Source organism: Methanobrevibacter sp. V74, from assembly GCF_963082495.1.
GTDB lineage: Archaea > Methanobacteriota > Methanobacteria > Methanobacteriales > Methanobacteriaceae > Methanocatella.
The window spans coordinates 80,001-136,028 of sequence record NZ_CAUJAN010000004.1 but is presented as its reverse complement, the minus strand read 5'-3'; the positions used below and the strand labels follow the sequence as shown (position 1 = coordinate 136,028).

General features: G+C 32.5%; 64 protein-coding genes, 2 tRNA genes, 2 rRNA genes and 1 pseudogene (2 of these 69 running past the window's edge). 35 read left to right on the top strand and 34 right to left on the bottom strand.

Annotated elements, in window-relative coordinates; genetic code table 11:
• Nucleotides 1-267, bottom strand: the 5' end (the start) of a protein-coding gene (gene pgsA, locus Q9969_RS07770; RefSeq protein ID WP_305556029.1) for an archaetidylinositol phosphate synthase. Its footprint begins 303 nt before the window's first position; only the first 267 of its 570 coding nucleotides appear in the window; it begins with the start codon at nt 265-267; its stop codon lies off the left edge, out of view.
• Nucleotides 268-304: 37 nt separating this feature from the next.
• Between pgsA and Q9969_RS07765 the strand changes: the two genes are divergently transcribed.
• The 6 genes and pseudogenes from Q9969_RS07765 (at nt 305) to Q9969_RS07740 (ending at nt 3,994) form a co-directional block, all read left to right on the top strand.
• On the top strand, nt 305-886 hold the full coding sequence (locus Q9969_RS07765) for an L-threonylcarbamoyladenylate synthase (protein ID WP_305556026.1): 582 nt from the start codon (nt 305-307) through the stop codon (nt 884-886).
• Nucleotides 887-959: 73 nt separating this feature from the next.
• Nucleotides 960-1,664 (top strand): DNA repair and recombination protein RadB, encoded by a 705-nt coding sequence (gene radB / locus Q9969_RS07760; protein WP_305556023.1) that lies wholly within the window; start codon nt 960-962, stop codon nt 1,662-1,664.
• Nucleotides 1,665-1,722: 58 nt separating this feature from the next.
• Nucleotides 1,723-2,898 (top strand): pyridoxal phosphate-dependent aminotransferase, encoded by a 1,176-nt coding sequence (locus Q9969_RS07755; RefSeq protein ID WP_305556020.1) that lies wholly within the window; start codon nt 1,723-1,725, stop codon nt 2,896-2,898.
• Nucleotides 2,899-2,905: 7 nt separating this feature from the next.
• A complete protein-coding gene (locus Q9969_RS07750) occupies nt 2,906-3,430 on the top strand; it encodes a hypothetical protein (RefSeq protein ID WP_305556016.1) in 525 nt (174 codons plus the stop codon).
• A 16-nt stretch (nt 3,431-3,446) separates the two neighbouring features.
• Nucleotides 3,447-3,620: pseudogene (locus Q9969_RS07745) on the top strand (ferredoxin); the annotation flags it as partial.
• Entirely contained in the window at nt 3,617-3,994 is a 378-nt protein-coding gene (locus Q9969_RS07740) for a putative zinc-binding protein (protein ID WP_305556013.1), read from the top strand. The pseudogene Q9969_RS07745 and the gene Q9969_RS07740, both read left to right, overlap by 4 nt.
• 33 nt (nt 3,995-4,027) lie before the next feature.
• On the opposite strand, the gene Q9969_RS07735 is transcribed toward Q9969_RS07740, so the two are convergent.
• Nucleotides 4,028-5,806, bottom strand: coding sequence for a ribosome biogenesis/translation initiation ATPase RLI (locus Q9969_RS07735; RefSeq protein ID WP_305556010.1), 1,779 nt, complete (start codon nt 5,804-5,806; stop codon nt 4,028-4,030).
• A 192-nt stretch (nt 5,807-5,998) separates the two neighbouring features.
• Here Q9969_RS07735 and Q9969_RS07730 point away from each other — a divergent pair, with 192 nt between their 5' ends.
• The 8 genes from Q9969_RS07730 to Q9969_RS07695 all read left to right on the top strand — a co-directional run bounded on the left by Q9969_RS07730 (nt 5,999) and on the right by Q9969_RS07695 (nt 11,062).
• Nucleotides 5,999-6,499, top strand: a complete 501-nt coding sequence (locus Q9969_RS07730) for a hypothetical protein (RefSeq protein WP_305556007.1) — start codon at nt 5,999-6,001, stop codon at nt 6,497-6,499.
• A gap of 86 nt (nt 6,500-6,585) precedes the next feature.
• A complete protein-coding gene (gene pth2, locus Q9969_RS07725) occupies nt 6,586-6,924 on the top strand; it encodes an aminoacyl-tRNA hydrolase (RefSeq protein ID WP_305556004.1) in 339 nt (112 codons plus the stop codon).
• Nucleotides 6,925-6,969: 45 nt separating this feature from the next.
• Nucleotides 6,970-7,638 carry a delta 1-pyrroline-5-carboxylate synthetase gene (locus Q9969_RS07720; RefSeq protein ID WP_305515225.1) on the top strand — a complete coding sequence of 223 codons (669 nt, stop codon included), beginning with the start codon at nt 6,970-6,972 and terminating at the stop codon, nt 7,636-7,638.
• Nucleotide 7,639: 1 nt separating this feature from the next.
• Nucleotides 7,640-7,801, top strand: a complete 162-nt coding sequence (locus Q9969_RS07715) for a zinc finger domain-containing protein (RefSeq protein ID WP_305515223.1) — start codon at nt 7,640-7,642, stop codon at nt 7,799-7,801.
• Between the two features lie 19 nt (nt 7,802-7,820).
• A complete protein-coding gene (locus Q9969_RS07710) occupies nt 7,821-8,090 on the top strand; it encodes an elongation factor 1-beta (protein ID WP_305556001.1) in 270 nt (89 codons plus the stop codon).
• 415 nt (nt 8,091-8,505) lie between these two features.
• A complete protein-coding gene (locus Q9969_RS07705) occupies nt 8,506-9,129 on the top strand; it encodes an energy-coupling factor ABC transporter permease (RefSeq protein ID WP_305555998.1) in 624 nt (207 codons plus the stop codon).
• 2 nt (nt 9,130-9,131) lie between these two features.
• Nucleotides 9,132-9,626, top strand: coding sequence for a hypothetical protein (locus Q9969_RS07700; RefSeq protein WP_305515217.1), 495 nt, complete (start codon nt 9,132-9,134; stop codon nt 9,624-9,626).
• Nucleotides 9,627-10,342: 716 nt separating this feature from the next.
• Nucleotides 10,343-11,062, top strand: coding sequence for a DUF4012 domain-containing protein (locus Q9969_RS07695; protein WP_305515215.1), 720 nt, complete (start codon nt 10,343-10,345; stop codon nt 11,060-11,062).
• Between the two features lie 9 nt (nt 11,063-11,071).
• On the opposite strand, the gene Q9969_RS07690 is transcribed toward Q9969_RS07695, so the two are convergent.
• Both Q9969_RS07690 and Q9969_RS07685 read right to left on the bottom strand, forming a co-directional pair.
• Entirely contained in the window at nt 11,072-11,977 is a 906-nt protein-coding gene (locus Q9969_RS07690; RefSeq protein ID WP_305515213.1) for a type II secretion system F family protein, read from the bottom strand.
• A gap of 4 nt (nt 11,978-11,981) precedes the next feature.
• Nucleotides 11,982-13,406, bottom strand: a complete 1,425-nt coding sequence (locus Q9969_RS07685) for a CpaF family protein (protein WP_305515211.1) — start codon at nt 13,404-13,406, stop codon at nt 11,982-11,984.
• 114 nt (nt 13,407-13,520) lie between these two features.
• Between Q9969_RS07685 and Q9969_RS07680 the strand changes: the two genes are divergently transcribed.
• Complete coding sequence (locus tag Q9969_RS07680) at nt 13,521-14,426, top strand: methyltransferase domain-containing protein (protein ID WP_305515209.1); 906 nt, start codon at nt 13,521-13,523, stop codon at nt 14,424-14,426.
• A gap of 193 nt (nt 14,427-14,619) precedes the next feature.
• Here the strand turns inward: Q9969_RS07680 and Q9969_RS07675 are convergent, their stop codons facing one another.
• Both Q9969_RS07675 and Q9969_RS07670 read right to left on the bottom strand, forming a co-directional pair.
• Nucleotides 14,620-14,766: a hypothetical protein gene (locus tag Q9969_RS07675; protein WP_305515207.1), complete on the bottom strand. Its 147-nt coding sequence runs from the start codon at nt 14,764-14,766 to the stop codon at nt 14,620-14,622.
• Entirely contained in the window at nt 14,759-16,015 is a 1,257-nt protein-coding gene (locus tag Q9969_RS07670; RefSeq protein ID WP_305515205.1) for a tripartite tricarboxylate transporter permease, read from the bottom strand. Before Q9969_RS07670 ends, Q9969_RS07675 begins: the two co-directional genes overlap by 8 nt.
• Nucleotides 16,016-16,205: 190 nt before the next feature.
• Between Q9969_RS07670 and Q9969_RS07665 the strand changes: the two genes are divergently transcribed.
• Nucleotides 16,206-16,427, top strand: a complete 222-nt coding sequence (locus Q9969_RS07665) for a hypothetical protein (protein WP_305555995.1) — start codon at nt 16,206-16,208, stop codon at nt 16,425-16,427.
• A gap of 109 nt (nt 16,428-16,536) precedes the next feature.
• On the opposite strand, the gene Q9969_RS07660 is transcribed toward Q9969_RS07665, so the two are convergent.
• The gene (locus Q9969_RS07660; protein WP_305515200.1) at nt 16,537-16,998 is read right to left on the bottom strand and encodes a MarR family transcriptional regulator; all 462 of its coding nucleotides are present in this window, start codon (nt 16,996-16,998) and stop codon (nt 16,537-16,539) included.
• A gap of 67 nt (nt 16,999-17,065) precedes the next feature.
• Here Q9969_RS07660 and Q9969_RS07655 point away from each other — a divergent pair, with 67 nt between their 5' ends.
• Nucleotides 17,066-17,557, top strand: coding sequence for a hypothetical protein (locus Q9969_RS07655; RefSeq protein WP_305515199.1), 492 nt, complete (start codon nt 17,066-17,068; stop codon nt 17,555-17,557).
• Between the two features lie 275 nt (nt 17,558-17,832).
• Here the strand turns inward: Q9969_RS07655 and Q9969_RS07650 are convergent, their stop codons facing one another.
• Nucleotides 17,833-18,840 (bottom strand): tetratricopeptide repeat protein, encoded by a 1,008-nt coding sequence (locus Q9969_RS07650; protein ID WP_305515197.1) that lies wholly within the window; start codon nt 18,838-18,840, stop codon nt 17,833-17,835.
• Between the two features lie 600 nt (nt 18,841-19,440).
• On the opposite strand from Q9969_RS07650, the gene feoB reads away from it, so the two are divergent.
• The 3 genes from feoB (at nt 19,441) to Q9969_RS07635 (ending at nt 22,122) form a co-directional block, all read left to right on the top strand.
• A complete protein-coding gene (gene feoB, locus Q9969_RS07645; RefSeq protein WP_305515195.1) occupies nt 19,441-21,456 on the top strand; it encodes a ferrous iron transport protein B in 2,016 nt (671 codons plus the stop codon).
• 174 nt (nt 21,457-21,630) lie between these two features.
• Nucleotides 21,631-21,858, top strand: a complete 228-nt coding sequence (locus Q9969_RS07640) for a FeoA family protein (protein ID WP_305515193.1) — start codon at nt 21,631-21,633, stop codon at nt 21,856-21,858.
• 60 nt (nt 21,859-21,918) lie between these two features.
• A complete protein-coding gene (locus Q9969_RS07635; protein ID WP_305555992.1) occupies nt 21,919-22,122 on the top strand; it encodes a hypothetical protein in 204 nt (67 codons plus the stop codon).
• Here Q9969_RS07635 and Q9969_RS07630 read toward each other — a convergent pair.
• From Q9969_RS07630 to Q9969_RS07600, 7 genes are all read right to left on the bottom strand, one after another.
• Nucleotides 22,119-22,958, bottom strand: coding sequence for an ATP-binding cassette domain-containing protein (locus Q9969_RS07630; protein WP_305515191.1), 840 nt, complete (start codon nt 22,956-22,958; stop codon nt 22,119-22,121). The genes Q9969_RS07635 and Q9969_RS07630 overlap by 4 nt on opposite strands.
• An 8-nt stretch (nt 22,959-22,966) precedes the next feature.
• The gene (cbiQ, locus tag Q9969_RS07625) at nt 22,967-23,797 is read right to left on the bottom strand and encodes a cobalt ECF transporter T component CbiQ (RefSeq protein WP_305555989.1); all 831 of its coding nucleotides are present in this window, start codon (nt 23,795-23,797) and stop codon (nt 22,967-22,969) included.
• Nucleotides 23,798-23,907: 110 nt separating this feature from the next.
• Entirely contained in the window at nt 23,908-24,213 is a 306-nt protein-coding gene (locus Q9969_RS07620; protein WP_305515187.1) for a PDGLE domain-containing protein, read from the bottom strand.
• 1 nt (nt 24,214) lies between these two features.
• A complete protein-coding gene (cbiM, locus tag Q9969_RS07615; RefSeq protein ID WP_305515185.1) occupies nt 24,215-24,847 on the bottom strand; it encodes a cobalt transporter CbiM in 633 nt (210 codons plus the stop codon).
• Between the two features lie 259 nt (nt 24,848-25,106).
• A complete protein-coding gene (locus Q9969_RS07610; protein ID WP_342766063.1) occupies nt 25,107-26,387 on the bottom strand; it encodes an oligosaccharide repeat unit polymerase family protein in 1,281 nt (426 codons plus the stop codon).
• A 12-nt stretch (nt 26,388-26,399) separates the two neighbouring features.
• The gene (locus tag Q9969_RS07605) at nt 26,400-27,173 is read right to left on the bottom strand and encodes an adhesin (RefSeq protein WP_305515183.1); all 774 of its coding nucleotides are present in this window, start codon (nt 27,171-27,173) and stop codon (nt 26,400-26,402) included.
• A gap of 8 nt (nt 27,174-27,181) precedes the next feature.
• Nucleotides 27,182-27,349: a 4Fe-4S binding protein gene (locus tag Q9969_RS07600; RefSeq protein ID WP_342765952.1), complete on the bottom strand. Its 168-nt coding sequence runs from the start codon at nt 27,347-27,349 to the stop codon at nt 27,182-27,184.
• A gap of 143 nt (nt 27,350-27,492) precedes the next feature.
• On the opposite strand from Q9969_RS07600, the gene Q9969_RS07595 reads away from it, so the two are divergent.
• From Q9969_RS07595 to Q9969_RS07585, 3 genes are all read left to right on the top strand, one after another.
• Nucleotides 27,493-27,846: a hypothetical protein gene (locus tag Q9969_RS07595; RefSeq protein WP_305515181.1), complete on the top strand. Its 354-nt coding sequence runs from the start codon at nt 27,493-27,495 to the stop codon at nt 27,844-27,846.
• A 68-nt stretch (nt 27,847-27,914) separates the two neighbouring features.
• Nucleotides 27,915-27,997: transfer RNA gene (locus Q9969_RS07590), tRNA-Leu, on the top strand.
• A gap of 23 nt (nt 27,998-28,020) precedes the next feature.
• Nucleotides 28,021-28,093, top strand: a tRNA-Thr gene (locus Q9969_RS07585).
• 8 nt (nt 28,094-28,101) lie between these two features.
• On the opposite strand, the gene Q9969_RS07580 is transcribed toward Q9969_RS07585, so the two are convergent.
• From Q9969_RS07580 to hmd, 7 genes are all read right to left on the bottom strand, one after another.
• Nucleotides 28,102-28,662, bottom strand: a complete 561-nt coding sequence (locus Q9969_RS07580; protein WP_305555985.1) for a UPF0254 family protein — start codon at nt 28,660-28,662, stop codon at nt 28,102-28,104.
• The gene (locus tag Q9969_RS07575; RefSeq protein ID WP_305555983.1) at nt 28,655-29,305 is read right to left on the bottom strand and encodes a hypothetical protein; all 651 of its coding nucleotides are present in this window, start codon (nt 29,303-29,305) and stop codon (nt 28,655-28,657) included. Before Q9969_RS07575 ends, Q9969_RS07580 begins: the two co-directional genes overlap by 8 nt.
• 4 nt (nt 29,306-29,309) lie before the next feature.
• Entirely contained in the window at nt 29,310-30,008 is a 699-nt protein-coding gene (locus tag Q9969_RS07570) for a Nif3-like dinuclear metal center hexameric protein (protein WP_305555982.1), read from the bottom strand.
• Nucleotides 29,998-30,789, bottom strand: a complete 792-nt coding sequence (locus Q9969_RS07565) for an SAM-dependent methyltransferase HcgC family protein (protein ID WP_305555980.1) — start codon at nt 30,787-30,789, stop codon at nt 29,998-30,000. The genes Q9969_RS07570 and Q9969_RS07565 overlap by 11 nt, the downstream gene beginning before the upstream one ends.
• A 3-nt stretch (nt 30,790-30,792) precedes the next feature.
• The gene (locus Q9969_RS07560) at nt 30,793-31,272 is read right to left on the bottom strand and encodes a DUF3236 domain-containing protein (RefSeq protein WP_305555977.1); all 480 of its coding nucleotides are present in this window, start codon (nt 31,270-31,272) and stop codon (nt 30,793-30,795) included.
• Between the two features lie 24 nt (nt 31,273-31,296).
• The gene (gene hmdB / locus Q9969_RS07555; protein ID WP_305555974.1) at nt 31,297-32,295 is read right to left on the bottom strand and encodes a 5,10-methenyltetrahydromethanopterin hydrogenase cofactor biosynthesis protein HmdB; all 999 of its coding nucleotides are present in this window, start codon (nt 32,293-32,295) and stop codon (nt 31,297-31,299) included.
• Nucleotides 32,296-32,424: 129 nt separating this feature from the next.
• A complete protein-coding gene (gene hmd / locus Q9969_RS07550; RefSeq protein ID WP_305555971.1) occupies nt 32,425-33,438 on the bottom strand; it encodes a 5,10-methenyltetrahydromethanopterin hydrogenase in 1,014 nt (337 codons plus the stop codon).
• Nucleotides 33,439-33,885: 447 nt separating this feature from the next.
• On the opposite strand from hmd, the gene hmdC reads away from it, so the two are divergent.
• The 3 genes from hmdC to Q9969_RS07535 all read left to right on the top strand — a co-directional run bounded on the left by hmdC (nt 33,886) and on the right by Q9969_RS07535 (nt 37,415).
• Nucleotides 33,886-35,382, top strand: a complete 1,497-nt coding sequence (hmdC, locus tag Q9969_RS07545; RefSeq protein ID WP_305555967.1) for a 5,10-methenyltetrahydromethanopterin hydrogenase cofactor biosynthesis protein HmdC — start codon at nt 33,886-33,888, stop codon at nt 35,380-35,382.
• A 231-nt stretch (nt 35,383-35,613) separates the two neighbouring features.
• Entirely contained in the window at nt 35,614-36,525 is a 912-nt protein-coding gene (locus Q9969_RS07540; RefSeq protein ID WP_305555964.1) for a hypothetical protein, read from the top strand.
• 8 nt (nt 36,526-36,533) lie between these two features.
• On the top strand, nt 36,534-37,415 hold the full coding sequence (locus tag Q9969_RS07535) for a PhoU domain-containing protein (RefSeq protein WP_305555961.1): 882 nt from the start codon (nt 36,534-36,536) through the stop codon (nt 37,413-37,415).
• A gap of 61 nt (nt 37,416-37,476) precedes the next feature.
• Here the strand turns inward: Q9969_RS07535 and Q9969_RS07530 are convergent, their stop codons facing one another.
• From Q9969_RS07530 to Q9969_RS07500, 7 genes are read right to left on the bottom strand one after another with little or no spacing between them, the layout of a single operon-like run.
• Nucleotides 37,477-38,319 (bottom strand): fumarate hydratase, encoded by an 843-nt coding sequence (locus Q9969_RS07530; protein ID WP_305555958.1) that lies wholly within the window; start codon nt 38,317-38,319, stop codon nt 37,477-37,479.
• A gap of 51 nt (nt 38,320-38,370) precedes the next feature.
• The gene (locus tag Q9969_RS07525) at nt 38,371-38,610 is read right to left on the bottom strand and encodes a 4Fe-4S binding protein (protein ID WP_305555955.1); all 240 of its coding nucleotides are present in this window, start codon (nt 38,608-38,610) and stop codon (nt 38,371-38,373) included.
• Between the two features lie 6 nt (nt 38,611-38,616).
• On the bottom strand, nt 38,617-39,117 hold the full coding sequence (locus Q9969_RS07520) for a 4Fe-4S dicluster domain-containing protein (protein WP_305555952.1): 501 nt from the start codon (nt 39,115-39,117) through the stop codon (nt 38,617-38,619).
• 9 nt (nt 39,118-39,126) lie between these two features.
• Complete coding sequence (porB, locus tag Q9969_RS07515) at nt 39,127-39,996, bottom strand: pyruvate synthase subunit PorB (RefSeq protein ID WP_305555949.1); 870 nt, start codon at nt 39,994-39,996, stop codon at nt 39,127-39,129.
• A 2-nt stretch (nt 39,997-39,998) separates the two neighbouring features.
• Nucleotides 39,999-41,147 (bottom strand): pyruvate synthase subunit PorA, encoded by a 1,149-nt coding sequence (gene porA, locus Q9969_RS07510; protein WP_305515663.1) that lies wholly within the window; start codon nt 41,145-41,147, stop codon nt 39,999-40,001.
• Between the two features lie 13 nt (nt 41,148-41,160).
• Nucleotides 41,161-41,403, bottom strand: a complete 243-nt coding sequence (gene porD, locus Q9969_RS07505) for a pyruvate synthase subunit PorD (protein WP_305515665.1) — start codon at nt 41,401-41,403, stop codon at nt 41,161-41,163.
• A gap of 11 nt (nt 41,404-41,414) precedes the next feature.
• Nucleotides 41,415-41,936, bottom strand: coding sequence for a pyruvate ferredoxin oxidoreductase subunit gamma (locus tag Q9969_RS07500; RefSeq protein WP_305555946.1), 522 nt, complete (start codon nt 41,934-41,936; stop codon nt 41,415-41,417).
• Nucleotides 41,937-42,251: 315 nt separating this feature from the next.
• Between Q9969_RS07500 and Q9969_RS07495 the strand changes: the two genes are divergently transcribed.
• Entirely contained in the window at nt 42,252-43,844 is a 1,593-nt protein-coding gene (locus Q9969_RS07495) for a dihydropteroate synthase-like protein (RefSeq protein ID WP_305556799.1), read from the top strand.
• A gap of 2 nt (nt 43,845-43,846) precedes the next feature.
• Here the strand turns inward: Q9969_RS07495 and Q9969_RS07490 are convergent, their stop codons facing one another.
• Nucleotides 43,847-44,218, bottom strand: coding sequence for a hypothetical protein (locus tag Q9969_RS07490; protein WP_305515670.1), 372 nt, complete (start codon nt 44,216-44,218; stop codon nt 43,847-43,849).
• A 105-nt stretch (nt 44,219-44,323) separates the two neighbouring features.
• On the opposite strand from Q9969_RS07490, the gene Q9969_RS07485 reads away from it, so the two are divergent.
• From Q9969_RS07485 to Q9969_RS07460, 6 genes are read left to right on the top strand one after another with little or no spacing between them, the layout of a single operon-like run.
• Entirely contained in the window at nt 44,324-45,178 is an 855-nt protein-coding gene (locus Q9969_RS07485; RefSeq protein WP_305515672.1) for a MoxR family ATPase, read from the top strand.
• A gap of 1 nt (nt 45,179) precedes the next feature.
• Nucleotides 45,180-46,337 carry a VWA domain-containing protein gene (locus tag Q9969_RS07480; RefSeq protein ID WP_305515674.1) on the top strand — a complete coding sequence of 386 codons (1,158 nt, stop codon included), beginning with the start codon at nt 45,180-45,182 and terminating at the stop codon, nt 46,335-46,337.
• A gap of 8 nt (nt 46,338-46,345) precedes the next feature.
• Nucleotides 46,346-47,263 carry a TIGR00269 family protein gene (locus Q9969_RS07475; protein WP_305555942.1) on the top strand — a complete coding sequence of 306 codons (918 nt, stop codon included), beginning with the start codon at nt 46,346-46,348 and terminating at the stop codon, nt 47,261-47,263.
• Between the two features lie 4 nt (nt 47,264-47,267).
• Entirely contained in the window at nt 47,268-47,471 is a 204-nt protein-coding gene (locus tag Q9969_RS07470) for a MoaD/ThiS family protein (protein ID WP_305515678.1), read from the top strand.
• Between the two features lie 2 nt (nt 47,472-47,473).
• The gene (locus Q9969_RS07465) at nt 47,474-48,334 is read left to right on the top strand and encodes an ARMT1-like domain-containing protein (protein WP_305555939.1); all 861 of its coding nucleotides are present in this window, start codon (nt 47,474-47,476) and stop codon (nt 48,332-48,334) included.
• Nucleotides 48,335-48,345: 11 nt separating this feature from the next.
• Nucleotides 48,346-49,077, top strand: a complete 732-nt coding sequence (locus tag Q9969_RS07460) for an NAD(P)-binding domain-containing protein (protein ID WP_305555936.1) — start codon at nt 48,346-48,348, stop codon at nt 49,075-49,077.
• Here the strand turns inward: Q9969_RS07460 and Q9969_RS07455 are convergent.
• The 4 genes from Q9969_RS07455 to mer all read right to left on the bottom strand — a co-directional run bounded on the left by Q9969_RS07455 (nt 49,067) and on the right by mer (nt 53,042).
• Nucleotides 49,067-50,347 carry a cytidyltransferase gene (locus Q9969_RS07455; protein WP_305556795.1) on the bottom strand — a complete coding sequence of 427 codons (1,281 nt, stop codon included), beginning with the start codon at nt 50,345-50,347 and terminating at the stop codon, nt 49,067-49,069. The genes Q9969_RS07460 and Q9969_RS07455 overlap by 11 nt on opposite strands.
• Nucleotides 50,348-50,370: 23 nt before the next feature.
• Nucleotides 50,371-50,853, bottom strand: a complete 483-nt coding sequence (locus Q9969_RS07450; protein WP_305555933.1) for a DUF308 domain-containing protein — start codon at nt 50,851-50,853, stop codon at nt 50,371-50,373.
• 37 nt (nt 50,854-50,890) lie between these two features.
• A complete protein-coding gene (locus tag Q9969_RS07445; RefSeq protein WP_305555930.1) occupies nt 50,891-51,973 on the bottom strand; it encodes an archaeosine biosynthesis radical SAM protein RaSEA in 1,083 nt (360 codons plus the stop codon).
• A 109-nt stretch (nt 51,974-52,082) separates the two neighbouring features.
• Nucleotides 52,083-53,042, bottom strand: coding sequence for a 5,10-methylenetetrahydromethanopterin reductase (mer, locus tag Q9969_RS07440; protein WP_305515685.1), 960 nt, complete (start codon nt 53,040-53,042; stop codon nt 52,083-52,085).
• A 660-nt stretch (nt 53,043-53,702) separates the two neighbouring features.
• Between mer and Q9969_RS07435 the strand changes: the two genes are divergently transcribed.
• Both Q9969_RS07435 and Q9969_RS07430 read left to right on the top strand, forming a co-directional pair.
• Nucleotides 53,703-55,183 (top strand): 16S ribosomal RNA (locus tag Q9969_RS07435).
• A gap of 521 nt (nt 55,184-55,704) precedes the next feature.
• Nucleotides 55,705-56,028 (top strand): 23S ribosomal RNA (locus Q9969_RS07430) (it continues 2,702 nt past the right edge of the window).
• The 16S and 23S rRNA genes sit together here, the layout of an rRNA operon.

Sequence of the window (56,028 nt, the reverse complement as noted above, 5' to 3'; positions counted from 1 at the left end):
TGCAAACCTGTCCATAGTGGAATCGAGAAATGCACCAAATTTAGATGACTTATTGTGATATCTTGCAACAGCGCCGTCAACAACATCTAAAAATCCAGATATCAATATTGCAACACATCCTAAAATTAGGTAGTGATTTGCAAAACCATATGCTGCAATAACAGCGACAAATGGTGAGATGACCGTCACTACATTGGGATTTATATTTAAATTTCTAGCAATCGGGTTCAATATTCTTGTTAAAAGGGGTCTTAAATTTTGAAGCATAATTTATATATAAAGATTTCATCTAATATAAAGATGAATGAAGATAATAAAAGCAAATCCTGATAAAATCAATGAGGATATTATTTTTGAAGCAATCAATGTATTGGCAAATGGGGGAATTGTATTATACCCAACAGATACGGTTTACGGTTTAGGGGCTAATATTTTCAATAACAAGGCAGTTAGGAGAGTTTTTGAAATTAAAAAGAGAAGCTTTCTAAAACCTCTCTCAATACTTGTGCGTGATGTTAAAAGTGTTGATGCAGTGGCTAAATTGTCCTCATCTCAAAGGAAATGCATTAATGCCTGCCTGCCTGGAGCTTACACATTTATTTTAAATAAAAGAAAAATAGTTCCAAGATATGTTACAAGCGGTTCAAGCTATGTTGGTGTAAGGGTGCCTGATTGTGAGCTGGCTTGCAGACTTGCCAGTATTTTTCCAATAACAACTACCAGTGCTAATTTATCAGATGATAAAGTGTTGTCCAATCCATGTGAAATTTTAGAGCAATTGGACTGTGAAGTGGATTTGGTTATCGATGTTGGAAATCTAAATTCAAGTAAGGCTTCTTCAATAATTGATTTAACAGGCCTAAAACCAAAAATAATAAGGGATTAAAAGAATTAATATTGTTTCAACATTATTTTTTGATTAAAAATTTTTATATCCTATAAAAATCAATAACATTATCATGAAAGTATTAGCTAATTTTGAAGACAATACTAAACTTCAATCAAATTCCTCCCTTGATGATTTACTTGAAGGAGGTTTTGAAAAAGGTTGTGTAACTCAGATATATGGGTCTCCTAGTTCAGGTAAAAGTAATGTGGCCTTAACATTAGCAGTTAATATTGCTAAAAACAATAGAAAAGTAATTTATATAGATACTGAAGGAGGAATTTCAATTGATAGAATTAAACAAATTTCAGGATCTTATTTTTCAAGTATAGCTAATAACATAATGGTTTTAGAACCTACTGATTTTTTACAACAAACAGAAAACTTAAGATCAATTGACGTCTGGCTTAGAAAACACCATGAAGAAGTAGATTTGATAATACTTGATTCAGCTGTTGCACTTTATCGTGTAGATGATATGAAATCATATAAATTAAGCAAGGAGTTAAGAAAACAAATTCAACTCTTGTCGAATCTTGCACGTAAGTACGGCATTGCAGTAATTGTAACTAATCAAATTTATTCTGCTTTTGATGATGACGGAAATAATGAAATTAGAGCAGTTGGTGGAGATATACTCGAGTACATCAGTAAAGTAATAATTAAGCTGGAACGTGGCACAGAAACCAATCAAAGAATAGCCACATTAAAACGTCATAGGAGCCTTCCTGAGGGAAGACAAGTTATTTTTTCAATAACTTCAAATGGAATTATTTAAGATAATTTTATTAATAATTAAAAATAGATATTTATTTTGGTATTGTTTGAGTGATAATATGAGGGATAAGGATTTCGATATTAAAGAACCAAAATTGAAATTTAAAAAAACGGAGAGAGTTCCTCCAGACGGATATAACTCTTCCAACGAATTTTTTGAAGATATGTACATGGACAAAGACATGATCTGGATGGGTCAAAACACCAACCATTTACATGATGATACAATAGCTAATGCGATGATTGAAGCTATTAAAGAAAATACTTTTTGTAGATATCCTGCCCCTGAAGGTTTCAGCGAACTTAAACAATTAATTTTAGATGATTTGGGATTAAAAGATTTGGAAGTATTGTTAACATCCGGCGCAACAGAATCATTGTATCTCTGTATGCAAGCATTGCTTGAACCTGAAGATAATGTAATCTTGTCAGATCCAGGATACTTCATTATAGGTGATTTTGCAAATCGTTTCGCAGGTGAAGTAAGGTATGTGCCAATTTACTTTGAAGAAAACAATTATAAATTGACTTCTGATCTTTTAAGGGAAAATATGGATGAAAACACTCGTATGGTAATTCTAATCGATCCGTTAAATCCATTAGGTTCATCATACACTGAAGACGAACTTAAAGAATTTGCTGAAATCGCAAAAGAAAACGATTTATACTTATTGCATGATATAACTTATAAAGACTTTGCACGCAACCATTTCCTTGTTGAAAATTACGCTCCAGGTCAAACATTAACAATTTACAGTTTTTCAAAAATATTTGGAATGGCGGGTTTGAGAGTTGGAGGGGTTGTTTCTTCAAAACCTATTATCAAATCAATTAAAAACGCTGTTGTTAATGATTTGGGAGTAAACATCATTTCTCAATATGGAGCTATTGCAGGTCTTAAATCAAAGGATCAATGGTTTGACAAAATGAGAGAAACTTGCTTTGAAAACCAAAGATTAATCAGTAAAATGATTGAACCAATTGAAGGAGTATTCCTTCCGGTTTATCCATCAGATGCAAATATGATGGCAATTGATTTATCCGGTGCCGGAATCGATCCAAAAGACATGTCTAATTATTTAATCGAGAAAAAATTATTCACAAGAGAAGGGGAATATACTTCTGAAGAATTTGGGGACAGATACTTACGTGTAAGTTTTTCAATCCCAACAGAAGAAGTTAAAATCTTTTGTGATGTGTTCCCTAAAGCTGTTGAAGATTTAAGGACAAAATAGGTTGCCTATGAGATTTAAATATCATCAGCCTGTTCCAAATTCATACGGTTGCGAAAACCCTCACCATCCCAGTACCACCATTTCTGATGATTGTTTGGATGAATTTATAAATATTGCATTAGATTCGAATTTTGCCGGTTTGAGCTATTCTAAATTAAGCGACGAGTTTAAAGAAGAATGGGATATTTGCTGGGACAACATTATTATTCTAAAATATTTAATGTCTGGTGAAATTTTAAAAATGGAACCTTCAAAAGAAAAATGTCGCTTAGAAGATAACGAATTCCATGATTTTGCATATAAAACATTTGCACTTGCTGATATTTTAAGAAAAAATGGATTTAAGGCCGACTTATTAAATCCGATTGATGACAGAGTAAGCCTAAGAGCAATTGCAATGCAATCAAATGATGCAATAATAACAAGAAATAATATGTGCATGTTTAAAGAAGGCCTAAATTTAGGACTTTTCATGATTCAAACATCATTGAAAATCTTCCATTTAAAAGTGAAAATGATATGTATGGGTTGAGGATTACTGCTCAACATGTGGCGTTTGCATTGACAGATGTCCGGAAAATGCTTTTGGCAGTGATGGGAAAGTTCTAAGGAAAGTTTGCACTGCACATAAGGAAGGTTGCAGTCAGTGTATATTATTCTGTCCCTTTTATAAACGGGGTTATGAAAAAGTCAAAAAAAGATATTTGAGGATGAAAAGATGAATGATAAAATAGCTTTAGTTTCATGCAGTGGATTAAGCCCTTTAGGTTTAGTTGTAAGGGTAGCTAGTGTGGAATTGGCACTTGAAAATGATAATATTGTGGCAGCATGCATAACAGAGTATTCAGCACAACCTAATAACTGCTCACCAATTTTAGATGATGCAAAAATAGTTACAATAACAGGTTGTGGAGACGATTGTGCATCTGTGATATTAAAAGAAAAGGATGTTGATTCAATTAAAAATATCTCGGCGGATTCTGTTGTCAAAATTTATGATTTAAATCCTTTAGATCCTGTTCGCTTGGATGATGATGGTGAAAAGGCAGTATCAGTATTGAAAAAATATATTTTAAAAGAGCTTGAAAATATTTAAAAGAAAAAAATATTGAAAAAGTATTCTGCCTATTCAATCGGATAAGTAGTAATACTCCCCTTTTTCTTTTTGCTCACGGTCTTTGTAACTGTCAAGTTTGTTAACTCTAGGTCTTTTTGTTTCTTTATCCCTTCTAAATGTAATGTTCAAGTTTCCTAAAAACTCATTCATCGCATTTCTTAAGTCAGTTGGTTTTGAAGCATGACCATTCAAACCGGGTGTTCCGTTAAATACCATTGCCCTATCAGAGATATAATCAATAAATACAATATCGTGGTCAACAATAAGTGAAGCTGCATTTCTACTTTCAACCATTTTGCGTATTACTCTTGCAGCTATTAGTCTTTGTTCAACATCTAAAAATGCTGTCGGTTCGTCGAAAAGATAAATTTCAGCATCTTTGGAAAGTGTTGCAGCTATGGCTAATCTTTGAAGTTCCCCTCCACTCAAGCCTTTAACAGGTTTGTCCAGCATTTCATTTAATGTTAATGGTTTCATGATTTCACTTTCAAAGATATTGCTGCCAAAGCTAGGTGCATTCATGTATAAAAAGTCACTTACGCTTCCTTCAAAGTTAGAAACAATGTATTGGGGCTTGTAAGCTATTGAAACTTCTTCATCAACTTCACCAGAACTCGGATCTTCCACTCCTGCAAGCATTTTGGCAAATGTGGTTTTACCGATACCGTTAGATCCAAATGCGGTTACGATTTCATCATAAAATATTTCTCCTGCATCAGCAGTTAATTCAAATCCATCATAGTCTTTACTTAAGTCGGAATAACTTGCAAGCGGTTCTCCTTCGTCTTCAGGAGTTGGGGGTCTGATTGTAAATTCAATAGGATTCCTTCTAATCCTAACATTTTCTTCTGCTAAAAATCCATTAATATAAGCATTAATTCCTAAACGCACTCCTTTTCTTCCAGACACTACACCATATCCTCCAGGAGAACCGTATAATATGTGAATATTGTCTGAAAGCGCATCTAAAGTAGCAAGATCGTGTTCTATTACGAGAACGCTTTTTCCTTCATCTGCTAGTGAACGAATCACTTTAACTGCATTCAATCTTTGGGAAACATCTAACCATGATGTTGGTTCGTCGAAGTAGTAGAAGTCTCCTTCTCTTAAAACTGTTGCAGCTATTGCAACTCTTTGAAGTTCTCCGCCACTTAGGTTTTCCATTTTTCTATCAAGCACGTTTTCTAATTGCAGTTCTTTTGTAACATAATCTAATTTGTCTCTTTCATTAACATTATCAAGTAAGTCTCTAACTTTACCTTTAACAACTTTTGGAAGTTTATCAACCATTTGAGGTTTTAATATTGTTTTGATACTGCCTTCGGATAAGTCTTTAAAGTATTGTTGCAGGGATGAACCTTTATAATACTCAATTACGTCATCCCAGTTTTCAGGCTTGTTTTCATAGTTTCCGAAGTTTGGAATTAAACTTCCAGATAGGATATTCATGATTGTGGATTTACCAATACCGTTCGGGCCCAGAAGACCTAAAACTGTTCCTTCTTCCAGCTGTGGAAGGCCAAATAATTCAAATTGGTTTTGACCGAATCTATGGATTGGTTCGCCTGCTGCTTCAGGCAAGTTAATAATTGTAATGGCATCAAATGGGCATCGATTAGTACAGATACCGCACCCTTCACATAATTCTTCAGATATCAACGGTTTTTTAGTATCTTCATCAATTACTATGGTGTCTTCTTCCATTCTAACACCTGGGCAGTAATGAATACAAAGATAATCACATTTTTTTGGCTGACACCTATCTTTGTCTAAAATTGAAATACGAGTCATTATAATCTCCTTAAAAATATAATCATCTATAATTTTATTATTTCTATTTAATAAATTATGTCTAATTAAGTCTTAAAAAGCATTAACACCAAATTGATTTAGTAACCTTTTTAAGTATATAAATATAAAATTGTTAATTAGATGTAACTCACTTTTGAATTTAATTTAAATTCGAAATTGATAGGTGGTTTAATGAAAATTAATAAAATTCTATGTTTAATATTGATTTTATTTGTGGTAATTTCTGCTTGCGGAGTCGTCAGTGCAGATAATAGTACGGGTGACGGTTCAGAATCAGGCAGTTCTGAGCCTGAAGATACGGGTAGTTCAGAATCTGGCGAGTCTTCTAATTCCAATCAAGAAGGTTCATCTTCTGAAGGTTCTTCTTCAGGTAGTTCTGGTGCTAATAGTTATAGATATTCAGGCCGTTCTGGAAGTAGTGGTGGCTCTGGATCTAGTTCTTATTCTCAGTCTCAACCAACATACTCTGCTAATTCACCATCAACAGGTACCGCAGATTCAAATAATAATACTGTAAATATAACCAATCAAACAAATAATGTATCGAATAATACTAATAATCTTTCTGGAATCAATGATTTTTCCGCTGATAATTCATTACTAATGATTTTAATTATTGCTGCGGTTATTGTTTTCATAGCAATTATTGTTGTGTACTTTAAATTGGAATAATGCTTTTTAAGGAAGATATCCTTTCCTTATTTTATTAATTTTTATTTTTTTTACTTTTTTTTAATTAAGTGGGAAATCGTGATAATGTGAAACAGGTATTGATCGTGAGAACTGATTTAAAAATGGGTAAAGGGAAAATTGCAGCACAGTGTTGTCATGGAGCTATAGGTGCATATAAGAAATCCTCTAAAGACAAAATTCGAAAATGGGAAAATGATGCTTATGGAAAGGTTGTTTTAAAAGTTAAAACCTTGGATGAATTAACCGAGCTTAAAAAATTAGCTGATAAAAAAGGAATAGCTAATTATTTGGTAGTTGATGCTGGAAGAACTCAAATACCTACCTCAAGTGTCACAGTTTTATCACTTGGTCCAGATGAGGACGAAATTATTGATGAAGTGACTGGGGATTTAAAACTTTTATAACGTTTCTGTCATTTTAATTTATCTTATTTTCAATTAAACAAGGTTGTGATTATTATCATAAAACAGGTAGTCAAAATTGGAGGAAGCTTATTTCCAAATCATGCTATGGAATTGGCAAAACAACTCAGAAACACAAATTCGGTAATTATTTTAGGAGGTGGGGAATTTGCTAATTTAATTAGAGAATATGATGATGAACTTAGCTTTTCCAAGGAAACCGCTCACTGGACAGCTATTGATTGCATGGACATAATAGCCAAACTTGTCAGTGATAAAGTTGAATCTACAAAATTGGCATATTCCATTGAAGAGGTTAATAAAATATCTGATGAAGGTTTTACTCCGATTTTTGCAGTATCTGAATTTTTAAAGAGCGAAGATCCTTTTGATTGTAGTTGGGATGTAACTTCAGATTCAATAGCGGCATATATCTCACACTTGTTAAATGCAAAACTTTTAATAATAACAAATGTAAATGGTATATATACCCAAGAACCTAAAGAGTCAGGTTCAACATTCATAAGTAAAATCGATGCAAAAACCTTACTGAATTTTCAAGAGTCATCGGTTGATGTAATGTTGCCATCTCTTTTATTAAAGTTTGGGACTAATTGTTATGTTGTGAATGGGAAGTACCCAGATAGGGTGTTATCTTTAATAGATGATAGTATAAATGATTATAACTTCGATTACACAGAAATAACAGGTGATTAATATGAAAACAGTAGAATGTATTAGTTGTAAACAAGAAATTCCATTAACTGGCACTTTCGTTGAATTCGAATGCCCAATTTGTGGATCTAAAATTGCAAGATGTGAAAAATGCCGTACTTTTGGCCATGAATACAAATGCGAATGTGGTTTTGAAGGACCATAGGTTTAATGGAGGAATTAGAATGGGTGAAGTATTAACTACTATGAAAATCATGCCGGATAGTCCTGAAGTAGATTTGGAAGCTATCAAATCCACTATTGAAAGTTCAATGCCTGAAGGCGCAAAACTTCATGAAATCGCTGAAGAACCAATTGCTTTTGGTTTGGTTGCTATTATTTTAAATTTCATCACTGAAGATGGTGAAGGCGGATCTGAACCTGTTGAAAAAATGGTTTCAGCTATTGAAGGCGTTGCTAGTATTGAGATTACCGGCGTTGGAAGATTAATGTAGATATTATTACTTTTTATTGCTTAATTTGATTATTTGGAGTTGTTATTTTTAATAACTCCTATTTTATTCTATTTTTTTCACATGTCTCAGTTGAGATGTGATTTGCTGATTTTATTTATTTTATATGTCGCCGATTACAATTTTTTTTGTTTTAAAGGAATATTGGATGTTTTTAATTTTATTTCCGGCTAAAATCAAATGTTGTCTAAATATTATTAATACTATTATAGTAAATTTTATTAATATATATAATAAATATATCAATATTGTTATGATTTATTTTAACCAGGTTATCCGTTTAGAAATAAATTTTTTATAATTGTTTAAGTGATTTTATATGAATAAAAGTAAAATATCCAGTTTAATATTAGTTATTATATTTTTCCTTGTATTGGAACTTAAAATAGGTGAATAAATGCATATTCCAGATGGTTTACTTCCTTTTGAGCAAGGTGTGGTTTATTTAATTATTGGCCTTGTTATTTTGAGCATTTCATTTTATCATGTTTCAAAAAAGACAAATATGGAAAAACGTTTGGTGCTGGCAGGTGTTTTAACCGCCATTGTGGTTGTTGCAACTTCCCTAACAATTCCATCACCAATGGGAATTCCAATGCATTTCTTTATAATTCCATTGGTTGTGTTTATTCTAGGTCCATGCAATACTTCATTAGTTTCTTTTTTAGCACTTTTAGTTCAAGCACTTGTCTTGGGCGAAGGGGGCATCACTACTTTGGGAGCTAATGTTCTAGACATGGGTATTGTTTTAAGTTTTGTTGTGTGGGGAGTTTATAAACTATTTTTTAATATCAATATACGCTTTGCGATTTTTATCTCAACATTAATGGGCATTCTTGCAGCCACTTTTGCTCAAATATTTATTTTAGCTGCTGCTGGAGCATCTAGCTTAAATGTTTTGTTTGCTAGTTTATTGCCTTATTATTTGATGATTGGGGTTATGGAAGGATTAATTACAGTTGTTATTTTAGAATTTATTTCAAAAACTAATAGCGCTATTTTAGAAGTTGAGAAGGTTTAATTATGAAAATGAAAATTTATGGGTTATTAATATTAAGTTTAATATTATTCGTAGGCATTTCTTCAGTTAGTGCCCATGGTGCTGATTTAACTGAAGATACGATGATTATGGCAAATGAAAGCAATGGAATTTTAGCTAAATCAATTGTTGACGATTTGGGTTTGGATAATGTTAAAGTGTATAAATATGTTTCAGAAGGTGATGTTGAACACCAATTAGAACATGCATTATCTAATCCGAATAAAAGAATTTTAGCTATTTCTTATCAGGATACTGTAGAGGATTATTTGAATGATCATCCTGATTTAAAAAACAGGGTTATTGTTAGTGGCGATGATAATAAGTCTATCGAAGATAATGTTCAAAAATTAGTTGCTATTGATGTCAATGAAGATACATCATCCGATTTCACCACTCCATTAATCGTTGGTTTGATTATTGGTTTGTTGGTGGGTTTAATCGGGGCTGTTTTCATAATGAAATGGAAAAGTAACTGAATCTATTATTTTAAAGCTCAAAATGGAAAAAATATATGATCGAGGTTGTGAAATTCAATTGAAAAAATTTAGTCACACCTAAAAAATTCAAAACCTTTATATACTATGACGACCAACTTTTATACAAGTGACATGAATTTAGGTATACCTAAATTTTTCACTTATACAAAACATATTATTAGTCAATAATAATACAATCTCCAAGATATAGATATTTGTATTGAATTAGCTTTCCACAATTTTCTGATTCGGTACATGGAAAATTATTCTGCCAAAATTTTCCAGAAAACTTAATTGGTGTTTAACTCTCCTCAAACACTAAACACCAATTTTTATCTCTTTTTCGAAATTTTTATAATGGACTTCATTAATTTAGGTGTGCCTAAAAAATTAGAAACATTTATATACTCCTTGTGACAACACTATAATTAGTGATAAAAAATTAGGTCTACCTAAAATCTAATTTTTATTGCTGGTGTGGTTTTATATTAAAACCATATTACTACACTCCGATTATTTATTAAATTAGTTTAAGTTTCTTTTTCTAATTTAATAAAGCATATAACTACTCTCACGAAATTAAATATGTTCATCATATTTAATTTCACCTATCATTAAATCTGACTCTTTTTAATTAAACTTGTTACTAAAGTTATTTATAGTGAACTTATAAAAATATTAATATATTTGCAATAAACAACTTAGTAGGTAATAGTATGGATAGGACAAAAAGACTCATCATTACAATATTAATTGTTGTTTTCATTGGATTGGTGGCAATAATTGCTGGTTCGCTATTTATTGGACATGACAATGAGCTTACTCAAGGAAATAAAAATATTTTAGTATGTGCAATTGATGAAGGTGAAGATCGCCCAGGGCTTGGAGCTTGTGACATGGCATTTATTGTTCATTTGGAAAATGGGACACTTAAAAATTACACAGCCATTTATCCGGGAGGCATGACCCACCCTAACGCCAGTGAACCGTTAGAGGCACAAAAACAAGGTGCCGGTTCTGCATTACTGCTTCATGATGCATTTTGGGATGAGGATAATGATGTTGGCATGAATTATGCTAAAGAGATTGTTGAATATCAGACTAATACAACAATAGATTCTGTTGTAGCAATAAACAGTCAAGCATTAGATGCAATACTTTCTGCTGCAGGACCATTGGAGATTAATGGTGAGATAACTAATGCCAGCGGTATCGACATAATTCGTGAAGAAAATTGGGGCAATGGTGTTTCAAGAGCCGATGCTGTAATGGATATTGTAAAAGCGGCAGCCAATGCGGCTTCAAGCAATCCGGATATCAAATCTGCAATGGTAAATGCAGCAATTGATCAATATTCTAAAGGAAATATAGTAATGGATAAAAAAGGTGCATTTGTAGGATTACTTGCATCAAAAGGGTTTGAATCAGTAATTTAAACCCTTATTTTATACTTTAGGCTCTAATTTTTTAATAAATAATCCCATAAACATCACAACTAATGGAAAAAATATTGCATATATCACAAATAATAATTCTGAAGATATAATGTCTCCCATAACTGTTGAACCTGCCATTAACATTATTAAACTTATTACTGGTGCTAAAATAGCTATAAATGTATAAATCAAAATAAATGAATTAAGTTTTTGAGAATATTCCTTTAGTTTAATTTGCATATCAAATGAAATATCGCTTGCAATGATTTCTAAGCTTCTGGCTAAATTGCCTCCAACCCTTAAAGTTCCAACAATCTGATGAATTGCACGGGATAGGCCTTCAGATTTTACTCGATGGCTCATTTCGATTAATGCGTCCTCTGTTGATTTACCAAATTTCACTTCTTCTAGAACTATTGTAAATTCTTTTGAAAGAGATCCATAATTCGCATCCCTAATTTTTATTAATGCATCATGAAGGCCATTTCCGGCTTTTAGTTCTATCCCCATATGTCGTAAAGCATAAGGCATTTCCTGATTCAAATCACTGTATCCTCTCTGCTCTTTCATTTGAGGATAATACAACAAAAATATGTATAAAATTACAATGCTGATTAAATAGATTCCACTTATTTCAGCACTTGTTAAAATGCTGATTAAAATCAGACCGATAAATAAAATGAATAGGGTCTTGTTATTTAACATGTATTTAACTGATTTATCTCTAATTTCATCAAGTTTGCTTTCACTTTTTTTAATGGGCTGTGCTGTTAAGTCGAGCTTTTCAAAGATTGATGAATCGATATCATCTGATTTTAATTTGTCTGTTTTAATATTTTTAAAGGATATGTTCTTAAAAAAATTAACAACAGATAGTACGCTTCCTCCTATCATGATAAAAAAGTTATTAAACATTAAATCACCCGTTCAATATAATTTTATTTAAAACTTTTCGAGGATTCTTATAGTAGAGTTTTATAACATTATTCACTCCACTAACAGAGCGGATATTGTGATTAAGCATATGCTTTAAAACAATTTTCCGATTTTCAATTTCATTATGCATGTCGGTAATGGATCTGCCACTTAACTTTGCTATTTGAACCAATGCATTGCTGGTTATGCCTACATTATCAATTGTATCTCTTTCAGGATTCCATTGGAATATTTTATTTAGTTGTATGGTGTTCTCTTCAATTCCAACGACTTCGGCAACTTCATTAATTCTTCTAAAAGAAACTCCGGATGGTGTGTAAATCCTATTTTGCATTATAATAAAATCAATTGCTTGAATCATTATCTTTGGAACAGACATTGGAGGATTAGTTAACCGAGTTATGGTTTCTCTTGCATCATTTGAATGCAATGTCCCAAAACCGGAATGTCCAGTATTTAGAGCAGTAAAAAGAGTTATTGCTTCTTGAGCTCTTACTTCTCCAACAATTATTTTATCTGGGCGTTGTCTTAGGGAATTTTTAACTAAGTCATTCATAGTTAATTCACCTTTACCCTCAACATTGGCAGGGCGAGTTTCCATACGAATGACATGTTCATGGGGAATTTGCAATTCTAATGTGTCTTCAATGGTGATTATTCTCTCGTTAGGGTTAATAAAGGCTGAAAGAGCGTTTAATGTTGTTGTTTTACCTGAACTGGTTCCACCAGATATGATTGCATTTGCGGATTTAACTCCAAGGCCATCAATGCATAACCATAAAAATCCTGCAAGATCTAGTGAAATTGTTTTTGCATTAATTAAATCGATTATGGTTAATGGATCTTTTCTAAATTTACGTATTGTTAAAGACGGGCCATCTGGTGAAACTGGGGGGATTGTGGCGTTTATTCTGGAGCCATCTATTAATCTTCCATCAAGAATTGGGGATTCCTGATCTATTCTGCGGTTAATTTGCCTTGCTATCGAATCAATTAAATCTCTGATTTCTTGTTTGTTTTTAAATTTGAGATTTGTTTTCATCATTCCATATTCTCTATGATATACGAAAAGTGGCTTGCCAGTTCCAATTATCATGATTTCTTCAAGTTCATCATCTTGGATTAATGGATCAATTTCTCCGTATCCAATGATGTCCCTGAGGAACTTTTGAGATAAACTATCTAAATATTCATTCGAGATGTGATTATTTTGATTGTTTGCATCCAACCTTCTGAATAAAAAATTCTTAATGTCATTTAATAACTTCTCTTCACTTACCTGATAATTGTTGCCTGAAGATATAGCTAAATCAACCAAATTTTCACGAATTTCTCCTAAAAGAACTTTTTCATCGGAAGAATAATCTTGCCTCACTACTTCATATTGCGGTATTGTATCTTCATTCATAATTTCACCAATGGCGATTTTTAGGTATAATTACTAATTAGTAATACTAATTAATATAGTTTTTATTACTGCTCAAAGCATTATTATACTTCCAAAACAATAGTAATACAGGAGGTGGTTTTTATCCTGAACATTGATGATAAAATTAAATCACTGGCGGAATGTGAAAAATGCAGTGATATTCAAATTAAAAAGTTCTCGCCATTAAAAGATTTGATAGATTTTGAAATTCTCAACGGAGAATATATGAAATGCGATTGTGGAAAAAGGCCATTGGACATAGTCATGAGCCATATTTTAAAAATCATGATTGAAGAGGAAACAGTTTCCCAGAAAGCTACTTTAAGACGTAATTCTCCAGTTCCTTTATCTAATTTTTATTATAGCAGTTTAAATCCACAATTCATTGGTGAGGATACATTGATATTGCTTCATCCAGATTTCAACTCCAAAATTGCATCAAGACTGATTAATGAAGTTCCAGAAGTCACATGCGTTTTAAGGGGAAGTGCCCGAAATACAGTAGGGCAATTAGATAAAAACTCACAAATTAATCACTTTGAAATTCTTGAAGGTGATGATACTCAGGTAAATGTAATGAGGACATTGATTGGAGATAAGATAGTCATTGTCAAAAATCAATCAAAGCATCATATAGAAGTGGCCGTTACTACCGAACAAAAATTAGTATCTCTTCACAATTACTTGGAAAATAATAAAGTCAAAAAGGGAGTGGCTATTGATGGAATGTGCGGGCTTGGAGCATTAGGAATTTATTTACTGAAATACGGCTTTGAAAAAGTAATATTCAATGATATAAATCCTGAAATGATTGAAGCACTTAAAAGTAATCTTGAATACAATGGAATTCGTGAGGGCTATGAAATATTAAATGGTGCATTTGAAGATTTAGATTTTAATCATGTTGATTTATGTCTAATAGATGCATTTCCCGGAATAGATACTGAAGGATTTGTTAAAAAGGCTGAAAAAATAGCAGATAATGTATTTAAGGTCTAGCTAGTTCTTATTATTTATTTTTAAAATCATTTCAAACATTTTTCAATATCTTTCGGGATATTTGAAGGATTTTTCTATTTTATTTCCCGGCCTAATTAATTGCTTATTGTTTCTTTGAGGTTAATTTCAATTTCACCAATTATCATTCATATTTTGCCTGCATTTGAGGAAGTTCCTTTCATGAAATATTTTTTTAGGAAGGTATAATGAACCGCACTGAAACAATCAGGACAGAACCATTTGCACCATTAATGGCAATATTCAACACATTATTTAAACCAGTTCCTCTTTTAACATATTCAAATTCATTTAATAAGTCGTCTTCAATTTCATCACCCAATAAACATTTGCATATAAATCACAATCGCTGGAATAATCAAAACTCCCATTAAATGAGATTTGCCAACTCCAATATAGTGCGGAAGCATTCCCATTGCAGTTGAAGTAATCAAAGCTAATGTCATATAAATTACAGGGGCCTTGTAATAGAAAATAAACAAATAAAGTATTGCAATTTGAAGCACAATCACACTAATTGAGAGTTTTTTATAATCAACACCACTCATTAATCTTGAAAATGAATCTCCTAATTTCAATGACAATACAAGAGAAACAGAAACAGCTATCAGTGATGCAAATATAAAAATTGCCAAGTGATTCAAACCCATTTCAAATATTAAATAAGACATGTAAACGGCTATTCCGCTTCGGGGATTTCCAATAATGTATATTGCAATTAATGAAAAAAGACAATCTGAAACATTCAGTCCGGAAGTTGCTAGAAGAAAATTTGCTGTATCATCATCCTTATTATCGTTTGTTCCACTCACTGCTTGAGCGATCACTGTTCCTTGGGCAGGTCCAAAACCTGGTAAAAAACCAAGTATCGCACCGGTCATTCCTCCTGCAAAAATACTTTTAAATTTATCATAATCAATATTGAGCTCGTAAAATGGATTCTGATGAGGTATTGTCGATGAATCATTTAAACTGAATATTATGGTACTTATTCCAAATAATCCTGAAAATACACACATTAATGTAATTCCAGATGAAATAGGTGTTTGAAAAATGATCCAACCTAAAATTCCAGATAACGCAAACAGTAATAAAGACCATAAGAAATCTCTAAAATTTCCAGTTAAACTATGGGTTAGATAAATTGATGCAACTAAAAGAATAATCCATGTAAATGGTTTTGTTACATCATGCAATGTTGGCAGCACTATTGCAAAAAGTGGAAGCATTGAAATAGTCACTAAAATAGCTCCAAATCCTCCAACGGATACAATTCTAATAACCTCTTTTGATCTGCCTTGAAGTACCATTCTATGTCCTGGAAGTATTGATGTTGCTGTGCCTTCCTGTGGAACTCCTAAAAGCATTGAAGGGATAAATTCAATCAGTGCATGAGCTATTGACATTGAAACCATAAGTACGCATAGAAATTCGGGAGATACTATTGTTAATAAGAATGTCGAGGAAGCAAATATTATTGCTCCGGCTGTGTTAACATGTATTCCAGGTATCATCCCAGTTGTTGCTCCAATGGCTATTCCTATAAAACATGCTATAACTAATTCTATCATAGCTATTAATTGAATGTATTTTAATTTAAACTTTGTTGAAGCAATTAACTGTTATTGTTTTTATTTAATAAAATTTAAGTCTTTTAATATAATTGTCATACTCCAATAATTATAAATGTTATTAAATCGTTAATATATTATTATGACAAGGGCAAAGTTTTTAGCGCTGCTTATCCTGATGGGCATTGTAATGATTGTATTTGCATATTTCTTTTTAATGCCTTCTCATGCTGATTATGATGATCATATTGCTGAGGATATAGGTGGAGATAACTTTTTAGTCGTCAATTTAAATCAATCTTTAAAAATTAAAGAAGAAAACTTTCCTGAGGGTGTTTTTGATGCTTCTAAGGGTTCATATAATTATTATGATGCAAAAAATATATTTTTCATTGATTATATCACACAGTAGTGCCTGATAGGCATTCGTTATCTAGAAGTGATCCTGGTTCTTATTATGATCATTATGAATATGGGGACAATTATGAGATTGACGATTATTTAGAATCTCAAGGTTATGATTAAAATTTTTCACGATTAAACTCTAAAGATTTCATTGAAATTTTGGATAATGATTTAAGTGTTTCCTCACGGGTGATATTTAATTCTTCACAAATCATATCGTCCCATTCCTTTTCCTTTTCAATTAGAAATTCAGCTGTTTTAATTCCTTTTTTAGTTAAAGTGATTTTATATGCTCTTTTGTTTTTTTCATCAATTTCTCTTATGATTAATCCTTTGTCTTCAAAGTCTTTAAAAGCTCTTGAAACTCCACTTCTATCCATAAGGCATGCCTTAGCAATATCTGATTGGGTTGAGCCCATTTCATAATATAAAAATAGTAGCATGTAATATTGGCTGGGCAATATGTCTGTATTGGCTTTTATGTGTTTGGTGATGTAGAAATCATGGGTTTTACTTAATGTAATCAAATGATTTACAAGAAATGGGGAGTCTTTAATTATATCATCATATTCAATCATAAAAAAATCACTTGATTATTATATTGATATATTAATATTTAAATATTATTTGTAACAAGTCTATAATATGAATAAAAAAATCATCATCATTTTAGCAATCTTGTCTGTTTGTATTTTAGTTGCAAGTCCTGTTTTTGCAAAAGAGAAAGTTAAAGTTAAAATCACAACGGACGATTGTTTTATTGATAATACTGGATATATTGTAATTAAATTAGTTAATAAAGATGGACGTGAAATCAAATCCAATGGCATGGTTAATTATACTATCACTGATAAAGATGGTAATTATAAGTGGGTTTATAAATCCTATAATAAAGGAATCCTGGTAAAGTGTAATGAGGGGGAATACAAAGTTAAAGTGAAATTCTTCGGAGATTCCCATTATAAAAAAGCTAAGAAAACTAAAAATATTGATGTGAAAAGTAATTTCAATGCATATACTTATTATGATAATCATAATTGGGGTTTAAACCAAGAAATAGATGATTATATCGAGTATAACTATTGGGACGAAGAAATTTACGATGATCCTTATACTTATGATGGGGAAGGATATTAAAAAGAGATAATAATTGGTGTTTAATTGTTGGAGGAGAGTTAAACACCAATAATGTGTTTTTTGGAAAATTTAGGCAGTTAATTTTCCAAGCATTAAATTAGAAAATTGTGGAAACTAATTTAACACGATATTTATATTTGGAGATTGTATTATTATTGACTAATAATATGTTTGTTAAAGTGAAAAATTTAGGTTTACCTAAATTTAAGTCACTTGTATAAGAATTGGTTGTCATAGTATATAAAGGTTTCCAATTTTTTTAGGCATGATTAAATTTAATGGTATCCATGTAATCTTAAAATTACATATAATATTAATATGACGATTAATGCATAAATTGCAAATTTTGATGAGACGAAGTGTGTTTTCTTGAATTCCTTATCTTCAACTTTCCCTTCTTTCATAATTCTTTCTTTTTCAAAAGAACATTTTTGATAAATTTCTTCTAAATCTTTAGGAAGTCTTCCGTGTTCATTAAGCATGTTGATAGTTTTATTTAAGTGTTTCACTGCTTCCTGATCATCTCCTAACTTAACACAGCAAAATGCAGCTTTATAATTGAAGTTTGTGAGCAATTCTAAATCGACTTCAGCTCTTTTTTCATATTGGATACATTGATTATAGCAGTGAAGCGCTTCTTTGTATTCTTTAAGTTCATATAATGCATCAGCTTTTGCATTAAATCCAACTAATGTGTCTTCAGTTTCTAAAGATTTATTTAAATAGTCAAGAGCCTCTCTATTTTTCCCGGCCTTTTGAAGCATTTGACCTTTATATAATTGTAGTTTTTCATCAAGCCCATATAGAGATTCATAGTTATTTAAATTATCTAAAGCGCCTCCATATTCTTTTGCTTGAATTTGAAGCTCAATTTTGCCCATTAAAACCTCTTTTTTCTTGATCCTTGGTTTTTCAATTTGTGAATATGATTTATATTTGTCATAAGCCTTGTCCATAAGTTCTAAAGCTTCTTCAATTCTACCTTTATTAAATCTGGATAATGCTTTATCACAGATTACATTAACAGAGCGTGGTTGTTTTTCTAGATATTGATCAAAGTATTTTTCACCGTAATCTCCGCCATCATGGTTTTCATCATAATATTGGTAATATAATCCTTTCTCTTCAAGTGCAAGGAGGTAATTTTCATTAATTAATAAGTCTAAAATGCCGATATAACTTTCAATATCATCTTTTCCATGTCGTTTTCTAGCTAATTTCAGTGCCTCTTTACAATTTTTACTAGCTATATATTGTTTTGCTTGTTCAATGGACTCACTCATTATATCAACCTTTTGATAAAACTGAATTATTTTCTCTGTAATAATATTATTCTTTTAATATAAGTAATTATAGTATGCCTAAATTTTGGCACTTTCAAAAACTTGTTTGATTTAAATATTTGCAAGTTTTTTATTAAAAACTTTTTCTTAATATTTGGAGTTATTTTTATAATTTAAAGCTAATTAATCAGTTATTTTGAAAAATTTAAATGAATAGATTAATCGAAAAAATTAGTTATCACACAAGTTTTTGAAAGAGTCTAAATTTTATGAAACTTTTAAGCTTAAGTGATAAATTATTTTTTTGGTTTATTTATCAACTTAACTTATTCAACGATATACAATTTATTGGAATTTAAATTACAAAAATAAATTTTAATATCAGAAAAAAGTTTTTAACTAAAGTTTTGTTTAGCATGTAATATTCTAAATTTTTTAATGTGCCTAAATATTTATATAATATAAAAACCAAAACATAATATGTTTAGGTTAACCTAATTTTTGTTAGTTAGTGACTTAAACTAAAAAATTTTTTTAGTAATGATTAATATTTAAGAGAATATTATTCATAAAAAGTTAAAAAATACGGGAGAATGGTTAATGACAGAATTAATTGTAGGATTAGCAGGAAACCCAAACGTGGGTAAAACTACTGTATTCAATCGATTAACTGGTATGCGCCAACATGTAGGTAACTGGCCGGGTAAGACAGTTGAAAGAGCAGAAGGTCGCTTTTCCCATGGAAGTTACAACTATGAGGTTATAGATTTACCAGGTAACTATGCGTTAAGTGCTCATTCTATGGAAGAAATCGTATCTAGAGATTTCATTGTAGATGATGACTCTGATGTTATTGTTAATTTAGTTGATGCTGCTAATTTAGAACGTAATTTATATTTAACAGTTCAAATGATGGAACTTGGTGCTAATTTAGTAATGGCACTTAATATGAACGATTTTGCATTGAAAAAAGATCATGTAATTGATATTAACTTAATGAGTGAGCTTTTAGGATTCCCAGTTGTTGAAATCAATGCTAAAACTGGTGAAGGATTTGAAGATTTATTAAACACTGTTGAAAAACAAGCTGCAAATCCAATTGATTCCAGTGCCAAATTATCCTATGGTGACGAACTAAAAGAACACTTAGGGAATTTACAAGTTTTAATTGAAAAAGATAATAATTTATTAGATGTTCCTTCAGCATGGACTGCAATCAAATTGTTAGAAAGAGATTCAATTGTTATTGAAAAGGTTCAAGGATCTTCTCAAAGTTCAGCTATTATGTCTGAAACAGACAAAGTAGCAGGGCACCTTCAAAATATTTACAAGGAAGGTGCAGAAGAAGTTGTTGCAAATGCAAGATATGCATTTATTGGTGGATTAATGGCTGAAGCTGTAAAAAGACCAGCTATTGAAAAAGAATCCACTACAGATAAAATAGATAAAATTGTAACCAATAGGATTTTAGCTCCTATCATATTTATTGTTATAATGTACTTATTATTCCAGTTAACATTTACCATTGCAGCGCCGTTTTGTGATGCTATCGACGGATGGTTTGCATGGTTAGGAGAATACTTGGGAGGTATGGTAGGTAATGAAATGGCTACTTCATTTATCCAAAACGGACTTATTGGTGGTGTAGGTGGAGTACTTGTGTTCTTACCGCAAATTATTTTCATGTTCTTATTCTTAAGTATATTGGAAGACAGTGGTTATTTGGCAAGAGCTGCATTTACCTTGGATAAAGTTATGCACACCCTTGTAGGTCTTCACGGAAAAGCTTTCATCCCAATGATTTTAGGATTTGGTTGTGGAGTGCCTGCAGTCATGGCAACCAGAACCATGGAAAACGAATCTGATCGTTTACTTTCCATGATGCTTATTCCATTCATGTCTTGTACTGCAAGATTACCAATTTATTCTCTTTTTGTTGCAGCATTCTTTACTGCAAACGAAGGTATGATTTTATTATCCATCTACTTGTTGGGTATTGTTGTGGCGCTTATTGTTGCAGCCATCCTCAAAAGAACCATGTTCAAAGGAATGTCTGCTCCATTTGTAATGGAACTTCCAACTTATAAAGTGCCTTCTGTAAAAGGTGTATTATTACACACTTGGGAGAAAACTAAAGGATTCCTTAGAAAAGCAGGTACTATTATTCTTGGTGCAACCATCATTGTATGGATTTTAAGTTACTTGCCGTTCGGTGTAGAATACGGATCACAACAAAGTGTTCTAGGTATTATTGGTAGTGCAATTGCACCTATATTTGCCCCTCTTGGTTTCGGAACCTGGCAAGCAGGTATTGCTGTTATCACTGGTTTAGTTGCTAAAGAGATTGTAGTAGCTACATTAGGTACATTGGCTGGACTTGAAGAAGATGATGAGGATGGAATCGCTTCAATGATTCACGATACATTTAATCCATTGTCTGCATATTCTTTCATGGCTTTCTGTTTATTATATGTTCCTTGTTTTGCAGCTATCGGTGCAATCAAAGAAGAAACCAACAGTTGGAAATGGCCTTTAACTATGTCCGCCATTACTTTAGTAACTGCATATATTGTATCATTAATAATTTACAATGTCGGTTTATTGGCAGGATTTTAATTGTGTTCTATGAATAGTAGAAGTCGAATTAAAGGTGTAAAAATTCCAAAAGATGATGATTAGATTATTCTAATTGTCATTTTAAATTTTTAGTTTGTACTAAATATTTATATATTTGCATATACAAAATTTAGTATGCCTAAAATTTATTTTAATTATTTAGTTGGTGATAAAATGAAAACCTTAAAAGATGTAACTCCTGGTGAAACAGTAACACTGGTAAAATACCATGATACTGGTGATGTGGGGTTAAGAAGACACTTATTAGGTATGGGATTCGTTAAAGGAGCAGAAATTAAAATTAAAAAAGTAGCTACTTTAGGTGATCCTATCGAAATGAGTATTAAAGGATATGACATTTGTCTTCGTAAAGAAGAAGCTAAAAATATTGAAGTGAAATAACTTCAATTTTTTTATTTTTTATTTTTTTTTTTTTTAAATTAATTTTATTGGAGGGTTATTATGAAATGTAGAATGTGCGGTTTTGAATTCGATGAAAATGAAGTAGCGAATAGGGGATGTTCAAGCTGTGGAAAACATGATAACTGTAATCAAATCCATTGTCCCAATTGTGGATTTGGAAACCATCCAGAACTTGACGAGGAATTTGAATTTATAAAAAAAATTAAAGAAAGATTTAAAAATAGAAAGAAATCTTCTAGCTAATCTTTTTTTACTTTTAATATTTCTTCAACTGTCTCATTTATTCCACTTTTTTCAGTATCCACATTCAAGCCATTTTCTTTTAATTTGTATAATATTTCAGTAGTTATTGGTGATTTTAAATGGGCTTTTTTTAATAATTTTTTATCTGAAAATATTTGATGTTTATCGCCTGATGCTATTATTTCGCCATCATATAAAACATAAATTTTATTAGCAAATTGATTAACCATTTCTATATCATGTGATGAGATAACAATACTTATTCCTTTGCTGTTAAGTTTATTTAGGATATTTAATACTTTATCAACACCTTCAGGGTCAAGACCTGCAGTTGGTTCATCAAGAATCATTATTTCAGGTTTCATTGCAATGATGCCTGCAATAGCAACTCTTTTCTGCTGGCCTCCACTTAAATGATGAGGAGTTTTATCTTCAAATCCGCTCATGCCTACCATTTCTAGGGATTCGCTTATTCTTCGTTTAACTTCATCATAATCAAGGCCTAAATTCATCGGTCCGAATGCAACATCTTCCCTAACTGTTGGTGCAAATAATTGGTCATTTGGGTCTTGGAATACAATTCCTACTTTTTGCCTAACTTTAAGTAGCTCTTCACGTTTAAAAACAATTTTTTCTCCATCAATTTCAACATGTCCGGAGGTAGGCTCAGATAAACCATTAAAATGAGAAAATAATGTTGATTTGCCGGCGCCGTTTGGTCCCATAATAGCTATTTTTTCTCCTTTGTTGATTTGAATATTTATATTTTTTAAAGCTTCAGTTCCATCGGGATATGTGAAAGATAAATTCCTTGTCTTTAAATGTATATGTTCCATTTTGCCACCTAATTAATTGCTAAATTCATGCCTAAGTAACCTAATTGTCCGGAATAATTTAATATAATGTATTCTAAGATTATTGCAATAATGAATATTGAAATTAAGTATAAATAATCACTTTTTTCAGGAGATTTCTTTTCATCGAACATTTCAGAAGCATCTGAAAATCCACGGCTTATCATACTTTTGTGCACTCGTTCTCCTTGCTCATATGATTTTAAAAACATCATTCCAATTGTGTATCCGACCTGTTTTACTCTCCATTTATAGGAAGTATTTTCACTGTGAATGCTAAAATTTCTTGATTTTTGACTTTTCCTAATAGATGCGAGTTCATCAACAAATAAAAATAAAAATCTAACCATGATTGACAGTATCATAGCTAAATCTCTTGGCATTTTCAATTTTCTAAAAGAGCTTGCCATTTCTTGCAATGGTGTTGTTGAGGAATAAATTATGATTGCTGTTAGACATACAACCATACGTACTAAAAGCAATATTGCCCAATTAAGACCAACATCACTGACCGTTAACCATGAATATGTCCAAATTATATTTCCTGGCTGTATAAAAGGTTGAAATATTATGATTGCTCCGCCAAATGGAAGTAACATTAATAATCTTTTTGCCGAATCCCAATATGACAGATCTGCTATTTTAAGTATTATCAATAAAATTATTTCCAATATTATTGGTATAAAAAGCTCTTTGGATATAACACATACTAAAATAATAAAAATAGTTGATATTAATTTTATTCGCCCTTCTAAATTATGAACATGACTATTTTTTGATGCTAAATCATCAAATCTCATTATTTGTGTTATATCAACCATATTTATTCACTAGTATAATATTAAAATTAGTCGTATATTATTATTTGCTTATATCATATTTAGTATTTTTCAAATACTCTTTAAAAAAAAGAAAAGATAGAAATTAATATTTAATTTCTACTTTTAACAACGTATGCAACTCCGTATCCTATAACTAAGGTTACAATTGCACCTATTACCAGAGCAACGATTTGCAGTACTTGGTTGTCCGGATCATTTGCAAATGCATAATCTGGGAAGATTGCACCGGGGATTCCATTAATCTCTTCTACTGAATAATCTTCAGCAAGTCCTGAATCTTCTGCTGATTTTTCTAATCCATCTGGGTCACCAGATGCAATATATGGTGAGAGAACGCAGATTATAACACAGATTAGTAATGCTACTCCAATTAAAGTCATGTCTTTTTTATCCATATTATGCATCTCCTTTATTCCATGTGAGTAAATCTGGTCTGAATTTGTCTAATGCTACAAGAACGATTACAGTTAATACTGCTTCGATTATTCCAATAAAGAAGTGGTATAGTACCATAGATGGGATACCAACGTTCATTGGGAATGTTCCTGCAATGCCCATTTCAATAGCACATGCTAATGCTGCAATAACGGTTGCAAGCCATGCTGCAACTCCTGCTGCAGGGTATTTTCCAATTGTCCCGTTTAATCCTTTGAAGGTGTATAATCCTACTGCTCCTCCAATGATTGCCATATTTAATACATTTGCTCCTAAAGCGGTAATTCCTCCATCTCCAAATATCAATGCTTGAATAAGGAGCACAACAGTAAATACCAGTACTGCTGCTTCTGGAGCTAAAAATACAATAGCTACAAGAGCTCCTCCAACCATATGTCCACTGGTACCAAATGGAATTGGCATGTTCATGGACATGATTGCAAATATTCCTGCTGCAAGAACTGCAAGAAGCGGAATGCGTTTTTCGTCTAAATTTGATTTAGCCCATTTCACGGAGAAGTATAAAGCAACTATTAATATTACATAATATACTAAACATTGTGCAACAGGTATAAATCCGTCAGGGATATGCAATTTTTTTCCTCCATTTTTTTAAGTAATACTTTTTCGTGTTTCTGTTTACATTGGATGTATTACCTAAAAGTATTATTTTTGTTAATTTACATAATATCAAATTTTTCGGGAGTTCTGTTTAATATAATGGTTAATAAAACAGATATTCTTCAATTTGACATTATAATGTTATTCATATTTCATTATATAAATGTTATTAAAATAATACTTTTTAGTATTATTTCAAATTGTTAGTAATACTGAAATGTCAAAAATGAGCTTAATTTCTTGCAATTTTGATGTTTATTAAATAAATAAAAATAGCTATTATGAAATATAACAGAACTTGAATGTCTAAAATTCCGGTTTCAATGCCTAAAATGGAGTATGTTAAAATCAATGAGTAAATTCCAATATAAAAGTAATTTTTGGTAATCTGTATGATTTTAAATCCTATGCCTAACGTAAAACCTAAAAGTAACATTTCAGCAAAGACACCTAATTTGCCGAAATCAACTACCATTTGTCCAATCAATGTTGGGGTCACGGTTACTTCAGTTCTCCATGCAATAAGTTTTCCAACCATCATCCTTGGTCCTAAATCACTTCCTGGAATGGAACTTGTAAGCATATGTCCATGGGTAAGGCCAAAGTTACCACCAAGAAAATCAAGTAGGTTTAAAACATGTAGTGTAAAGTCAGCTCTTGACTGTAAAGTATAGAGCGGACTAGTTGATGAGGTTATTGTCATCTCACCTAATGAACGAAAATATCCAATTCCAATTATTGCACCTATTCCAATCATTGCACCAATTACAACTTCCCAAAGAGAAACAATATTTCCGTAGAAACCTATGATAATTATGATAAGAAATGTTGCAAGTAGTGGAGTTCTATATCCTAAAAGCAATAAAAATGCACAGTCAATAAATAATAAAATTAGGAATCTGAATCTTGCTTGTGGTCGGGTAATTTTTCCATCTTGAAAATCGTTCAAATATGCACTGGCTATTAAACATGTTGCCGGAATAATTAAAAATGCCGGCATGGTAAATGCGGGCTTCAATAAATATCTAATCGATGGTTTTAAAAGTGGAATTCCTCCAACTGAGGCAATGCAGATAAAGAAGAATGCTATACTAATTAACATTAAGCAAAAACCAATAGAATAAATATCTTTTCGCTTAAATTTAAGAATATTTTTTACATTACTGTTTATAAAATACCTTGGAAGAATGCAGGATCCAATAAAAAATCCAATAAAAGCAATGATTAATGTGATGACCAAACTATTTGATGGGGGGTTCATAGATAATAATAAAAACAATCCAAATAAGAAAAGCACAATCAATGGATTGAAAATATGATTTTTCAATATGGCATTTTTATTTAAAAAGCTTAAAAAATTTTCACTGGGATAAAATCTTTTAAAATAGCTGTTAACCCAATGTTTTTCAAGAAATCCTAAAATGGCAAAAATGAATGTAAATAAGAAAGATTCATGAAATTTATCACAAATCTTATTTATTTTTGAAGTTAAAGTTGAATAAATCATACTCATAGTCTACACAACTTAAAATTTCCGTATATTGACAACATCAAAGTTTTCACTAATCTCTTTTATTTGACTGTCGGTCGAATCATAAATTCTAATGGTAATGTAATCAGTTAATGCATCGACATTTCCTAAAATGGAATCCGCATCATTTAGGTTGTCTTTCGTTGCTTGTTTAATTACTAATTGATTATCATTGTCACTGGGTGCTGTTTTAATGGACACTTGCTTATCTGCTGAGAGTTTATTTGCAATTTCCTGTGTATCTTTTGTGTTAAGTGAATCGAGGGTTACAGTTGCAGTAAGCTCATAATTGGCGTCATTTGAAATTTTGCCTGTTAAATCTTTAAGAGAGGTAATTTCTTCAGGTTTAACTTTAATTTCGCATAAGTTTTTATATTTGTCACCATTGCTTTCTAAACTAATATGGTCTATGTAAACATCAGCATTAGGAACGTTTTTATACAATCCCACTAAATAAGTGTGGTTATTTGATCTGACGAGTAATTTGACCTCATTTCCATTATTGTCATCTTCCCAAATAACAGTGCCCTTTAAGGTTGTCGGATTGCCGTTGGTGGAATTGAAACCTTTAACAGTAGCGTTTACGATAAATCCATCTTTATAGTATTTAAGGTAAGTGTCTGGTATTTTGTTAATTGTTGATTCATCAAAAGCGGTTTTCTGTAAGCTGGATGAATCGTCTGTTGTAATGTGGATAAATGCAAATGCAATGCCACATATCACTAAAATTATAATTATATAGTCAATTATTGTAAATTTCATTTTCATAATTAATCCTAATCTTCGTATAATGCTCCAACAGGGCAAACATCAACGCATTCACCACAATTAGTGCATTTATCATCATCAATAATGATTTTATATGCTCGTCTACTTATAGCCTCTTCCACACACACATCAATACAGTCTTCACAAACTCCGCATTCTTCCATATCCACTTTCAATTAGTACACCATCTGAATTTTTAAAAAAATACATTTTAATTTAACTACCTTAATATTTATATATTTTATTAATACTTAATTTATTAGGTTTTCCTAAAGTTTTAATATAATAAATTCCATATTTAATTAATAGGTGTAATATAATGATTTTTAACAAGGGCATTTCAATAGTGTTATCCGGTGTGTTTTTATTGTTTTTAGCATTATTATTTTCGACAATATCTGTAATGTTTTTAAATGGAGGATTACTTCCTGTTATCGGTATTGTAATGTTTGTAATTTTTTATTTTATTACAAGGACGTTCTATAACTATTTAAGAAATGATGACCAATATAAAAATAACCGTAGGGTATCTTCAGATATGCCCGGTGAAAAATACATTACTAAAGGGGAATCCGATATTAAAAAAGTATTCATTGTTGCTTGGTTGATTGTGATTACAATATTGGTTTCAGTTGCATTATGGTTGTATTCATTTAATAATGGTTTGGTATAATTTTTTTACATTTTAAAAATATAACCATAAAGTTTATATACTGCCTCTATACATAATAATTACTATATGCATGGGTGCCCGAGCGGCCAAAGGGGAAGGACTTAAGATCCTTTGGCATAGGCCTTCGAGGGTTCAAATCCCTTCCCATGCACTACTATATTTTTTTTCTGATTTGCCTTAGTGGCTCAGCCGGTAGAGCGCCACCTTGGTAAGGTGGAAGTCGGGGGTTCGAATCCCCCCTAAGGCTTTCAGTAACTATTTTTTAATAATTTCAACATTTTTCAGATTGTTTATTTTGTCAAAATTATTATTTAAAAGAAGTAATAATATATTTAATGTTTTCTTAATTCCGGATTCAGACCTTTGAGATAACTCTTCGCTATTTAATTTGCTTAAATCAGCATAAACATCGCTTGTTGTTGTGATTTCATAGTTATTTGTTAAAATAGTAATTCCACCATGGCCAACTCCTGCAGTGGTTCCAATAGCAATATCACAATCACTCATTTTTTTAATAGCTCTTGCCATAATTTTAGAAACATTTTTATCTCCCTCTTCATCATAAACCTTAATTCCTTTAATTAAATTATTAGGCTTGGGGGGATTTGAAATGCTTAATATTTTTTCAACGGCTTCAAGAGTGGGGATAAATAAACTGCATGTAACACTCAGTTCGTTATAATCAAAATTGCCATGTTCTTTTGGATTTTTAATATAATCAAGACCAAAATTACCTTTGTAATCTTGTGCTAGGGCATGTATTTCTCTTCCAATTTTTCCCTGAGTAAAACATTCTGCAGTAGCTATTTTAATCATTTTTATCTCTTAATTCTTTTAATGCAGTCATTGTAATCATTTTTGCAACTTCATCTAATGTGTATGGAGTTACAGGTTCATTGTCTCTGATTAATTTATTTGTTGTTAAAACCAGATGATTTTCAGTAATTCCTTGAGCTCTCAGCTCTTCAACAGCAGGATTTGAATCATCATATTCGGAAATATCTTTTATATCAATTGTTTCATTACCAAAACCAAATATTCCTGCAGTTCCAATTGTTATTGCTCCTCTTTCATGGGCATGTTTTATTATTTTAGCTGCTGTAGGTATTGTATTTCCACCGGCAATAACAATAATTACAACATCTCCTTTAAGCAAATCTAAATTATCATCATCAATGTATTCGCAGTAACTTTCAACCTTCCTGTAATTTTCATCATGTGTGCATAATTGTTTTAAAAAATCAGGTTTCTGCTGTCCGTTTTCACCACCCAGCATTGCGAAAATTACATCTCCGCCATCAATTTCCTGACCATCAAAAGCACCAATAACTTTTGGCCCTCCTCTGTGAACCTGAATTAAGTTTATTCCAATTCTTAAACCTAATCTTCCACATCCAACAAGATCGATTCTTCCTACAGGGACCTGTTTATCTTCCATTTTTTGGATTTCATCTGCCATTTTTTCACTTTAATTTCTCAATTGGGTTTTTGTCAATTACTTCTATGTTAATGTTTAATTCAGTTAATAATTTGGCTAATTTATATAATCCTGGGACTTCACTTTCATGATGGCCGACATTTATTAAGGTAATTCCTAATTCTTTTGCGATAATTGCCGTTTCTTGAGTAATGTCTCCTGAAATCAGCATGTCTAATTTTTCATCCTTGGCTAATTTAATGTAATCCGGATTGTTAAGACCAAAACCTGAGATTATTCCGATTTTACTTAAACATTTTTCATCATCTAAGTTATTTACAATTCCGGCATATTTAAAATTATCTAAAATAACTTCTTTTAATTGCTTAAAGTTATAATCAGTTTTGCAAACACGTCCGATATGTGTTTTTTTATCAAAATAATCAACAACTTCTAAATTAAGACATTCAGCTAGTGCTTCATTAGAACCGCCATCAATTATGTCCCAATTTGAATGGATAGTGTAAGTTGGCGTTTTTGGTTTAAATAATGTCGGATGATGTGTGATGATTAATGTGGAGGTATTGAAATTATCATCTGCTCTCCACAAATCCATTAAAATCTTAATTGAATCAATATCAGAATTCAAATCATATTCTCCCATAAATCCAATATTATCGAAATCCAGAGCCAAATCTTCAGGTATTTTTTCATCTAAAAAATCAATAATTTCTTTAAGCTTCATTTAAATCAGAATTAATTTTATTAATCTCTTCACATATAAACTTATCACAACTAAATAAATCAATTGTAGATACTTTTAAAGCAGGTTTATCCACTAATTGGATAAATTTTTCAATATCATGTTCTTTAAAGATTACTTCTTCAAAAAAACCCATTTCACATGCACTATAAAGCACCCCATCTCTTTTAAGACAACTATTCAGTGCATTTATCAAAATGCCGATTGTTAGTGTCATTGTTCCGGAGGTTTTACTATTTATTCCTTTTGTTTTTAGAATCCTTTTATTTTTAGCATGCACTGCTTCTAGTCTTTCATGAATATTATTTTTATTTTTCAATAGCTTGTCGTTGTTTTCTGCAGTGGGATCTTCTATTATAAAGGTGTCAACATCAATTTTGGATGACCTCTCAACATTGATTCCGCCAAAACCGGTAGTATCGATTACAACATCTCCGGCATATATTAAATCCAAATCAGATGAAAAATCAACACTATTTTTAACATCCCCTCCAATTGCAGTATCCAATAATTCTTTTAAATGGGGATAGATGTCAATTAGCAATATATTTGTGTATTTTTCACTTAATTTCTTGACAATACCTACGCCGGTAAAATAAGTTCCAATAACAATTATTTTGGCATTGCTTTCAATCATTAAACTTTCAACGTAATTAAAAACAGCCTGGGATTTTTTATCAATAATCTCATTAAAAATATCGATTAATCTGGTTTCAGATTTAATTGTAAATATTTCAGAAGTTATTCCGGTATCAACATTCATAGTTTAGCCTTTCTTTTCAAATCCGATTTTTTCAAGTGCTTCACATGCCTCACTATAAACTGCCTCTTCAAGAGTTTTGCCATGAATTAAATGTGAAGGAGAAGTTGCACAAGTAAGTATCCTTCCTTTATTGTCAATAAAAATTAAAAGTGAACCGGATCCTGGAATCCCGAGTCTTCCTCTTGAAATAATTAAATCAGCATCACTTTGATCTAGTGCCATGTAAGCTTTTGCAAGAGCAGGTATTCTACTAGTGTCTGCAGTATTGGTATTAATATGGAGAATTTGAGCATTTTGCAATCCATATTCATTTAAGACTTGGTTTAAAACTTCTACTTTAATACCATTTTTATTGGGAATATAAATTTTTTCAGCATTTTTGATATAATCCTGAATTTCACCTATTTCTTCAAGAGTGTCTCCAAATCTGCAATTATTTCTTGATTCTTCAAACGCTTTTTTAATCATTTTTTCAAATGCCATACTATCATATCTTAAAAACAGTAATTAAATAGTTTGAGGTATTAATCCTAAGTTTTCAATAACTGTCACTACTTCAGAATAATTGCCATATTCCGGAGCACCTACACCTTTGACCTCATGAGGATAATTGTCTGCAATAACTGTAGCTAAATTGTTAGCTCCTGCTTTAAGTGAGAATTCTACGTTTTCAGGTCCAACAGTTGGAGTTGGCATGGTAATTCTAATTTCAGGATACATTATACGTATAATAGCTACCATTTTTAATTGTTCTTTTAATGGGAATGGAGGGTATTCAGACATTGGTGTGTCTTCGTATGGATTAAAACCCATTATTGGAATTTCTTCTAAAGTCTTAAAGTTAGATAGGTAGCGTAAATGTTTTATTCTATCTTCTTTACTTTCACCAAGTCCTAAAAGCAGTCCTGAAGACAGACCAATTCCCGCATCACTCACTCTTTGACAAGTTAAAATTCTCTGATCTAGTGAATCTCCAGGTTTTCTTTGATAAAAAATATCTTCATTTATGGTTTCTAGATTGCAGCAAACTGTATCTGCACCTAACTTCGCCAAATCATTTATGGATTTTTCAGTTAAATCCCCGCCCACGTTTACAAGGATTTCCAAATCACTATTTTCTTTTATAATTTTACAAGCATTCACTGCTTGTTTCCCGTTATAACCATATCCTCCAGAACAACTTACGCGAGGAATATGGGCTTCTTGGATTGATTTAACTGCAACTAGAATTTCCTCATTTGTTTTATAAAAAGCATTATAGTAACCTTTTGATGATGTTTCTTCTGCAAATCCGCAATATGTGCATCTTGGCTGAATTTGACATTTGTTAGTTATGTGTACTGTGGAAGTTAGTTTTATTACTTTTGATTGTTTATCCCGTATTTCACAGGCAACTTTAAATAATTTTTCTAAATCTTCATCATTATCTATATCCAATAATTCTAAAAATTCTTCATTACTTAATTTTTTCCCTTGTTTTGCTTTATTTAAAATTTTTTCAATCATATAACATCTAACTCTCACATTAATTGTCAAAAAAATAGATAACTCATTTTTTAATAGCTAATTGTCTCAACGATTAAAAAATAAGTTAAATAAATTGTTGATAAAAATCAACAATTTAACTTATTGTGTTTATTCTTCTTTACCTAAGTAATCGAGTACGGTAGGTACGATTTCTGCTAATGATCCGAAGTTCATTGAGTCAGCAGTTCCTAACATAGCTTTAGGATCTAATGCAGCATCCATTTTGTCGATGCCTTCTTCTTGCATTAATGCAGTTACTTGGGTTAAAGCTTCATTTGCCATCATCTGTGCGAATCCGGCAGGTGCACCTAAGATTTGGGTAACAGTATCTCTGTAAGCTAAAATACCTGCGTAGGTAATAGCAGTTACTGCGGAACACATGTCACATACAGGACCAATCATGTTTGCAGGTAAGGTAAATGCAGATCCTCTTGCTTTTTGACCTAAGTCTAATAAAGTGTCAATGGAAGCTTGGTCAGCATATCCTTCAGCAATGTAAACTTGTCCTTTCATTTCAGGTACTGCGCCTGGGTGGTAGGAAGCTACGTTTACATTTGTTCCTAAATCTTCGAAGATTTTGTTTAATCCTGTAGTTGGGATAGTACATGCGTGAGTTACGATTGCGCCTTCTTTAATGTTGTCAGCGAATTTTTCAATAATTGCAGGTTGCATTCCACCTTCAGGCAACCAAGTCATTACCCAGTCAGCGTCAGCTACTGCTTCACAATCATCTGTTGTCACTTTCATTCCTAAATCTTCAGGGTGGGTAAAGTGAATAGCTCCTTTTGATGGTTTAGGGACAGTTTCAGCTAATTCAGCTACTCTTGCTCTTATCGCTGGCATTATATCTTCAGGGGTTCCTGCTTTGTGAGCTGCCATTACTTCTGCATAGTCAAAATCATCACAGATAGTAAATTCGCCATCAAAAGTTGGATCAGAAACAACTACTTCATCCACTCCAGCTAATTCCAATAATTCAGCACCCATTTCAATAGTGGAGTGGGTCATTGATATTTTTTCGTTCCCTGTTGCTTCTGCAACTTCACAAGCTCTTGCAAAGTTGGTAATGCCTGCGGCAGCATGTGTTCTGTAACATCCTGCACCTAAAATTGCTACTTTCATTTTTTTTTCTCCTTAAAACATATATATTTAAATACTTTCCACAAATTTTATAGAATTTATAAAAAGTTTTTACTACACACCGATTATTTAAAATGTGTCATAATTTTAAAATTAATGGAGTAATAAGAACAATTCTTACCGTTTTTTAAATAATGTATATGCTAATTATAATAGCATGTAGTAATGATAGTATTTTATATTCTTACAATATATAAATTTTTACATATCATTTTTTACCGCTATTATTCGTATTAAAAATTTATATTTTTAACCAATATTCGTAATACTATGTAATACTATTTATATTGATTGAATAATATAGTAATAATTTTTATTTGCTTTATATTTTATTTACAAATCCATTTTAGTCATGCCTAAAAACGAAAATTATTTATTTAAGATTATACGAACTATTTATATTGATTATATTAATTGAGGTAGTTTTTCATGCATGATTTAATAAAAAAAGCGGTTCATGATGATGAGGCAGCAATTGCCATATCAAAAATGGATAAAGATGTAGGGTCTGTTGTAGATGCTATTTCAGAATTGTCCTTAGAAGAAACAATGAAATTGGGAATGCAATTTAAAAGATTTCCGTTAGGATGTGACTTAACTGAAGTGGTAGCTGGGACATGTGCATCTGATTTAGAATTAATGGATTTACTTGGAAATTGTAGGTTATCTGATTTCATTGGAGCACCGATTCACATTTGTGCATATGCATTTGCAGATATTGGTGAAAAATTTGGAATGACTGGTCTTGAAGTAATGGAAAAGGTTCATGAAATAGTGGATGTACCTTTAGACCTTGATCATTTTGGTGAAAATGGTGCAATGAGACTTCCAAGAAATATCTCAGGATGTGGTGGTGAATGTTACAATGAGGGACCTGCATTCACTGAATGTCCTCGCGAAAGAATCCATGAACGTTTAATTGACAAGGAGTTAGAGCAAAAAGATGATAAGGAAGGTTGGATTAAATTAGCATCATCTGTTGCGGTTAATGTAACCTCTGAACAAAGTGGAAGCGGTCATGCTGCACCTTTAAGGGAAGCAGAAGATATAGCAAAGCTAGGTAAAAAATATGGTAAAGGTGTAGAGTCTATCATGTTCGTTGGTGATGGATATGATGAAGTAATTATTGGTTTTGAAAAATCAATTGAAATCGGTGCGGACGTTGTTGTAGTGGAGGGCGGACCATTTAACAGATGTGAAAATGCAACTGAAGGATTTGCAAAAACTATTGCAGCTGCAAGAATATTGGCTCCGGGAAAAGTTGTAGCTACTAATGGGGCATATGAACATGAAGTAAGAGCAGGACTTAGATCTGGATTGAACATGGTAATTACCGGTTTTCCTAAAAACCACCATGGATATATGTGTGGATATGAACCTGGAACCGCAAGAAGAGGCAAGTTCGGTCTTCCAAGAATAATTCAAATTATTAATGAGGAATTTCCGAATAGAGGATTGCCTGCTCAAAAACACGATTTGCTTGCAATCGCCACTGCAGTGAAACTTGCCGGACCTGAAAACATTTATCCCCACAAAATCGGAGATTATGCAATTGGGGATGCTCACTGGGCAACACTTGTAAACTCAAGAATGTATGAAAATATTAATCTAAAACACTCTTTAGATGATTTGGTAAAACTTGCTGATGGTAAAACCATTGCTTTGCATGGCGGAAGATTCATCTCTTGGGTTATTGCAGAAAAAATTGATAAACAAGTTGATGAAATCATTATTTCAGATGTTGATAAATGGGTATTGGACAATACTGTAGCAAACTTGCAAGATTGTTTGGATGCAACCATCATTGGTGAAATGGATGATAAAACTGCTGCAGGCAAAGCCGATATTTCCATCGCCTCATCAACAATGATTCCTGTTAAAGAAAATGTTTTGAGAAAAGTACCAAATGCCATAACTTTGGTATGATTCCATTAATTTTCTTTAATGGATTCTCTTATATTTTTCCTTATTTTTTTTATATTGTCATTTATTTTAACAAATTTAAGAATAATCCAAGCTTATTTATAGGTATTTCAATTCTAAGAATTAATGAATAACATATTTTATAAAATTACCTTAAAGTTTAATTACTTAAAAATAATAAATATTCATGTTATTAATTTTAATTTTTCAAATAAATTTTAAAGGTGAAAATTTATGAATTATAAAAAGATTATGCTTGTAGGCTTTATTTCCCTATTTGTTGCTATTTTAACTTCTGTTATGGGAGTTGCAGGTACTGTTATCGGGTCTGTTATTTCATCAGTACTTTATAACATGTTTGTAGAAGCTTTTGAGGATCCTGTTTCATCTGCTTCATTCAGCACTAATTTCGAATGGGAAATTGCATATGTATTTCCTCTTGTGGTTATTGGATTAATTCAATTACTATTAATTTTCGCCATGTTATCTGAATGGGGAATTTTACCTTATACATTCCTTAAAGCATTTTTAGCACTTCAAAATTTTGCAGATAATAATTTATATAGGATTTTAGGTATTGCAATGTTAGTTATAAGTGTATATCCATTAATATTAAAACCAGATATTATTAAAAAATCTCATGGAGCCATTATAGCATTTGTTGGTTTAATATTTTTAGCTAGAGGTTTTGCAGACTTAGGCACTTCATTTACAAATCTTTACGATATTGTATTTCTCTACTTTGATTTCCCAATTGCTGTTATTGCATTAATATTGATTTTATTTGTGATATATAATATACTGTTGTCTGCTAGGGAATCTGAAAAAGAGTTTAAAGTATTTAGGCATAAAACAAATGAAGAAAAATTCTCACAAGATTATATTAAAAATGTTCACCACTCCAATAAACATGTTGATTTTGATTATGCCAAATCAAGAAGATCTATTCATGTAAATAATGAAGAGAGTAATTCAAGAAATAATGTTCGCACAAGAGTTAAAAAACCTGTTAATAAACCAAGACATGAAAGTTCTGTTAAATTTAAAGAACATACTGATGGCGAAAAATATCCTAGAGGAATAAACAAATCCTCTGAGAAAATCCATTTCGAATCTAATGATTTATTAGACGATTATAAGAAATAGCTGGTACAATGACTAAACGAAATAAAACATTAAAGAGAATTCTAGATGTCATATTATATGAAAATCCCTCAACACAAGATGAAATCGCTGAAAAATTAGGAATATCACGTAGATATGTTACTCAGTTATTACAACCATTAGTTAAAGACGGTACTGTCAAAAGAGCATATATGATTGATTTAAAAAGTTATGAACATCTCGCTGAATCTATCAGTAGATATTCCTATAGAACTAGCAATGGGAATGTTTTAATAAATGATATGTTAGCCAATATGACTCATCATGTTCACTCACAATTGGAAATGTCCTTTGATGCAGTTTTAGAATATGATGAGGACAAAGCCAATAAAGCTTTAGAAATGGATTTTGCTACAAACAATATGGTTGAAAAGGTCAGAACTTCAGTTGAGACTGTTGTCAGTATTAACCAACATTCTGAAATTTCAAAATCCATGCTTTACAATGAGATAGCTTATGATTTAGAGCGTATTGGGGATTATTGTGGCCATATTGCAAAATTTGTTATTAATGATATTTATGAAGTGGAGGAAAATGTTTTAAAGAAATTGAAAAAAATGTATAAAACAGCCCAATCAATGATCCGTTTAGCAATGACTAGTTTTATTGAAGGAAATACTGAACTTAAGGATGAAATAATGGAATTGGAAGAAACTATTCAAATTATTCAATCTAAAGCTATTAATTTAATTGCTACTCAAATGGCTGAAAGTTCATTTGATGAAAAAGAGCGTTCAAATTATTTCATTTATTTATTTAGGCTCATTAAAGCATTTAAAAGAATTGGGGATATTTCTGTTGAAATGATGGATGTTGCAGTTGAATTCCATGACAATATCCCAAGACCAACTACTCCGAGACCTTTTAGATGAGTTCTCAAAATTTATTTTTTTTTAAAGTGTTGTGAGGACTATTAAATTGAATAGTCCTTATTTATTTATCATAAAGTCTGGTTGTTGCATGCCTATCTGCCCAACATTGGATACAAACGCCAACAGGAAGACCTGCAGTATGAGTATGTGCTTTTAAGATTTTTACATCTAACGTGGTGGTTTTACCGCCTAATCCCATTGGGCCAATTCCTGATGCATTAATCTCTTCTAATATTTCTTTTTCTAATTGGGCAAGTTGTGGATCTGGGTTTCTTTCACCAATTTTTCCAAGCAATGCTTTTTTACCAAGTTTTAAACATAAATCAGATGTTCCTCCAATTCCAACACCGATAACAGTTGGAGGGCATGGTTTTCCTTTTGCTTTAAGGACTGATTCAACAACAAATTCTTTCACCCCTTCAATTCCTTCAGCAGGCAATGCCATTTTTAAAGCATTATTGTTTTCTGAACCAAATCCTTTTGGCAATATGGTTATTTCTAGGTAATCTTCATCAATTAATTCAATATCGATTGGAGGAATGCAATCTCCAACATTAACATTAGTATTTTCACGTGTAATTGGATCCACTATGTTTGGTCTGATTGGTATGTCTGTAGTTGCCTTTTTAATTCCTTCTTCAATTCCTTCACGTAAATTCTCAACTTCAACATTACCTAATTTAACGAAAACTACAGGCAAACCTGTGTCCTGACACATGGGAATGCCTTTCTCTTCTGCAAGTTCAATATTTTTTAAAATAGCTTCAATATTTAACCTTGCAAGATCATGTTCTTCTATTTTCAGTGCATCTTCAAGTGATTTTTTCACATCATCACCAAGAACAATCACAGCTTGTTTGTAAAGTTCATAAACCGTATCTTTAATAACATCTTTTGTAATCAAAATTAAAACCTTTATAAAATTAATTAATGTTATCTTTGATTTTTGAAATATTTAAATTTTAATTACATTAATGGGGCATACTTCAACACAATCTCTGCAGAGATTACATTTTTCACCATTAATTGTAATAGCTCCACCCAGTACTTCAATAGCATTTTGCTTGCAAGCTTTAAGGCATGGTGCTTCTGATGGTGGGCAATGCATACAAAATAAGGTTGGAGTGTCAACATGGGGTGCTTGTTGACAACTCCCGCAGGTTGTACAGTCTGTACAATGTCCTGAATTAAACATAATTTTCTATTCTTCTAAAACAAGCCTTGCCCTTGCTTGACTTGTAATTACATTGACAAAGCTGCTTTTCTTAGAGTCAGGTTCATATAATCCCGCCATTTTAGCCAAGAATTTTTCCTGATTTTTAGATTTGACTTTAGCAGGATCAACAACACTAATAGCTCTTTTAGTACAAGCTCTGATACATGCAGGTCCTTCTTCTCTCTCAGCACAGAGGTCACATTTCTCAGCAATATTTGCTTCAAATGTCATTGCACCAAATGGACAGGCCATTACACATAATCCGCAGCCAATACATTTTTCACTATCTACTCCTTCATCGGTAACTGCTTCTGTTGGGCAGATTTTGATACATGGTGCATTTTCGCAGTGTTGACATACAATGGAGTAAAATGAAGAATGATATTCTACAATATTTATTCTACTAACTCTGTGAACAGATGCGCACATGTTTACACAGTTCATACATCCATCACATAGATTAGTATTTACAGAAATTTTTTCCATCGTATCACCTTATAGTCCTAATTCTTCACACTCTGCATCAACATATTTCTGGACTTTTTCGATAAGTTCGTCATCTAAGTGTCTGAATCTTTTTTGCGGTCCTAAGTATTCTTTTACAGCTTTTCTCTCTTCAGGCCTGTAAGTAATATTGAATTCACCATTTTTGATTTCATATAAAATCCAAGATCCAGTTTCTACAGCTAATCTTCCCATTTCAATTGTTTTTTCAGGAGGATATCCCCAACCAGTAGTACATGGTTGTTGTAAGTGAATGTATGCTGGTCCTTTTATCTCAGCAGCTTTTTTAACCTTTTTAACATAATCTTCAGGATATGCGATTGATGCGGTAGCAACATAAGGTATTCCATGTGCCGCCATAATCATTGGCATGTTTTTCTTAGGTTTGTCTTCTCCAAAACTGGCACTTCCTCTTGGTGAAGTAGTTGTGGTTGCACCAAATGGGGTTGCTCCACTTCTTTGAATACCTGTGTTCATGTATGCTTCGTTATCATAACAAATGTAGGTCATGTTATGACCTCTTTCCATAGCTCCAGATAATGATTGTAAACCAATATCTACAGTTCCTCCGTCACCACCAAAAGCGATTACATTAACATCTTCTTTTCCCTGAATTCTAAGTGCACTTTCTACACCGGATGCAACTGCACCTGAGTTTTCAAACGCCACATGAATGAATGGAACTTCCCATGCGGTTTCAGGGTATGGTGTAGTCATTACTTCAAGACAACCAGTAGCGGAAATAGCTACAGTATTTTCACCTAGTGCATTTAAAGCTAATTTAACTGCTATAGATGCTCCACAACCAGCACAACCTCTGTGTCCGGATGCTAATAAATTTTTATCAGGAATGTCTACCATTTTTATTCCTCCTTAAGTCCAATCCATGTAACTTCTTTTTCAGGTACATTTTTAGTTTCTTCATAAATTTCCAAAATTGATTCAGGGGTAATGTCCCTTCCACCTAAGCCGGCGATAAATCCATAGGTATCTTTTTTGATTTTTGATTTAATATCAGTATATAATGCCCCACCGATTCCGAATGTGAAATTTTTATCGATAACCGCTAATTTGTCACAATTTTTAACAGCTTCTTCAATAGCTTCAAATGGGAAAGGTCTGTAAGCTCTGACTTTAAGCAAACCTACTTTTTCGCCTTTTTCTCTTAATTGATTAATAATAACTCTAAGGGTACTACAAAGTGATCCCATAGCAACAAATATGATTTCAGCATCTTCAGTTTTATATGTTTCAATAAGGCCATATTTTCTTCCGAAGATTTCAGCAAATTCATCACAGGTTTGTTGGATTACCTCAAGGGAATTTTCCATAGCTACTTGCATATCATGTCTTGCTTCAAGATAATAGTTGGGATCAGCTAAGTTACCAATAGACATTGGGGTTTTAGGATCGAGGAAAGCATGTTTAGGTTCATATGGAGGTAAAAATTCATCGACAGGTTCTTGATCTGGAATGTCTACTGGTTCAACAGTGTGAGTTAAAATGAAACCATCTAAACATACCATTGAAGGTAATAATACTTTAGGGTTTTCTGAAACTTTATATGCCATTAAAGTAGTGTCCAATGCTTCTTGTGCATTTTCAACATAAATTTGCAACCATCCTGAATCTCTTTGTGCAATTGAATCTTGTTGGTCATTCCAAATGTTTAATGGTGCAGAAATTGCTCTGTTTGCATCAGCTAAAACGAAAGGTGTTCTCATACCTGCCGCTGCAAATAAAATTTCGTGCATTAACATTAATCCTTGTGAAGATGTTGCTGTAAATACTCTTACTCCAGTACTACTTGCTCCGACAGCAGCACTTATTGCACTGTGTTCTGATTCTACTTTGATGTATTTAGCATTGATTTTTTCGTCAGCAACATATTGTGCTAAGTATTCAGAAATTGTAGTTTGTGGAGTAATTGGATAAACGGGAATAACTTTGGGTTTTGCTAATCTTGCAGCTTCTGCAACTGCTTTATTTGCGGTCATTACTTCTCTTATCATAAAATCACTCTCTTTATTCTTTTATCATTTCGATTGCATCGGAAGGGCATTCGTGTGCACAAATTCCGCATCCTTTACAGTAATCGTAATCAATATCGTGCTGTTTATTTACACAGGAGTCTGGACAAAATAAAATGCAGTTGTCACAGTCAATACATTTTTCTTTATCTAAAATTGGTTTGAAAGTTCTCCAGCTTCCGGTTTTATTATTTTTACTACTTCCGGGAGTAGTTATTGCACATCCTATATTTACCATATTCTCACCATTTATCCCATTTCGTAAGCTTTTTGGGTAGCTTCCGCATTTAACTCTCCAATTTTTCCAGGGAAGGTTTCTTTAATCACTTCAACAAGTGATTCAATACTTACTATATGGGTTTTTTTAGCAAAATAACCTAAAATAATTGTGTTTACAATGTTACGTCCTAATAAGTCAAGTGCAATTCCGGTAGCATCAATATCATGCACTACATGTTCTCCGCTACCTTCAAAGTTTTGTGTGTTAATAATTACCTCAGTATTATCTTTAATTCCTGAAAACACATCTACTACATTTAATAATCCATCGTCAAGAACTAATACATAATCCGGATTGTATATTTGGTATCTTAATTCAATTGGTTCATCATCAATTCTTGTAAAAGCCATTACTGGAGCTCCTCTACGTTCAACTCCAAAGAATGGGAAAGCTTGGACATATTTTCCATCTTTAAAAGCTGCTTTTGCCAAAATTTCAGCAGCAGTTACGGAACCTTGTCCACCTCTGCCATGAAAACGAATTTCAATCATTAATTCTCCTCCATATATTTATCATGTATAATCATTATAAATTACAAAATATATAAATTTTATGTTGAAATCTTATTTTTGGTTAATTTTGATTAACTCTTTTGATTTTTCTTAATTTTTTTAATATTATTTTCAATATATTTTATTATTTGATAGACAATTAGGGTATATTTTTTTTATAAATGGTGATCTTACCTTATCCTCAACCCCACGCCATCTCTTCACCTTTTTTTTTTTTTAAAGAAACCGGCACCCCCCAGAACTTCCCCTTAACCTTCGGCCGGCAGGGTAGGATTTTTTTAAAAAAAAGTTTTAATAATTACTGGGGAATTGGCATATCCTTTAATAAAGGAAGTTGTTGCAGGTTCAAAAAAGGACATAATTGTACATATTGCGGATAATACTCAAGTAGCTGCATTTTTAACTCCAAGGCAAATTATTAAAGAAGTAAAAAATTGTTTTAGTAATCAATTAGATGAAATTGACATGATTTTAGTTCCGGGTTTAATAAAAAAAGGAACAAAAGAAATCACAAAGGAACTTGGAATTCCAACTTTTAAAGGATCTACTGATGGGGCAGATCTTGCAATGGTTTTAAATTTAATTGGAAATATTGATTTGTCTGAAGATAAACCTGCAGATAAGTTAATTGAAGAGGAAAAACGTAAAGAAGCATTCAAATTCATCGATGAGTTTGAAAATGATGAAGAGAATATTAAGGAACTTCTTAAAAAACCGAATAATATTTTAATTGGTAATCTTCCAGTAGGTGAAGATTTCCCAATGAGAGTTTTATCCGAAATTGCTAATGCACCATTTTTATCAAAAGAAGCATTAATCAATAAATGCCAATATTTCGTTGATTCTGGTGCAGACATGATTGATATTGGAATGGCTGCTGGGGAAGATTTTTCAGATAAAATTCCAGAGTTAATTCAAACTTTAAGGTCGATTGTAGGAGATAGGCCATTAAGTATCGACACATTAAATCCAGATGAAATAAAAGTGGCTGCAGAAAATGGAATTGATTTTGTTTTAAGTCTTGATTTGGGAAATAACTCAGAAATTCAAAAGGTTCTAAAGGAAAAAGATATTCCTGCAGTATTGCTTCCCACCAACTTCTCACAAGGCAAATCACCGAAATCTCCAGCAGAACGCGTTGAAGCAATGCACCAGTTAATAAAAGACACTGAGGGGTTGCGTTATGTTGCTGATTTAATTCTGGATCCGGTTAACAGTGCAAGTATTGTAGAGTCAATAATCGCATGTCATGAATTCCACAAAGTCAACCCCGCACCGATGTTTTTCGGCGTTGGAAATGTAACTGAATTGATGGATGCGGATTCGGGGGGTGTCAATGTATTACTTGCAGGAATAGGTATGGAATTGGGAGTAAGTATTCTATTTACTCCTGAAGAAAGTGGAAAAACTAGGGGCAGTGTATATGAACTAGCTACCGCTTCTAAAATGATGTTTCTTGCAAAACACCGAAAATCTATTCCAAAAGACTTAGGAATAAATCTGGTTGCTTTTAAAGATAAACATAAAAGAAATGACATTATATTAAATGAGCTGGACGGTATTGAAGAAACCCACCAAGAAAAACCAATGAAATTTGTAAGGGATAAATTAGGCAGTTTCAAAATTAGTGTTGATTATGGAACTACAGTTGAATCAAGTAAGATTACTGCAACTCATTTTAAGAAAAACAAAGCAGATTTGGTGATTGCTGGCCATTCGGCAAGAGAGATTTATGAAGAAATTATAACAAAAAATCTTTTAAGCAGGATGGAACATGCTGCCTATTTAGGTTCAGAACTTAAAAAGGCAGAAATAGCAATGATCACTGGAAAAGAATATGTTCAGGATTTTGAATTATTCAAAAATCCTGACGAATTTAAAAAATAGATTTAATCAAAGTCTGTTGGGTCGTAAGTGTCTTCAGACTGTCCAGCTTGGGGTGTTGAACTAGGATCTGAGCTACTTCCAGAAGAACCGCCATTAGCACCTGAGCCACTTTCAGATGAACGGGCATCTGAACTAGCACTTGATGTGGATGATGCTGAATTTGAACTACTATCACTGCTTGAAGAATCTGCTGAAGATTGTGTATTTGATGCTTCACTGGCATTTATATTTGAATTAGTAATATTATTGTTTGGTTCTGCTGTCTGATTATCAGAATTAAGGGAAATTCCATTTCCGCTTATAAAGAAATATACACAGGCAACCATTACAATAATTACTATCAATGCAATAATTATCACATTATCAGATTTCATTTTTTCTACCTCCATTTAACAATAATATACTATTAATTACATAAACTATAAATAAATTTATTTTTATAATTTAGTCTATTAACAAAATTTTAGGAAGGTACGAAATTGAAAGTTGAAGATATTAATATTAAAGATATTGATAAATTGCTTTTAAAAGAGAATTATGTTTCAAACAATGAAATTTCAACAACTCTTTATTTATCATTTTTACTTGGAAAACCAATGCTTATTGAAGGCCCGCCAGGTGTTGGTAAAACAGAACTTGCAAAGGTAATTGCAAAATCATTTAACAGGGATTTCTTCAGGATTCAATGTTATGAAGGAATCACTTTCGAGCAAATCGTTGGTGAGTGGAATTATCAAAAACAATTGTTGCACTTGGAAGCTGCTAAAAATGATACAAGTAATGTTGAAGAGATTTTTGATGACGATTTCTTTATAAGAAGATCATTGCTTAATGCATTTTTGAATGAAAACGATTCTGTATTGCTAATCGATGAAATCGATAAGGCAGATGAAGAGGTAGAAAGTTTTTTACTTCAGGCATTAGGTGAGCAGGAAATCACTATCAATGATTTGGGAACATTCCATCTAAAAAATGATTTAATTGTTATTTTAACATCAAACTCACAAAGATCACTTCTTGATGAAACAAAGGATAGATGCTTGTTTTTATACATCCCCTACCCTACTGTTGAGAGGGAAATCGAAATTGTTAAATCAAAATTGCCAAATGTTGAAGATGAAACCGTATCTTATGTTGTTAATCTGGTTCATAGAATACGCAATCTTAATTTAATGAAGAAACCATCTGTAAGAGGTACCGTTGACTGGGTTAAATCAGTTAGCAATTTAGGAACTAATAATATTAACCGATCTCTAGAGGATAGTGTCGGAGTTGCTATTAAAACTGAAAGTGATAAAAAAAGGGTTATAAAAGATATTTTCAATAAACGATAAGATGATTAGTAAAATTGCAAATCTCTCAGCTGATTTGAGAAAAGAGGGATTGCCTGTAAGTATCAGGAGCACTCAATCGGCTATGGAGGTTTATCAGGATTTAGGTGATTTGGATAGGAATCTTTTAAAAACTGCTCTGCTGTCCATTTATGTTAAAGATAGATATGATATTCCTAAATTTTTAAAGATTTTTGATGAGGTATTTTCAGCTCCCGACCCTGAAAAAGAAATAGCTGATGATCTCAATAAAAGCAAAGCATACAAAGGAGCCGGGCCTAAATCCAACAAGTACATTATTCAAAAACAAAATACAATTGGCAAAAAAATCCAAAAGGAAAAAATTAACAATGAAAAATTAAAAATGCTTTCTGGCCAACCATTACTTGAAGAAGCTAAAAAGCTTGAACGTGATGGGGAATTGATGAATAAGGATTTGACTAAATTAAATAGATTCGACCCTAGAATGCTGGAAATTTGTCAAAGATTAGGTAAAAGAATTGCCAATAAACGTTCCAGAAGAAAAATCGAATCGAATTCTCATAAAATTGATATGAGAAGAACTATGAGGGCTAATTTAAAATACGGCGGAGTTCCAATTGAACTTATCAAATCTAAACCAAGACCTCATAAAAACGAACACCTCTTCTTAAATGATATCAGTGGATCTTGCGAGTGGATTAGTAGTTGGTTTTTCATGTTGATGTTTTCAGCACAAACTGCATTTAAAAGATCTCGAACTTTTGAATTTGACAATAAAGTAATTGAAACAACAAAAGCTCTAAAAGAGGAGTATCTTATAGATTCTTTTATAAAAGTAAAGGACATGCGTGTTAAAAACATGATGGTGCATGGAACATCTGATATGTATTCCGCTTTTACAAAATTTCAGAAGATGGCAAATATTAACAATAAATCTTATGTAATCATATTGTCAGATTGCAGGGACTGGGCCGGACCGAAAGTTAATGGAATTCCAGCAAGTGTTGAGATAGTTGGTGAAATGGTTAGGGATGCCAAGAAAGTAATTATTTTAAATCCTGAGGAGAGAAATAAATGGGATATTGTTGATAGTTGTGTTTCACTCTATGAGGATGCTGGAGCACAGGTATTTGAAGTAAATACTTTAAATCAACTCGCACAATTTGTAGAGCAAATGTAGGTAGTAATATGCAATGTAGTAAATGTGGAAATCCTAAAGTCATTATTAAAAAAGAACAATCAGGTCAGGTATTGTGTAAGGATTGTTTCATTGAATCAGTTGAAAAAAAAGTTATAAAAACCGTTCGAAAAGAAAAATTATTAGATAAAGGGGATAAATTGTTGGTGGCACTTTCCGGAGGTAAAGACAGTGTTACAACTTTAGAAATTCTAAATTCCTTTAGAAAAATGAATATCATTGAATTATGTGCCGTCACGGTTGATGAAGGAATAGCGAATTATCGCCAAGAAGGTGTCGATATAGCCATCAGGCATGCTGAACGTTTGGGAATTGAACATAAAGTAGTTTCTCTAAAGCAGGATTATGGAATTACTTTAGATGAAATAATGGAGAGGGAAAATCATAGAGGATCCTGCACTTATTGTGGAGTATTTAGAAGAACAATAATCAATAAAGCTGCACGTGAAATGGGCGCTACAAAAATAGCGACAGGACACAATCTGGATGATGAAGTTCAAGCTATTATGATGAATTACTTAGAAGGAAACACTGATAATTTAACAAAATTAGGTGCGAAAACAGAATCTAAGGCAAAAGAATTCACAGTTAAAATCAAACCCCTAAGAGAAATTCCCGAACGCGAAATAGGTTTATATGTAGTTGCAAAAGGTCTGGAAGTTCACTTTGACAGTTGCCCATATGCAATGCAATCATTTAGGGGAGAGGTTTCAGAGGTAATAAATCAGCTGTCTGAAAAACATCCAACAATAAAATATTCCACCCTCAGAGGTTATGATAAAATTAAGGGGATATTGAAAAAAGAAATGCAAAAGGAATACTCTCACGGAAGATGCAAAAGATGTGGAGAGCCATCTGCAAATGAGCTATGCAAGGCATGTTCATTTTTAGAAGAATTAGGAGTGTAAAACAATGCCATTCACATTAAAATATAAAGATTTAGATGAAAAAAGGGAAATCCCCAATGAAAGTTACACTATTAAAGATTTACTTAATGAATTGGAATTGTCCGCTCAGACAATAGTGTCAAAACAAAATGGAGAGCTTGTTATAGAAGACACAGTAATTGGAGAAAACGATGAAATTCAATTAATTCAAATAATATATGGAGGTTAATTTTGAAAATTAGTTATGAATGCGGGCCATGTTTTTTAAGACAGGCCAGAGAAGCTATGGATTTATCCACTGATGATGATGCACTTAAAATGGAAATAATGGAAGATGTTTTTAAATTTTTAAGCGATAATTTCAAATTAAACACCAACTCAAACGGTACAGGTTCCGCTATGCACAATTTGATTAAGCAAAAAACAGGATGCATGGATCCATATTATCGAGAAAAAATCAAAGGCAACGAAATAGCCTTAAGATTCTTGCCTGAAGTTAGAGAAATTCTAAAAAAAGATAATAGCTTAGAAAATCATGTTAAGATAGCTATCATTGGCAACATATTGGATTTTGGAGCATTTACATTAGATGATGATGTGGAAAGTGTAATCAAACAGTCACTTAAAAAGGATTTGGCTATAAAAGATATTGAAGGGCTTGAAACCTCACTTAAAACTAATGATAGATTATTGTACTTAGTAGATAATACTGGCGAGATTGTATTCGACAAACTGCTTTTATCAAAAATCAAAGAATATGATATGGATATTACAATAGCTGTTAAATCAGAACCTATTTTAAATGATGCATGTAGAAAAGATGCTCTTGAAGTCGGATTGGACGAATATGGTGAAATTGTTGATATGGGATGCGGAACAGTAGGTTATGTGGACAGTGAAATTTCAGATGAATTTAGAGAGATATTTAACGGTCATAAGTTCATAATCTCAAAAGGAATGGGAAATTATGAAGGATTATCGGAAATTGATTTGTCCTCTAAAGATATTTATTTCTTGTTATGTGCAAAATGCAATACTATTTCAAAAGAGTTAGGTGTTAACTTACATGACATGCTTTTATTTAGAAAATAATTGGTGAAAACATGATAATCGGATTTATAGGATTTGGAAAGGTTTCACAGAATCTAGTTAAACTGATAAACTCCGAGGATATTGAATTCATAACGTCAGCTGAAAACAGATCATATAAAACAATTGAAAATATTAAAAAGTCAAATGTTAAAGTTTTAGATAGCTTTAAGGATGTAGCTATTCGATCCGATATTTTAATTTCAGCAAATTCTCCAAAAGGCGCTCTTGGAGTTGCAAAAGATTTTGGCAAATACACAGATGGAATTTATCTTGATTTAAACAATATCTCTCCAGACACTATCTTTGAAATTAATAAGCATGTTGGCACCTTAGTTGATGGAGCCATTATTGGAAAAGTTGACTTTAACCCAATGCTATATGTTTCAGGCAACATGTCTGATGAATTGCTTTTTTTAGGAGAATTTATTAAAACAAGAAAGGTCAGCGATGAAGCAGGGGATGCAAGTAAATTAAAATTACTTAGAAGCGTTTATACAAAAACCCTGTCAGCGCTACTGATGGAATCTGCAGAAATTGCAAGAAACAATAATTTGGAAGAAGAATTTTTCGATATATTGGCTTTGACTGAAGGGGATGATTTTAAAGAAAAGTCTCTTTCAAGAATAAATAATACTTTAAACAATTCAAAAAGAAAATCAGAAGAACTAGAAGAGATTATTAATTATTTTACAAAAGAGGATTTGGTCATGGTTAGGGCAGCACTAGAAAAACTTAACCAATAACTACTTTAACCTTAAATCCTTTTTCAGTTTCCTTTATACTTCCACTGACTGGAATAAAATGGGAATCCATAATATATCTAAGATAAGTCACATCCCGTGCAGGCAATCTTAAATTAGTTTTAATCTTTTTACCTTCACTTTTAAACTGAACAGCAATCCTGCCATTTTTATTAACATATAAATCAGTATTCAGTCCTTCTTCAGTGATTTTTGTTTCAAATTTGGTTAGGTTCAGACCTGCTTCGATATTTAAAGGGGGTGCATCAACAGTGATATTTTCCCTTCTAAACTTATTGTTGGCTTCACGTGCACTAATTCCCTTTTCACCTTCACAGGCTACATACCAAGCTCTATCGATGGCTCTTTGAACTTTTTGATTATCCGGAATCACGCCGCTCTCTTCGTAGCTTTTCATCAATTCCATAACCTCTTTCTTATGGACATCCATTTCAATAGAACTAATTGCAAGCCTAGTCATTACCGGTCCATAATTGGATCTCCTAAATACTGCCCATATTGATTCAGGGTCTCTATAAACTCTTCTTTTAATAATTTCATTTATGGTGTTTCCATTAAGGTAGGCTATCCTTTCAAGGTTTGCCCTTGAATAGGTATTCATTCTTTTATAAATTGTCTGCCAATCACGCTTACCGGGGGTTCTGCATTCATCAATTTCGCGCTGTAAAATCTCAACAGTAGTTTTTGGAAGTAATTTTTTAACTTCATCAGTAATTACCATATCATTATCAATAATGGACTGCCTAATCAACCTGCCTGAAAATTTATCTTTATTGAATTCTTTTACAACATGATAATTAAGCTTAGATCCTAAAAATTCATTAATCGCATACCAACGAATTTCATTCCGATTAGTATAACTTTTTGGCATTCCAATGAAATTGCCTTCATCAATAAACTTTTGAGCTTTCGATTTTATCTCATCAAGACTGATGCTGGCTGAGGTTATATAATCACTTACTCCGTCATCAATCATTTGCTTAAGTCTAATGGGGACACTATAAGACAGGACTAATCTGTGATGAAGTCCTTCAAATGATTTAACTTCATCTGCACCTAAAGCTAATGCCATTTCACGACGGGCATTGAAATCAACAAAAAAAGGTCCATGATTCGCACTAAAACCTTTATTCAAATAAACAACTAGTTTTTTATTTTCTCTGTTAGCTATTTTACGAGCTTCTTTAATTAATTTTTCATGACCTTTATGAACAGGGTCAAAATCTGCACTGATTGCTATCAATAATAACACCAAAAAAAGAAATATGGATAAAATTAATTATCCAATAATTTTAAAATACCGCTAATTAACAACCATATTCCTATTAATGCACCGAGAACAACAGGGTTGGTTAGATAACTTCCAATAATAATGTATAATAAACCAAGAACAATTCCAACTATTCCAATATAAAAACCATATCTAGATTGACGGTTATTAATTAAGGAAACGAGCCCTACAACAATTAACATTATGCCTGCAAGATATAATGTAATTTCTGCTAAAAATCCAAGCATCGCTGGATTGAATATTAAACAAATACTTAGTAAAAGCAATATAATGCCTAAAATCAAATCAAGTATTGCTCCACTTTTATTATAATCAATTATGGCTATTCCAACAACGAGTAAGTAAATGGATATTAGTAGTATTGATAAACCAATTAATGCACTAACTCCAATAACTCCCATCACAGGGAATATGATAATTAATAATCCAAGAATTATAGCTAGTAAACTAATAAATTTAGTTTTCATGTTTGCCTCCTAATAATAATTAATCATTTAAAATATATTAATATAATGGGATATGTTTTATCTCTACAGTTGATGAGTTCATATCCGAATTTTCAACTTCAGCTAACCATTCACTTTTACAATCACAATCATATTCAATTTTTGTCTGTGTTAAATTGTTAGCTATTATCATATGTTTTAAATCTTTATTACATTTTTTACAGTTATACGGGCCACGCCTTGAACCAAAACCAGATGTATCTAAAAGAGCAGGTATGTCTATTTCATCTCGTACAGTGTTAATTATTTCAATGCAAGACCAAATCCATGGGGGCTGGTAGGCTCCTTTTCTCCAGAATCTTTCAATAACAGTTCCACTATGAATTGTTGCAGGACAAAATGAAAGCCGGTTAACTCCAATGGATTCACAGTAATGTGCAGTTTCAATAGCTTCAGATATTGATTGTGATTCGGATACTAAAATAGGTTTTACAAATATATATGCCTTTGATTTGATGTTGTATCCTTTAGTTTCGGATAATTTTTGAATTAATTTAACTGCATTTTCAAAATCATCACGAGTAAAACCTTTATTGATTTTATTCAACCTAGTATAATCATTGGAGGTTTCAAGACCAATACTTACTTCAAATAATGTATCTCCAATTATTTCAAATATTTCATCTAAGTATTCTTCTTTAACATATTCTGGTCTTGACTCAACAATAATTTCAGCTACGTTGCCTAATTCCATTAATGTTTTGAGGATTTCATCACGAGCATTTTTTGGAAGTTCATAAGGATTTAGGAAACTTCCAGAAGCAAATAATTTCACTGAAATCCTATCTTCTTCAGCTATTGGGTGTCTTGATAGGTGTTCGTGGAATATTTTTAAAATAGTTTCCGTATCAATTGGTTCAAGTGTACAATCAGATACATAACTACACATTGTGCATCCCCCACTATCTCCAAGAGCCCAAGCGCAACCCGGTGTTGGAAGAATTATAAATAATGTTTTTGCAACACCATTATATGTCAAATCATCATTATACCAACTTGCCCCAACTTGTTCCGGGGGTTTCGGTTCTTTTCGCTCAAAAGCCATTTGTCTTATTTCTTTTGCTAAGTTTTCAATTTCCATTATAATATTATTGGGCTGATGTTATAATTAAAAATTATGTTAAAAACACGTTGTTATTAATTTGTGTGTAATGGTCTAAAAAAAATAAAATAAGAAAAGAGAAGCAAGTTTAGAAACTTGCAATAACTTCTCCTAATAATTTAATGGATTCTTCCACGTTTTTACCAACAGGAGAACCTGCTACATATTGAGTTACACCCATTTCAGCTAAGCCTTCAATTTTAGGGATGAACTCATCAGGGGTTCCGCATACGGAAAATGCGTCGAGTGCTTCATCGGTTACAGCACCAATAGCTCCACCGAAGTCACCTTTAGCTAAGAAACCACCCATTTTTTCGTTGAATCCTTCAGGCAATCCATGTCTTTCGATAACCATAGGAGGGGATCCAGCTGCAATGAATGCAACAACAATTTTAGCAGCATTTTTAGCTGCTTCGGAGTCAGCACCAATGGAGGTTGCAGTGTATGCACCTACATCGAATTCTTTGTCTCCTGCTGCTTCGATACCTTTTTTGATCATAGGCATTGCTGATTCGTAATCTTTAGGGTTGGATGCATTAATCAATACACCATCAGCGATTTCTCCAGCAGTTTCTAACATTTTAGGTCCTTGTGCTCCCATATAAACTGGGATGTGTTCTTGGACAGCTTTTACTCCACCTAAGGATGCTCCAGCTTCGGTTTTTTCTCCAGCTAATAAAGTATTAATGTCAGCAATAGCTGTTTTAATAGTGGATACAGGTTTAGTCCATTCAATTCCTAAAGCATCGAAGGTTGCTTTGTCTCCAGGACCAATACCAAAGGTTGCTCTTCCATTGGATATTTCATCAATAGTTGCGATTGCGGAAGCAGAAATTGCAGGGCTTCTTACATATGGGTTGGTTACTCCAGGTCCCATTTTAATAGTTTCAGTATTTGCTGCAAGCAATGCTAAAGTTTCGTATACATTTTTATTGTTGTAGTGGTCTGTAATCCAAGCGTATTCAAAACCGACATCTTCTGCTAGTTTTACTAATTTTACAATTTCATCTAAAGGTTGATTTGGTACGAATTCTATACCGAACTTCATATTTTATCACCGATAATAGTTTTGGTTAGCAATATATAAAGTAATTATTATTTGAATTAGATAGAAAATTTTAAATATAATTTATATTTTTTTCTATTGATTTATTATAATAGATTAATGGGTATTACTTAAATTCTTTTTTGTAATATGTATGTTGTTTTGTTTTTTACTAATGAAACTTCATAAAATTCATTTTTATTAGTGGGTATTTATTTGTAATTTTCTAAAATAAGTATTTTTAACCTATCTATTTTGTTTTATTGCTGTTTTATTTTATTTATTTTTATGAAAAATTTAAATTGCAATATTTTTTAATTAATTTTGTTAGTAAAATTATTGTGTCTATTAGATGAGCTATGTGTTTTTATGGCGTTGGTTTAAGTTAAATTGTATTGACAATGTTGACTATGATGACTGCTTTTCCGCATGTAGCTAAATTATCATATTTATTGTATTGATTAAATTATTAATATCATGAATGTGCTTTGTGAGTACCTGAGCTTTTTCGGGTATGATGTAAGTTTTGTAGATGTGGTGAAATTTGATTATAGAAACTTTTATATCAAATTTATATATGTATAAACACTCGTCTTACTATATTTTAATATTTAGCGTACTTCATAATTTTTTTATTAGTATTATGATCTGTTATGTGATTCAATTCTGTTTGATCCTGGCAGATGCTACTGCTATTGGGATTCGATTAAGCCATGCAAGTCGAACGAGTTCAGACTCGTGGCGTACGGCTCAGTAACACGTGGATAACCTACCCTTAGGATTGGGATAACCTTGGGAAACTGAGGATAATACTGGATAGGCAATTATTCCTGTAATGGTTTTTTGTTTAAATGTTTTTTCGCCTAAGGATGGGTCTGCGGCCGATTAGGTAGTTGGGGCTTAGGTAATGGCTTACCAAGCCGTTGATCGGTACGGGTTGTGAGAGCAAGAGCCCGGAGATGGAACCTGAGACAAGGTTCCAGGCCCTACGGGGTGCAGCAGGCGCGAAACCTCCGCAATGTGAGAAATCGCGACGGGGGGATCCCAAGTGCCATTCTTAACGGGATGGCTTTTCATTAGTGTAAAGAGCTTTTGGAATAAGAGCTGGGCAAGACCGGTGCCAGCCGCCGCGGTAACACCGGCAGCTCTAGTGGTAGCAATTTTTATTGGGCCTAAAGCGTCCGTAGCCGGTTTAATAAGTCTCTGGTGAAATCCTGTAGCTTAACTATGGGAATTGCTGGAGATACTATTAGACTTGAGACCGGGAGAGGTTAGAGGTACTCCCAGGGTAGAGGTGAAATTCTGTAATCCTGGGAGGACCGCCTGTTGCGAAGGCGTCTAACTGGAACGGTTCTGACGGTGAGGGACGAAAGTTAGGGGCGCGAACCGGATTAGATACCCGGGTAGTCCTAACTGTAAACGATGCGGACTTGGTGTTGGGGTGGCTTTGAGCTGTCCCAGTGCCGAAGGGAAGCTGTTAAGTCCGCCGCCTGGGAAGTACGGTCGCAAGACTGAAACTTAAAGGAATTGGCGGGGGAGCACCACAACGCGTGGAGCCTGCGGTTTAATTGGATTCAACGCCGGACATCTCACCAGAGGCGACAGCTGTATGATAGTCAGGTTGATGACTTTGCTTGACTAGCTGAGAGGAGGTGCATGGCCGCCGTCAGCTCGTACCGTGAGGCGTCCTGTTAAGTCAGGCAACGAGCGAGACCCACGTCCTTAGTTACCAGCTTATCCTTTTTTTTTGGATGATGGGCACACTAAGGGGACCGCCTATGATAAATAGGAGGAAGGAGTGGACGACGGTAGGTCCGTATGCCCCGAATCCTCTGGGCAACACGCGGGCTACAATGGCTAAGACAATGGGTTCCGACACCGAAAGGTGGAGGTAATCCTCTAAACTTAGTCGTAGTTCGGATTGAGGACTGTAACTCGTTCTCATGAAGCTGGAATGCGTAGTAATCGCGTATCACTATTGCGCGGTGAATACGTCCCTGCTCCTTGCACACACCGCCCGTCACACCACCCAAAAAGGGCTTGGATGAGGATGTAATTTTTGTTATATTCGAATCTAGGTTTTTTGAGGAGGGTGAAGTCGTAACAAGGTAGCCGTAGGGGAACCTGCGGCTGGATCACCTCCTTACATATTATTTGATATTATTATTTATTTTATTAATTTAACATTTTGCAATGTATATAGTAATTTTTCATGAGTGTTATGCATGTCCTGTTGGTATGATTGCAACTGTAATCAAACACTTAATCATCTACAAGACTGAGTATATTCTAATTAAGAATTTAATTAGTATATTATTATATAATTATTAGTGCAGCATCGTTTTATATTAAAACAGATGTGAAGGGAAAATTTTTATTATAATTTTCCGTGCATAAGTAGTAACCCTAACTGGCACTAACTAACCAAATATATTGTGTTAGATTATGTGTTATTTTTTTAAAGAAGAAAATCTTTTTAAGAAAAGTTTCTTTTTTAAGCATTATTTGTTAGAATGAGACTATCCTAAATTATTTTTTTTATAGTTTATGGTTTTTTATTCTTCTTGATGGTTAAAAAAAATATATTATAGACTTTTTTCTTGTGTATTAGATTATTTTTTTCATAGTATAGTTTGCTAAATTGTAATAATTTTTTTTGTTGTTTAAAATTTTGCTACTTGTGCTATCTGGGGGATGGCTTGGCTTGAGTTGCCTATGAAGGTCGTGGTAAGCTGCGATAAGCTTGGGCGAGGAGCATACATCCTTTGAACCCAAGATTGCCTAATGGGACTTCCTAATATGTTTGTTGCATATTGATCCTTGTAGGATTGGGAACCCACTGAATTGAAACATCTTAGTAGGTGGAGGAAAAGAAAGCAATTGCGATATCGTTAGTAACGGCGAGCGAAATCGATTCAGGGAACAAACTGAATCCCACTTAGTGATTTGTGGGAGATGTGGTGTGTAGACTTTACTTTTTTAGAACTTT

What these genes read in the sequence shown, in the direction of transcription:
- Q9969_RS07765 (WP_305556026.1), top strand. Translation starts at nt 305, where the DNA reads ATGAAGATAATAAAAGCAAATCCTGATAAAATCAATGAGGATATTATT.
- radB (WP_305556023.1), top strand. Translation starts at nt 960, where the DNA reads ATGAAAGTATTAGCTAATTTTGAAGACAATACTAAACTTCAATCAAAT.
- Q9969_RS07755 (WP_305556020.1), top strand. Translation starts at nt 1,723, where the DNA reads ATGAGGGATAAGGATTTCGATATTAAAGAACCAAAATTGAAATTTAAA.
- Q9969_RS07750 (WP_305556016.1), top strand. Translation starts at nt 2,906, where the DNA reads ATGAGATTTAAATATCATCAGCCTGTTCCAAATTCATACGGTTGCGAA.
- Q9969_RS07740 (WP_305556013.1), top strand. Translation starts at nt 3,617, where the DNA reads ATGAATGATAAAATAGCTTTAGTTTCATGCAGTGGATTAAGCCCTTTA.
- Q9969_RS07735 (WP_305556010.1), bottom strand. Translation starts at nt 5,806, where the DNA reads ATGACTCGTATTTCAATTTTAGACAAAGATAGGTGTCAGCCAAAAAAA.
- Q9969_RS07730 (WP_305556007.1), top strand. Translation starts at nt 5,999, where the DNA reads ATGAAAATTAATAAAATTCTATGTTTAATATTGATTTTATTTGTGGTA.
- Q9969_RS07715 (WP_305515223.1), top strand. Translation starts at nt 7,640, where the DNA reads ATGAAAACAGTAGAATGTATTAGTTGTAAACAAGAAATTCCATTAACT.
- Q9969_RS07710 (WP_305556001.1), top strand. Translation starts at nt 7,821, where the DNA reads ATGGGTGAAGTATTAACTACTATGAAAATCATGCCGGATAGTCCTGAA.
- Q9969_RS07705 (WP_305555998.1), top strand. Translation starts at nt 8,506, where the DNA reads ATGCATATTCCAGATGGTTTACTTCCTTTTGAGCAAGGTGTGGTTTAT.
- Q9969_RS07700 (WP_305515217.1), top strand. Translation starts at nt 9,132, where the DNA reads ATGAAAATGAAAATTTATGGGTTATTAATATTAAGTTTAATATTATTC.
- Q9969_RS07695 (WP_305515215.1), top strand. Translation starts at nt 10,343, where the DNA reads ATGGATAGGACAAAAAGACTCATCATTACAATATTAATTGTTGTTTTC.
- Q9969_RS07690 (WP_305515213.1), bottom strand. Translation starts at nt 11,977, where the DNA reads ATGTTTAATAACTTTTTTATCATGATAGGAGGAAGCGTACTATCTGTT.
- Q9969_RS07685 (WP_305515211.1), bottom strand. Translation starts at nt 13,406, where the DNA reads ATGAATGAAGATACAATACCGCAATATGAAGTAGTGAGGCAAGATTAT.
- Q9969_RS07670 (WP_305515205.1), bottom strand. Translation starts at nt 16,015, where the DNA reads ATGATAGAATTAGTTATAGCATGTTTTATAGGAATAGCCATTGGAGCA.
- Q9969_RS07665 (WP_305555995.1), top strand. Translation starts at nt 16,206, where the DNA reads ATGATTGTATTTGCATATTTCTTTTTAATGCCTTCTCATGCTGATTAT.
- Q9969_RS07660 (WP_305515200.1), bottom strand. Translation starts at nt 16,998, where the DNA reads ATGATTGAATATGATGATATAATTAAAGACTCCCCATTTCTTGTAAAT.
- Q9969_RS07655 (WP_305515199.1), top strand. Translation starts at nt 17,066, where the DNA reads ATGAATAAAAAAATCATCATCATTTTAGCAATCTTGTCTGTTTGTATT.
- Q9969_RS07650 (WP_305515197.1), bottom strand. Translation starts at nt 18,840, where the DNA reads ATGAGTGAGTCCATTGAACAAGCAAAACAATATATAGCTAGTAAAAAT.
- feoB (WP_305515195.1), top strand. Translation starts at nt 19,441, where the DNA reads ATGACAGAATTAATTGTAGGATTAGCAGGAAACCCAAACGTGGGTAAA.
- Q9969_RS07640 (WP_305515193.1), top strand. Translation starts at nt 21,631, where the DNA reads ATGAAAACCTTAAAAGATGTAACTCCTGGTGAAACAGTAACACTGGTA.
- Q9969_RS07635 (WP_305555992.1), top strand. Translation starts at nt 21,919, where the DNA reads ATGAAATGTAGAATGTGCGGTTTTGAATTCGATGAAAATGAAGTAGCG.
- Q9969_RS07630 (WP_305515191.1), bottom strand. Translation starts at nt 22,958, where the DNA reads ATGGAACATATACATTTAAAGACAAGGAATTTATCTTTCACATATCCC.
- cbiQ (WP_305555989.1), bottom strand. Translation starts at nt 23,797, where the DNA reads ATGGTTGATATAACACAAATAATGAGATTTGATGATTTAGCATCAAAA.
- Q9969_RS07620 (WP_305515187.1), bottom strand. Translation starts at nt 24,213, where the DNA reads ATGGATAAAAAAGACATGACTTTAATTGGAGTAGCATTACTAATCTGT.
- Q9969_RS07610 (WP_342766063.1), bottom strand. Translation starts at nt 26,387, where the DNA reads ATGAGTATGATTTATTCAACTTTAACTTCAAAAATAAATAAGATTTGT.
- Q9969_RS07605 (WP_305515183.1), bottom strand. Translation starts at nt 27,173, where the DNA reads ATGAAAATGAAATTTACAATAATTGACTATATAATTATAATTTTAGTG.
- Q9969_RS07595 (WP_305515181.1), top strand. Translation starts at nt 27,493, where the DNA reads ATGATTTTTAACAAGGGCATTTCAATAGTGTTATCCGGTGTGTTTTTA.
- Q9969_RS07580 (WP_305555985.1), bottom strand. Translation starts at nt 28,662, where the DNA reads ATGATTAAAATAGCTACTGCAGAATGTTTTACTCAGGGAAAAATTGGA.
- Q9969_RS07575 (WP_305555983.1), bottom strand. Translation starts at nt 29,305, where the DNA reads ATGGCAGATGAAATCCAAAAAATGGAAGATAAACAGGTCCCTGTAGGA.
- Q9969_RS07570 (WP_305555982.1), bottom strand. Translation starts at nt 30,008, where the DNA reads ATGAAGCTTAAAGAAATTATTGATTTTTTAGATGAAAAAATACCTGAA.
- Q9969_RS07565 (WP_305555980.1), bottom strand. Translation starts at nt 30,789, where the DNA reads ATGAATGTTGATACCGGAATAACTTCTGAAATATTTACAATTAAATCT.
- Q9969_RS07560 (WP_305555977.1), bottom strand. Translation starts at nt 31,272, where the DNA reads ATGGCATTTGAAAAAATGATTAAAAAAGCGTTTGAAGAATCAAGAAAT.
- hmdB (WP_305555974.1), bottom strand. Translation starts at nt 32,295, where the DNA reads ATGATTGAAAAAATTTTAAATAAAGCAAAACAAGGGAAAAAATTAAGT.
- hmd (WP_305555971.1), bottom strand. Translation starts at nt 33,438, where the DNA reads ATGAAAGTAGCAATTTTAGGTGCAGGATGTTACAGAACACATGCTGCC.
- hmdC (WP_305555967.1), top strand. Translation starts at nt 33,886, where the DNA reads ATGCATGATTTAATAAAAAAAGCGGTTCATGATGATGAGGCAGCAATT.
- Q9969_RS07540 (WP_305555964.1), top strand. Translation starts at nt 35,614, where the DNA reads ATGAATTATAAAAAGATTATGCTTGTAGGCTTTATTTCCCTATTTGTT.
- Q9969_RS07535 (WP_305555961.1), top strand. Translation starts at nt 36,534, where the DNA reads ATGACTAAACGAAATAAAACATTAAAGAGAATTCTAGATGTCATATTA.
- Q9969_RS07525 (WP_305555955.1), bottom strand. Translation starts at nt 38,610, where the DNA reads ATGTTTAATTCAGGACATTGTACAGACTGTACAACCTGCGGGAGTTGT.
- Q9969_RS07520 (WP_305555952.1), bottom strand. Translation starts at nt 39,117, where the DNA reads ATGGAAAAAATTTCTGTAAATACTAATCTATGTGATGGATGTATGAAC.
- porB (WP_305555949.1), bottom strand. Translation starts at nt 39,996, where the DNA reads ATGGTAGACATTCCTGATAAAAATTTATTAGCATCCGGACACAGAGGT.
- porA (WP_305515663.1), bottom strand. Translation starts at nt 41,147, where the DNA reads ATGATAAGAGAAGTAATGACCGCAAATAAAGCAGTTGCAGAAGCTGCA.
- porD (WP_305515665.1), bottom strand. Translation starts at nt 41,403, where the DNA reads ATGGTAAATATAGGATGTGCAATAACTACTCCCGGAAGTAGTAAAAAT.
- Q9969_RS07500 (WP_305555946.1), bottom strand. Translation starts at nt 41,936, where the DNA reads ATGATTGAAATTCGTTTTCATGGCAGAGGTGGACAAGGTTCCGTAACT.
- Q9969_RS07490 (WP_305515670.1), bottom strand. Translation starts at nt 44,218, where the DNA reads ATGAAATCTGATAATGTGATAATTATTGCATTGATAGTAATTATTGTA.
- Q9969_RS07480 (WP_305515674.1), top strand. Translation starts at nt 45,180, where the DNA reads ATGATTAGTAAAATTGCAAATCTCTCAGCTGATTTGAGAAAAGAGGGA.
- Q9969_RS07475 (WP_305555942.1), top strand. Translation starts at nt 46,346, where the DNA reads ATGCAATGTAGTAAATGTGGAAATCCTAAAGTCATTATTAAAAAAGAA.
- Q9969_RS07470 (WP_305515678.1), top strand. Translation starts at nt 47,268, where the DNA reads ATGCCATTCACATTAAAATATAAAGATTTAGATGAAAAAAGGGAAATC.
- Q9969_RS07460 (WP_305555936.1), top strand. Translation starts at nt 48,346, where the DNA reads ATGATAATCGGATTTATAGGATTTGGAAAGGTTTCACAGAATCTAGTT.
- Q9969_RS07450 (WP_305555933.1), bottom strand. Translation starts at nt 50,853, where the DNA reads ATGAAAACTAAATTTATTAGTTTACTAGCTATAATTCTTGGATTATTA.
- Q9969_RS07445 (WP_305555930.1), bottom strand. Translation starts at nt 51,973, where the DNA reads ATGGAAATTGAAAACTTAGCAAAAGAAATAAGACAAATGGCTTTTGAG.
- mer (WP_305515685.1), bottom strand. Translation starts at nt 53,042, where the DNA reads ATGAAGTTCGGTATAGAATTCGTACCAAATCAACCTTTAGATGAAATT.